Origin of the sequence: Pseudoalteromonas sp. Isolate3 (assembly GCF_022398505.1) — a bacterium.
GTDB classification, from domain to species: Bacteria; Pseudomonadota; Gammaproteobacteria; order Enterobacterales; family Alteromonadaceae; genus Pseudoalteromonas; species Pseudoalteromonas apostichopi.
In genome coordinates this window covers 1-57671 of the sequence record NZ_JAKEVN010000004.1, presented here as the reverse complement: position 1 = coordinate 57671, position 57671 = coordinate 1, and the positions used below count along the sequence as shown (strand labels likewise).

Below are 57671 nucleotides of genomic sequence, written 5' to 3'. Positions count from 1 at the left end.
GCCCAACTGAGCCAATCAATTATGATATATGGCAGCAAAAACCAACCTTTTCGTTGGCATCTCAGTATTATTCGGCTTCATCATCGCTTCTTACCCTTGGCCTGAAAAGTAGTGATTTCTTGAAACAGCTCGATTTACAAGCCGGCTATAGTGCTGATTTACATGACAAAGCACTAGAAGGGATGTTCGCGGCCGCTAAGTATTCTGCGTTTGATTTAAAATTTAAAGCGCTGCTATTTGATTACGACCTCGAATCAGCAAAACAGTACCATTCACAAACGTCGCTGAACATAAGTAATACAGGGGCACATTTTGCCATGAGCTACCCCTTGCAGTTTCAGCAGCTCAGTATTACACCGAGTTTGAGCTATAACTACAGTGATTTTAGTAAAGGTGATGATCAATGGTTAAAGTTTGGACTTGAACAAAAATGGCAACATGACAGACAACGATATGGTTTTGCTCAGTCTGTAAGTGCCGAGTGGCTATCCGGTGATGCTGACTCGAATAATTGGCAGGGCTATAACTTTGCCACAGTATTGAGCGGTTATGCCTTTGATATTCCTGTTTATGTTAATTTTGCTCAGCAATATCGCGATGACAGTAACCTTACGCTTGGAGGATATGAGTCAAACTTAATTAATAAAGACACGCAAAGCGGCTTTGTTGTTGCCCCTGAGCTGCCGTTTATTAGCCAATTAGGTAACCGCTATAAAGGCTATGGCGGGGGTATTAGTTACAAAGATTCATTACCTTGGCTTTACTACCAACAGCATCAAGTCGATAACCGAGTTTATGCACAAAGTTACGGGCTAAAATGGCGAGGAGACTTTAGCTTTGGTATGGGGCCTGCAGGTTTGAACGATGTAAACCTTGATTTTGGCGTCGCCCGGGTAGAAGGCGACGACTTTGAAAATGATTTACGGGCTTGGCTAAGCTTCTATTACTCGTTATAGCCTAGTGTTGGTCTTTTAAGGCGAAAAGCTTGGCGTGGTATAGCGCTGGCTTTTCGTCTTTATTTTCTATCTCAATGGCTTTTTCTAGCCATTCCTTACTGCTTTGTTCATTTCCTTGCTGATAACTAATAATCGCTAACTCTATATAGGGTTCAGATAAATAAGGGGCTAATGCAATCGCGTCTTCGAGCTGTTGTTTTGCCTTGTAAAGCTTACCATTGTTACGGGCGTTAATTGCCGTTGCCAGTAACTCGAATGGATCTTGTTCAAGCATCGCTAACTGTGAATTGAGTTGCTCTGCCAAAACCTGATCATTAAGTTGCTCGGCCAGAACTGCGTAATTATGTAGTAAATTCGTATCGCTAAAGCCATACTGCATTGCTGTTTGATAAATATGTTTTGCTCCAGCTAAATCACCCGATTGGCGATGTAATACGGCAGCTAGATTATAAAGTGATGCAGCATTTGGGGTGTATTCATTGGCTTTTAATATATAGCTGTAGCTTAAATCGAATTGTTGCAAGGCCAATGCTTTTGCAGCCAAGTTGCTGTAATAACGGCTAATTAAGTCTTTTAACTCAGCTCGGCCAGAGTAAAAACTGCCGCGAGCAGGAAAGTAATCAATGACAGTACCTGGCGGCACCAAGTAATTATCGTCCTCATTTAAAGGGGCGTATACTTTGGTGCGAAAGTGCCCTGACACATACACTATGTTATTTTGTTTGCTATAAACAGGCTCACTTGAGACCGCTTGAAAGCCCGTTTGAAGTCCTGCTAGTTGAGCATATGCATGGGTCAAAATTGCCAAGCTAATACAGTTACCTTGATGACCTTGAAGAGTCTGCTGGGCATTGAGTGTGGCACTAAAGTAATTAAAATTGGTGAGCTTCTTTTCTAAATAGTGATAAAGGATTTGGTCATCTCTAAAATCACCACCTTGACGTTTGGTAAAATAATCAAGAAAACGTTTTTGCTCATCCGCAGGGAGTGTAAATAGCTCAGGGTCGCTTAGTTCAACTTGAGAAAAATGTGCGGCGTTGAGTAAGCTGCCCACACTAGGCGGTGGCGAAGGTTGTTTCGTACTCTTACATCCAACTAAAAAGGCACTCAAAACAAGTGCATATAAAACTGACTTCATGGCTTTACCCTATTGAGTACTATTTAATCAATTTACCCAGTTAACTTTGATTATTCAAGTTAGTAATTAGTGTCATCAGTTCTAAACAGCCTGTATGGATATCTTGCCAATAGACTGTTGTTTATTTTTTATTCTTAATTGCATTCTAATATTCTCTCATTACAATGCCGCACTCTTTTAAATTGCTTAAAAAACAAATATTTACCTTGATTTTATGGGCGATTTATAAACTGCTAACTTATTAACTAAATTGTAACGAGAGAGGTCTGTTTTGGCGCACTTTTTGCCGATTATTTCATGCTTTATTTTGGCGTTTAGCTTTTATCCGCTTTTAAATAAGATCCGTAAAAATCGCAGTGTGTCGGGCGTTTCGCTGTTAATGATGAGCTTTGGTGTCGCGCAAAGCTTGTATTTCATCACCTTTAACCTGTATTTCCAGCGTTTTTACATGGCCATGCCGTTTGTTGTAACAGGCATGCTAAGTGGTGTGATTCTTTATTACTTTGTTCGTTACAATGCTGCGCGAAAGCAACGTATGCAACTAGCCGGGTTATTAGCCATGTCGGTCGTGCCTTTTAGTTTGTTGCTTAACCCTCATTATGAAACAGCAACGGTGCTGAACTGGCTAACCTATGTGGGTTTAGTGATGAGCTCTATTCGTGTTATGCCGCAAACTTATAAAACCATCAAAAGCGGTAATATTAGTAATTTAAGTGCTCGTTATTTTAGTCTGCAATTTGTTGCAGGTAGCTGCGGCCTCGCTGCCGAGCTTTCAATGGCCACACCGAGCGTGTCTCACATACTGACCTTTGTAATGATTTTACTAACTAATGCCGCTCAATTAGGTTGTATTCAGTATTATAAGTCGCGCCCAGCAATGGTTTAAATTACCTAAAAAACAAAAGGCTGCCAATTGGCAGCCTTTTTTATGTTGTTTTACTTATGCTTCGAGGGCTTTACTAATTAAGCGATCGATATATTGCTTATGCGCTTTTGCTGCGGTGTCTGCACCCCATGGCACGCTCATATCAGCAATTTGATTTAACTGATAAAGCGCGGCAGCTTTGGCTAGGTTGTCGTGCTTACTCGCTTTACCTAAACCAGCAATCGCGATTAGCTGATTCACATATTCAACTTGTAGATTGTGACTTAGAGTATTTGCTTTTTTGCTATCTACAAAAATGCTTGTCGTTAAGTCATTCATAAATTGATTAAGTGAGTACTCGTTGCCATACATTGCACTGTCTGAAATTCGCAGCATTACAGCCGGGTGTAATAACTGAGCCAGTACCAGCTTTTGCATGCCTAAAATCATGCCATGTGGTTTAGGGTCTTCATTTTTACCGTAATGATTAAAACCACGACGTTGCTGTAGCAGGTAGTTATAAAGCGGTTGCATGTTAGCAAGTACATTAGGCGAGAATACTTTGTCGGCTAACACTTGCATTGCATGTTGCTGGCGCTCAAGTGGCACTGGCGTAAATGGTGCGCCATTTTTGTCATCGCCCACCACATTACGTTCTACATAAACACCACCAATTTGACGAGATACTACGCCGGCTTGTGTTCTGTAGCTTCTAAATAAAATGTTCGCGGAGGTAACAAGCTGTTGGTATGACTCACCATTAACAGTGGCTTTGTCTTTAAGCTCAGTAAACAACTTATTGATAAGATCCATGCGATCATCAGCATAAGCGGCAGGATTAGATGACATATCACCAATCATTACACGTGGGTCGATATGGCGGCCTGGGGCACGCATATCATCAGCATCATTACCAAAAGCTAAAGCATGCTCTGATGAGCGAGCGAGAATTTTTTCAAGACGCTGCTGCTCAGCGGCTTTATCAGCTAAAGCTTGGCTATAGCCATATTCAATTGCCCAATCATCATAAGGGCCTGGTTTTGTTTGGAAGATATCACCTTGCTGCATGCCAATAGGGGCGATATTTGCTGGGGCATAGTCCATAACTGACCCAGTTACGATACCTTGAGTTTTACTCTTATCGTGAACTTCTTTTTCATCCCACAAGATAGATGATTTCATATTGTGGTTAAGACCAAGGGTATGACCCACTTCGTGTAAAACAAGCTGAGTTAAACCTTGACGTAAAATCTCTTTGTCTTCAATGCTTGCACCTGTGCCTAAGCCTTTTGCAAGTAACATGTTTTCTTGAGTGCTGTGACCTAGTGAGCAATGTAATTCTGTGCTGCTTTGGCTAGTTTCAAGCGTAGCTGCACCTTGGGTATATAAGGTGTCGTACATCCAACGGTTTTTCATGAAAACATACTCTAACATGATGTCAGAGCCTAAGATTTCACCGGTTAATGGGTTCGCAAGGGCAGGACCATAACCGCCAAATGGTGGGCGTGGTGATGCAGTCCAACGTAATACGTTGTAGTTAATATCGCCTGCATCCCAATCAGCGTCATCAGGTTGTACTTTTACTTCAATGGCGTTTTTAAAGCCCGCTTTTTCAAATGAGCTATTCCACGCGAGCACTGCATCACGAATAGTGTCTCGCCACTCAACTGGCGTGGTATTTTCAATCCACCAAGTAATCGGTTTAACTGGCTCAGAAAGTGCCGCTGTTGGGTCTTTCTTTTGTAAGTCCCAGCGTTTGATTACATCTTCATAAGGTGCCCAATCAGCGGATGTCATATTGTCGAATTCGTTAGTGAAATAACCAATACGCGCGTCATCTTGGCGAGCTTGATAATCATTTTTTGGTAACGCGACAAATGAATGCTGTACTTTAATTGAAACATTACGAGGATCGCTTACGGCGTTTGAACCTCGTACTGTTGGGTTGGCATTAGAAAATACGTAATCAACCACAACATCTAGATTATTTGGATAAGGTCGTTGCTTAACAATTCGTGATTTTTTGTCATCTAATTTACCAAGTTTAAAGCGTTTGCTTGCATTTTTATCTTTTGGGTTCGACCAAGGTGACACTTTATGAAGTGCTTCACTTAAAAATAGCTTATCAACATTAAATGCGATTTTACCATCTTCTTCTTTTTCAATTTTGATACTAGCAAGTACAGCTTCGCTAATATTGGCATCAGCAGATCGTGCTAGGGCAGAGCTTTCATCAAATTTATAGCGTGGCGTTTTGCTAATAATGTCGATACGGTCAAAATACTTACGAAACTCAATGAGCTTTGTCTCGCGGTATGCCCCTCTGAAGTGACCTGCATCAGTAACACCATCGACCGTGTGAGCAAAATACACAAACGGGGTATCTAGTTGTGATTGGTCGATCACCATTAAGTTGTCGCCCGTTTTCGCATCTTGGTAAATGCTGAAAACACCAGCAAACTCGCTTTTATCTTTGATCATTTCAGCCAGCGTCTTTGGCTTTTTTTCTTCTTTTTTAGCTTCGGCTGCGTGGCCATTCATGGCAAGTGCTAGGCTTAGTGCCAGCGCAATGTTTGTTATTTTCATTGTTAACTCGTTCCTTTAATTATTTCTCAATCAAGTTTAATGAATTAACTCTTTGATAAAAGGCTATTTGTTAACAAGTGTGAAAGTATGGTTGTAAGTTTTTGATATTTCTTTTGTTTTGTTTGTAACAAATTGTTCTTAAGTCATTTTTCTGATTTATATTTTTTATTTAACCGTTTTTGTAACAGTTCCTTACAAATGTCGCATTAATGTTTCTGTCAGCTTTGGTATGATAGAGCCAGTTAAAATATTATAGGTGTAAGTTATGCGCACAAGTTTATTAAAATGGATCTTACCATTTGTTGCATTAATTGTTGGTGTTGCTGGTTTTATGGCAATCAACGCTATTGCTCAAGAGCCTAAAGACAAGGATGTAGTTGATGTGCGTCCTTTGGTGCAGGTTGAGCCAGTAGCAAGCGATGATCATCAAGTGATCATTAACAGTTACGGCGAAGTTAAACCGCTAGAAAGTACTTTGATTGCCTCGCAAGTGGCAGGTGAAGTAACGAGCTGGCATCCAAACTTTGTTGCTGGTGGTATCGTAGCTCGCGGTGAAGTGTTATTCACCATCGAAAAAGATAACTACGAAGCGGCTGTACTACAAGCTGAAGCAGCACTTGCCAGTGCTCAAGCGGCACTGATTGAAGAGCAAGCACAAGCTAAAGTAGCAGAAGATGAAGCAAGACGTTACCCAGAACGTGAGCGCACTGACTTATTCCTACGTAAACCTCAAGTGTTAAGCGCGCAAGCCGCTGTTAAATCAGCGCAAGCTGCATTAAAACGTGCCGAGCGTGACCTTGCTCGCTGCGAAGTGAAAGCACCTTATGATGCACTTGTGATTAGCCGTGAAATAGGTGTCGGTCAATACATTAATGTGGGCAGCCAAGTTGCTGAAATTAATAATATTGAAAGCGCAGAAATCATCGTACCAATCGCTGGTTTCGATAGTGTATTTTTACCAAAACGCTTAAAAGGCGTAAAAGCGACCATTATCAATAAAGGATTAAACAGCTTTACTCGTGAAGCTGAAATTGATCGTGACTTAGGTGTTGTTGATAACGCGACTCGTATGAGCAACCTAGTAGTTCGTGTTGATGACCCATATGGCTTAAAGCACGACGTGCAACCAATTAAATTTGGTGCTTACGTACAAGTTAACTTTGCTGGTGCAACATTACAAAACATCTACCGTTTACCGCAGTCTTTGGTGAACAACCAAACAGTGTGGATTGTTAACGATGAGAATAAACTTGAACCACGCAAAGTAACCGTAGTGCGTGAAGAAGGTGAGTACTTTTATATTAGTGATGGCCTTGAAGTGAATGACCAGTTGGTTCTTACTTTACCTGAGTATCCTCAAGAGGGTATGGAAGTGAAGATTGCTGGTATGAAAGAAATGACAAGCGATGCAGAAACTGCAGCGGTTGAAAAGCTTTAAGGTAGCATTATGACTGATACAAACACAGAAAAACAGTCTGGCCTTATTGCCTATTTTGCCAATAACTCGGTCGCTGCGAACTTAATGATGGTGTTTATCATCATCATGGGGATTATTAGTTATTTCACTATTCAACGCCAGATGTTCCCGAATGTTGAAATTAACTATATTGAAGTACAGGCCAATTATCCGGGTGCTTCGCCACAGGAAATTGAAGAAAGTATTCTGATCAAAATTGAAGAGTCACTAAAAGACGTTACCGAGATTAAGCGTGGTGTATATCGCTCGTTTCGAAATAGTGGCCGTGCGAGTTTAGAGATCAACACTGACGCAGAACTTACCGATGTTCTCGATAAAGTGAAACTACGTGTAGACAGTATTGCTACTTTCCCTGCGGGAATGGAGCCTGTCACCATCAGCCAGGTTGAATTTCGCCAGGACGTGATCGGTATGACGCTCGTTGGTGATATTCCGCTTACTGAGCTAAAGCCAGTTGCAAACAGAATTGAAGATGAATTACTGCAATTATCAAATGTATCACTTGTACAAAATGATGTACCACTCGATGAAATTGCGATAGAAATCGATCCTGACTCTCTGCGTCAATACAACCTTACACTGAGTGATGTGGCCAGTGCTGTGCGTCGTTACTCTGCTAATATTTCAGCAGGTCAATTACGTACTGACGCAGGTATTATCTCGGTGCGCGTTGAAAACCAATATTATAACGGTGATGAGTTCCGCCAGATCCCAGTAAAAATTGGTGCTAATGGCGCTAAAGTGCTTTTAAACGATATTGCTGTAATCAAAGACCAATTCATTGAAGGTGAGCGTTACTTTAAATTTAATGGTGAAAATGCCGTTTATTTATCAGTAAAAGCAACCAAAGAACAAAATATGATCCCGGTTGCTGATTCGGTTAAAGCGTTTATCGAACAAAAGAATAAAGAGTTACCAGCGGGTCTACGTCTAGAGCCATTAATGGACATGACCTACTACCTTAACGCACGTTTAGACATGATGAAAACCAACCTAATTCAAGGTGCTATCTTGGTTGCCATTATGTTGTCTATCTTTTTACGCTTTAAGCTAGCACTTTGGGTAATGATTGGTTTACCTGTGTGTTTCTTAGGTGCAATGATGATGATGCCATTATTTGGTATCAGTATTAATATCGTGTCGTTATTTGCCTTTATTATGGTACTCGGGATCGTGGTCGACGATGCCATAGTAATAGGAGAGAGCGCCTATACCGAAATTGAGAAAAAAGGCGGTGGTGTTGTGAACGTGGTAAATGGCGCAAAGCGTGTTGCTACCCCGGCAACATTTGGTGTTTTAACAACAATTGCCGTGTTCGCACCATTTACATTATCAAGTGGACCAGAGAGCGCATTCTTCTTCGGTATCGCGGTTGTGGTAATTTTGTGCCTAATATTTAGTTTGATTGAATCGAAACTTATTTTACCCGCTCACATTGCTCATACTAAGTTTCCACCAATTAACCCCAATAGCTGGCGAGCTCGTTTTAACAAACGTTTCTTTAGCTTTGTTAATGGTCCATATAAACGTTTTATTGAGCTTTGTGTAGAGTGGCGTTGGTTTGTTCTATTTGCATTTATCGGTTTATTGATTTTGACGTTTGGCTTAATTTCATCAAACCAAGTGCGAGTGGTGCCAACACCAAAAGTACCTCATGACTTCCCGCAAATTCGCCTAGAAATGAATGAAAATGCATCTGATATACAAACAATCAATGCTATTCGTGACATAGAAGCCATGGTGCAAAAAGTAGACCAAGAGACAGAGCGAGAATTTGGTCAAAAGCTTATTCGCGATATCTTAGTGTTCAACCAAGGTCGTACTGAAGCACAGTTACTTGCTCCGTTGGTAGACGAAGAGTTGCGTCCGTACAACGCGTTTGAATTATCTCGTCGTTGGCGTGAACAAATGCCAAGTATCCCTGGCGTGAAATCACTGCAAATTTACGATGACGTGAATGGTGGTGGTATGGATGGTGAGTTTGGTTATTTACTGTACGGCCCAGATATCGATACCTTAAATGATGCTGGTCGTCGTTTTATCCAACTATTACAACAGCAAAAAGGCTTGTTTGATATTAGTTCGACCATCGATCCGGCGAGCAAAGAAGTACAATTAAGCTTAAAACCTGTGGCATACGATCTAGGTTTAGACCTTGCCAATATTGCTAACCAAGTAGGCGCAAGCTTCTATGGTGGTGAAGCACAGCGTGTTATTCGTCGCGGCGAAGAAGTGCGTGTCATGGTTCGTTACCCTAAACTAACCCGTGAAGCGTTTGCATCATTAAAGCATGCCGTGATTACAACGCCTGCCGGCCAAGAGGTGATGCTGGGTGATGTTGTTGAACTGAACGAAAAGCCTGGTATTAGCTATATTCGCCGTGAAGGTGGCTATCGTACTGTGTATATCTACGGCAGTATCGATGAAGAAGCGATTGAACCGGGTGAAGTTGTTAAGCAAGTTGATGAGAACTTATTACCGCAGTTAAAAGAAGAATACCCATCAGTTAAAACTGAGCTAGGTGGTTCTATTGAAGAACAACAAGCGCAAGCTAACGAGCAAATCATGTTCTTCATAGGCGGTATGATTTTAGTGTATATCTTGCTTGCAGTGCCGCTTAAAAGCTATTCACAACCTCTTATTGTTATGTCGGTTATTCCATTTAGCTTAACTGGTGCTATTTGGGGCCACTTCTGGTTTGGCTTAGATATTAGCTTGATGTCAGGCTTTGGCTTGATTGCTGCAGCGGGTGTTGTAATTAATGACTCGTTAGTTATGACCGACTTTGTGAACCAAGCACGCCGCGAAGGTATTTCAACTCGCCAAGCGGTTATTGAAGCAGGTTGTGCGCGTTTTAGGGCAATCACCCTGACTTCAATTACAACCTTTGCCGGTGTCTTACCAATTATGTTCGAAACTAGTCTGCAAGCTAAATTTGTAATTCCGATGGCTGTCGCACTTGGTTTTGCGGTTATGTTTGCAACCCTAATCACTTTAGTACTAGTACCTTGTTTGTATATTGTTATGAGTGATATAGGTAATGGCTTCTTGAATATATTCCGTGCAGGCCACAGAGTAGTGACAAGAAGAAATCTAGCAAGAGATTAAAAGTCTCATCAGTTTAAAAGCCAACCAAGCGGTTGGCTTTTTTGTATCTCAGGCATTTCTAGTAACTATTTGCTATATAAGATGTTTGGTTACATTCTTTTGTTTGATTTGTGATTCGGTCACGATTATACTCAACCTTGTTTTTGGCAAACTAACTGAAAGGTTAGGACGCAAAGTTTCCGGTCTAAGGTTTTATACTATGATAGCGGGGCCGCTGATAAGCACATAATCTAGTGCTTTGGTTCACTTGCCTCAAACTAAAAGTATTTTTTGTTCGGTTGTTGGATAATACCTATTAGTTGTTCTTAGGGTGATATTTTGTTTATGCATACGTCAATGGCCTCCGGGAAGTGGTTGCCGATTGGTTGCTTGAATCATCATACCCAACTGTTTGTTGGTGATAGGGTGATTGTGACCTTTTATGACATGCAAGGAGAGCTAGTCGATTTATCATTCGAATACCCGATCAGCAGCTCCGATCAGGGTGAGCCTCATAATTGGCCACGTTCTGTTGCTGAGCATATAAACGTGCATATTCCGCTAGTAAAAGCGGGCAAAATGACTGAACAAGGTTTAGTGGTTGCGTACCGTTCAAACCAAATTTATGCCCTTGAAGGCTCGGGCATTACACATGTAAAAGTGGCGTTTAATTGTATCGCCAAGTGTGAAGAGCGAGTAAAAGATAGTCTGCAAGATTATGACTATGTTTATCCTCAAGCATGCAACGATTACAGTGCAGGAATTAAGGTTTTACAACCTAAAACAGGCCATATTTATATGTGTAAACCATGGCCATTTAGCGAGTTTTGTCGTGTTAAAGATTCACACAACCCGCTATTTGAACCAGGTGTAGGAAAAAGCTGGGCTATGGCTTGGCAGCAAGTTTCACATTAAAAGTTTCCCCCTAAATGCTATTTTAGCATTGCTTAGCCCACTCAATTTGAGTGGGCTTTTTTAATACCAACCCGCAATAATACTTAATCATTTTGAGGGATTAAACCTGCCGCTAACTGCGTTAAAAATTTCTCATTTAGAACAACTAAATAACGAAATTTTTGCCTTGTTATCAACGAGGTTTTATTGCCTCAAAATAGACTACTTAATTAAGCTGATTGGTATAATTCTGTGATAAACTGCCAGCAATTCGTTTTTTATTTTGGTTTTTTCTTGTGTCGTCAAATTCGTATTCTTTGTCTTTATTAGCGCATCCTCCTGTTGCAAAAAAACAGCCACACCAATTAACTACTCACCAACAGACGCGCACCGATAATTATTATTGGATGCGTGATGATGAGCGTGAAAATACAGATGTATTAGCGCATTTAAATGCTGAAAATGACTATTGCGATAAGCAACTAGCCGACATAAAACCACTTCGTGAGCAGTTATTCAATGAGTTAAAAGGCCGTATTGTAAAAGATGACAACACGGTACCCGTTAAAGATGGCAAATATTGGTATCACTCAGAAGTACGAGGCGATGATGAATATGCACGTCATTATCGCAGCAGTTCAATTGAAGCGCGTGATAAGCAGTTATTGTTAGATGTAAATCAATTAGCCGCTGACTACGAATTTTATGAACTAGGCGAGGTTGCAATTAGCCCTGACGAGCAGCTACTTGCCTATTCTGAAGATACTGAGGGCCGCCGTATTTATACTGTGCGTTTTAAAAATATCGCCAGTGGTGAAATGTTTAGCGATGTTCTCGAAAATACCGAAGGTCAAGTGGTGTGGGCTAATGATAATAAAACAGTTTTTTATGTGAAAAAGGACCTACAAACCCTGTTGGGTTTTCAAGTTTACCGCCATGTTTTAGGTACGCCACAAGCAAATGACGTACTTGTATACGAAGAGCAAGATAAAAGCTTCTTTATGGGACTAGGAAAAAGCCGTGATGAAAGCCTAATTATTATTGATCTTGCAACCACAGAAACAAATGATATGTGGGTGCTTGACGCTAATAACCCTGAGCGTGAATTCAGCGCATTAATGCCTCGCGAAGAAGGCCATGAATTTGATGTCGATAAACTGGGTGATACCTTCTATATTGTGACGAACTGGCAAGCGAAAAACTTTCGCTTAATGACTGCAACGCAAAGCACTATTGCCGATAAAACGCGTTGGCAAGAGCATACTCCACATCGTGAAAACGTGTTGTTAGAAGGAGTCGAGATTTTTGATAATTTTCTTATTCTTACAGAACGAGAGCTAGGTCAAACACGTTTTGTGGTGGTCAATCAGCATGCTCAGCGCTTAACGTTAGAGTTTGATGACCCTTGTTATTATGCTGCAATTGCAATGAACCCTGAGCCGAATGTGAGCTCTGCACGTATTTATTATTCAAGCTTAACAACACCGGGCTCTTTGTATGATGTTGATTTAAAAACAGGTAACAAAACCTTATTAAAACAACAGCAAGTGCTTGGGGATTTTAATCCAGAGCATTATCGCTCAGAACGTTTAATGGTTAGAGCAAGAGATGGCGAGCAAGTGCCATTGTCATTGGTTTACCGTATTGATCAATTTAATAAAGATGGTACTAACCCGCTGTTGCAATATGGCTATGGTGCCTACGGTATTACCATCGATCCTAGCTTTTCAAGTAGCTCATTAAGCTTACTAGACCGTGGCTTTGTTTATGCGATTGCCCATATTCGTGGTGGAGAAATGCTAGGTCGCCATTGGTATGAGCAAGGAAAGAAGCAACATAAGCAAAATAGCTTTAGTGACTTTATTGATGTTACTCGTGCGCTTACTGAGCAAGGCTATGCACACCCGCATAAGGTATTTGCATCGGGCGGTAGTGCTGGTGGTTTGCTAATGGGAGCTGTGGTCAACCAAGCGCCTGAGCTTTATTTAGGGATAGGTTGCCATGTGCCATTTTTAGATGTGTTAACCACTATGCTTGATGAGAGTATTCCACTTACAACGAATGAGTATGACGAGTGGGGGAATCCAAATGACCCGGCGTTTTATGATGTGATTAAAGCCTATTCGCCCTACGATAATATCGAGCCCCAGGCTTATCCTAATATTCTCGTCACCACCGGATTCCATGACTCTCAAGTACAATATTGGGAGCCAATGAAGTGGGTCGCGAAGCTGCGTGAATTTAAAACCGATGACAACATCTTGGTGTTCAAAACCGACATGGATGCAGGTCATGGTGGTGCATCGGGTCGCTTTAAAAGTCTTGAAGAAAAGGCATTAGAAATGGCATTTTTTATTGCTTTATTACCAAATTAAGACTTAGATAAATAAGTGAATAGATGCTATAAGCATAAAACTTAAGTTGTATTTCAAAGGGGTGAGCATGTTTAAAGCCCATGGTGATTGGCGTTATTTTGTTGAGCCGCCGGTGATTTATGTGGAAATTAGTGGCAGCTTTAACAAAGAAGCTGTTGCTTCATTTAGTATCGAAGTTGGTCAAGAAATCATGAAATACCCTGAACATTCAATTCAGTATGCCGTGGTTAATTTGGAGCAATTTGAATTAGCGACTGCTGATAGTATTGAGATTGCAAGGGCTTACTTTCAGGCCGTAAAAGCGCGGGGTTACAAACGTGTTGACTATATTAAAGCAAATATTATTGCTCGCAATTTGTTAGAAACCGTTTGGTCAGGTGTAGAGATGGATATTAATTTTCACCCAGATGCTGAAAGCTTTTTTCAAGCAAGACCCGAGTACGATAATTTAAGAAAGTGGTTAAAGTAATACCTTCTGAATATAAAAAAGCCCTCATTTGAGGGCTTTTTCGTGTCAATTCTGAATATTAATCAAGGTAAGCTTTTAGCATCCAAACAAGTTTCTCTTGTTCTTTGATGTAATCTCCCATTAATGATGCTGTACCTTCGTCGTCTGCATCACCTGCTTGTGCTAAAATTTCACGCTGCATTTGGATAAGCGTGCTGTAACCTGCTAATAGATTTTCTACTGCAGCAGTGCCTTCAGTGATGTTTTTTGCTTCACTAATCTTGCTATCTTCGATGTACTCAGAGAATGCATGTACAGGTGTACCACCTAAAGTTAAAATACGCTCTGCAATTTCATCTACTTTCTCAAGTAGTAAGTTATAAATTTCTTCAAATTTAAGGTGTAATTCAAAAAAGTTACGACCTTTGATATTCCAATGAAAGCCGCGTGCGTTCATGTATTGAATTTGGTAGCAGCTTAGTAAAGAGTTTAGTGAATTTACGATGTCTTCACTTTTTGCGCTGTTTAAACCAATTGCATTTACCTGTGACATAGATTGCTCCTTAAAAAACCGTTAAGTGTTAACTTGCTAGTGCTTGACGTTAAGTATTAGTCATCTTGATTAATCTGTAAAATGGTTTAATTCGAACACGGTGATAGGTTTTAACTATCAAAGGTTGGTTTTTTCCATTTATGCACTATCAACATAACTTTGAATTACTTTTATATAGACTTGGGGCAACTGAGCAAAAAATCTACCTTATTTAATAAATATCCAAAAATTAGGCAGAAAGTATGATCTAAAACAAAGTTTGCACCTGCTTACAAACACGCTGATTTAGAACTTGATTTAGGTCAAAAAATCAACGAACCAGAAGCGCATAATGACTTTACCGCATTTAACCAGGAGAAGAAAAATGGACGGTAAAACAGTTAAAGAAAGCAAAGCTGAAATAGTTGTTGTAGTGATTGCATTACTTGCATTTGTTATCGGTTTGGTAGGTCATCTAGCTGGGGCTAGCTTCGCAAATTTTGATACCTTTGGCTACATTGCTGCACCTGTGCCACTGATCTTAGGGATCATCGTTTTAATCTCATATAAAGTGGCTGCAAGTGCTGAAGATTAAAGTATCACTCACTTTGATTTATAAGCTTAATAATGTAATCCATCACTTGGCGTGAGTAGATCATACTGGTGTGACTTAAATGAAACACCTTGTGTTCTGCCATGCCATTGAGTTTGGTTTCATCCATCAACACCGTACCATCAGAGATACTACCTTTGGCAATAAGCGGCATTAGACCTATTGGTAAATCGCCTGCAATACTATAAAGCTTGGCATCAAACGGCCAATCCCCATTCTCTGATAATAAAAATTCCACACTGTTTTTTAACAGCATTTCAAAGCCCTTTTGCTGCATTTGCTTAGCAATATGACTGCCTTTATGCGGGGTGCCTAAGGTGATCACCTTTTCGACATGGCGACTTTGAAGAGAATTGGCCTCTAAGTAAGCGCGAGCAACCAAGCCGCCCATAGAATGACAAACTAAGGCGGTCGGCTTACCACCGATAAAGCGATCAATCTTATCGAAAATTGCCGCTCTATCGGGAGAGAGCGTGTTATAGGTCAAATTGAGTATTTTTAAACCTGACTTTTCAAGGCGCGCGCACAGTGGACGCATCACAAAGCCCGACATATAAAGTCCGTGTAATACTACAACCTGCCTAATTGCCATCGCATTCCTTACATTAACTGTTGCGGTTTAATTTCGATATTTGCTGTATCTGAGCTAACCCATACTTCGCCATCTTGAACTGTGATGGTGAGCTTAATATTGCGATCGGCTAACTCTGCTAATGCCTGAGTAGCAGCATAATCGAGACTAAAAATACTCAAGTTTTTAAAATCATACAACTTAGGCTGATGTTTTTGCCACCAAATTGCTTGGTTATTTTCACCGTAAGTATACAAAACAACTTGCTTGGCTTTATTGCAGGCTTTTTTCAAGCGCTTTTCGTCAGGTAGTCCAAGCTCAATCCATAATTCAATTTCTTCGCTGTAGTTAATGTGCCAAAGCTCAGGCTCGTCATCTGCGCATAAGCCTTTCGTAAACTCTAAGCCTTCACGAGCATTAAGTGCAAAAGCTAACAAGCGGATCATCAAGCGTTGTTCGGTTTCTGATGGGTGTTGTGCCAGTGTTAAATTGAAATCTTGATAAATGTGGCGGTCCATATCGCTTAGCGATAATTGCGCTTTAATAATGGTTGATTTAAGAGCCATAATTGCTTACTTGAAAAAATTTGCGTCATTATAGCGCAATTAATCTTACCGACACTTAAATATCTCCAGCGAAACTCTAGGTTAATCCTTATTTATTATCACAAGCGGTATTCGTAAACCTAAATTACTTCGGTGACATTTTAGTCACATTTACTTTGCTAACGTCTAAAGTTGATTAACTCGAATTCAATAATTAGGGCTATTTGGGAGGATGAAAGTATGTGCAAGTTATTGAAATCAAGATCATGGTTGATGCCAAGAGGGACGCAATTATGAGAGAACAATTTAGACAGATACTCTGGTCACTTGCATGGCTATTGTTGAGTAGTTTGGCATTTTACTCCTACGCAGTAGAAGAGCCGGGGGCAATAACGGTTATTGTCAAAAATCAGACTACAGATCGACCACTTCCAAACGCACAAGTCATACTTAAGAAACGAGAAACCTCTGCAATACAAACCTTACAAACTGATCTACAAGGGCGTATTGTTGTTGAACAACTCGATCCGGGCCTTTACTCAATAAAGATTACAAAAAGTGGTTTTGCGGCTTTATACGAACCAAGTATTCGCGTTGTAACACGAAAAAATACGAAGGTTGAATTTGACCTTAGAGAACAAGCCATAGAGGTAGTTGAAGTAAGAGCCCAACAAGCTGATACATTTACTTCAGGTTCTAGCACCTATCTCGACAGAGAATCTCTGCGAAGTGCCGTGGGAGGAGGTGCAGATCCACTACTTTCTCTAGATGGATTGCCAGGTGTCGCATCTGACAGTGAATTTGCAAGTTTTAGTGTGCGTGGTCGAGGCCCAAGAGATAATTTACTCTTTGTTGATGATTTTCCTTTTGATAAAGCTATTCACTTTGATGCGACGTTAGGTGAAGAGGAAGATGTAGGAGGCGGTGGTCGCTTTTCTATATTTGCCCCAAATGTAATAAATGGAGCAGAATTTTCCCCCGGCGGGTGGCAAGCAGCTTATGGTGGTCGTGCAGGATCTTTGCTGAAGCTAGAAGTGGCCGATGGTAACCCTAGCCCATCTGCAAGTTTTCGCTACGACCTTGCTGGTTATGAAGTTGGTTATGACGGCCCTATAAATATCACTGATGAAGCAACTATGCTTTTTTCTGCAAGGCGGCTAGATTTTGGTGCCTTGTTTGAAACTATCGAAGAGCTAGATATTGGTGAACCTGTTTTAAGGGATATTATTTTTAAATCAGTGATACCCATTAATCAAAATAACACTTTTGAAGTGTTACTCATGGATACGCATGAGAAATATACTCGTGGCGTTGAGCATGTTTCTGAATCACCTAATTTTGAAGATACTGCATTGCAAAATGCCGAGCAAGATAGTGACCTGTATGGTTTAACATTGACCACGTTGCTTGGTGAAACCGCTGTTTTGACTAATAAAGTTTACTACCGAAAAAGTGATAAATTGAGCTCTGAAGGTGAGGCTTATCCAGATCTTGTGCCCGAGGGAACGCCAGCTTCTGAATACCCTAGTCGAGAAGACATTATTACTATATCTGAAGGTGAAACAGAAATTGGTTGGAGAAGTGATTTTGAGGTAGAAAATCAATTAGGGATGTTGCGCGTCGGTGCCCGAATTACGCAAATTGAACTAGATTACAGCACATTTTTAGATGGTGAATGGAATCGGTTTGTTTATGATAGTGACGATTATAGACCTGACTCACAGCAAAAGTTTATTGTACTAACACCTGAAAGCCTTAATTCAGTCACGTCTTTGAAAGAAGTAAACTATGCAGGCTATATAGAACAAATTTTTGAAATGGGTGATTGGGATTTTGGTACAGGTTTACGATTTGAACGAGATGGGTTTGCTGATGAAAGTTTTATATCACCTCGATTCAGCATTAACTGGATGCCAAGTCAAAAGGTAAGGTATTTTGCAACGGCGGGGTTATTTCATCAGTCACCGCGATATTTAGAACTCGCGGCTAACGAGACTAATAATCTTAAAACTGAAAAAATAACCCATACGAGTTTTGGCTTTAAATATTTCCCTAATGCCAACTGGTCATTACTAACGGAAGTTTATTATCAGCAGCTTAGCAACTTAGTGGTTGACCTAGACCGTACCAGTGGAACTTATGCAAATGATGGTGATGGTACTTCATATGGTGCTGATTTTGTGCTTAATGCTACTATTTTCGAAGGTCTTTACGCCAGTGCAACCTATTCTTACAATGATGCGGTCGTAGACCGAAAGGATGGTTTTGGTGACGTAGCTGCTGAATTTAGCCGTGAACATGTTGCCACGTTAGGGCTGACATGGGAGATAAGTGACCGTTGGAAGCTTGCTGGACGATATAAATACCTTTCTGGCAGACCAGATGACATATTTATTGTACATGAAGATGTTTTGGGGCCAGGACAGCCTTTACGTTACTCTAAGGAAATTATAGAGCGTAATGTTGGCCGCAAAGAAGGATCAGGCTCATTGAATGTTCGTGTAGATTACCGACGTGCCTTTGGTCCTATTGATGTTACCGCCTTTCTTGATGTTATAAATGTCACGGCAGCTTCATCAGCTGATGACACTGATTTTGATTACCGCCGAGGAATTGAAGTCGTTGACGATAGCGAAGCTGAACCGCTGATCGGGTTGCGATTTGATTACGCTTGGTAAGGAATAAAAATGCTAGATGCTTTGAATACTGAGCCGATCAGAGCTTTGATTGTTGAAGATAACCGTGACATTAGTGCGAATATTGCTGCGTATCTAGAAAGGCACAGTTATCTCTTGGACTTTGCTTATGACGGTATAAGTGCAATGCAACTAGCGATGAACAACAAGTTTGATGTCATTGTTTTAGACCTAATGCTTCCAGGGATGGATGGCTTACACTTTTGTCAAAAGTTGCGAGCTGAAGCTGACGTTGAAACACCTGTACTTATGCTCACTGCGAGAGACACGCTTGATGATAAACTGAGAGGATTTGCAGTAGGAGCCGACGATTATTTGGTAAAGCCATTCGCATTGCAAGAATTACATGTGCGCCTGCAAGCTCTTTATAAGCGGAGTCACGGCAATACCAACAAAGTATTGACTGTGTCTGATCTAACGATGAATAAGTCCACCTTGCAAGTATATCGTGCTGGCCAGCTTATTGAGCTTAATCCTGCAAGTATGAAGTTATTGCAGCGGTTAATGGAGGTATCTCCTTCTGTTGTTACACGCGATAGTCTCGAAACTTTATTATGGGCAGATGAGCCTCCTGATGGTGATGCGCTTCGTTCGCACATGTACAAGTTAAGACAGGCAATTGATAAACCATTTGATACGCCATTGATTCATACTGTGCACCGTATCGGCTATCGAATTGCAAAGGACTTCCAATAATGTATCGGCATAGTTTGCACAAACGTGTCGCTATCGCATTTGCAATGTGTGTGGCTGTGCTGAGTATTGCATGGGGTTTTGCTTTCTTTGCTGCAATAAGATTGAGTGAAGATCGAGTGCTAACCCAGCAATTGCAAGTTGCATCAGATAACTACCCTGCCATTACTACAAATCTTAAGGCGTACGATAAAGTAGATAACTTACCTCAATCACTTCAAACGTGGGCGCAAACAAATCCAGCAGTTGGGTTGTATGAATTTGATAGCGAAGAATTACATGTTGCCGTTATTGATACAGGTAATGAGCAGTCACATGGGTTTGTAGTGTTTGATGTCGCGCAGATTGAGGCTTCTTCGTCAGAGGATTGGTGGTTATTATTCATTATTAGCAGCCTTGTAGGAACATTGGGGTTACTAGGCTTTGGGCTTGGAATTGTTGTGATGCGTCGAGCTTTGGCTCCCGTAACTCAACTTGCTAAAGCTGTGGCCGACATTGATCCTGAGCAATTATCAAACGAAGATTACAAGCGTATAGATGCTAACCGATATACAAATGATGAAGTTGGCATGCTCGCAATTACAATAGAGCAGGCTTTTGAGCGAGTTAGTGCATTCATAGCAAGAGAACGCTATTTTACAGACTCAGCAAGCCATGAATTGCGCACGCCAGTGACAGTCATTACCGGCGCCCTAGAGCTTTTAGAGCAAAGCCAATTGACTCCTGCCGATATGAAGGTGATAGATCGTGTAAGGCGGGCAACATACGACATAAATAAAATGATCGAAATGTTTTTGTGTCTTGCTCGTGAAACTGATGATGGCTTGTATGATGAGCAGTTTTTAGTAATGCCACTGGTAAGAAAAGCAGTAGAGCAGCAACGCTATTTGTTAAACGGTAAACTCGTTGGTGTTGAACTTGATGAGCTTGCCAACCCCATAATTTATGGGCATGCACAGGCATTTTCTATTGCGGTTAATAACCTGGTGCGAAATGCGTTTGAGCATACCCTTGCAGGACAGGTACCGATTGCAATTTTGATTAAAGAGCATGAATTATTAATCACCAATCAGTTCAGTGGCGGTGATGCCCAGCATACGGCGACTGAAACAGCTTCTCACGGCTATGGCTTAGGTTTAGGTATTGTGCAACGCTTATGTGAGCGCAATGGTTGGTCATTCTCACTGCATGCAGATACAGCGCATGTAGTCGCTCGTCTTTCGTGGTGATGGAAGGCGTGATTTTATTTTTAAACAATCCTGCTTGATGTAGTAAACTATACCTATCAGCAAAATCCCCATGGCGTTAGCCTTTAAAATAAAGAGCTTAATAATCTAATGAGTAGAGCAGGAATACAGTGGTTCCCGGGTCACATGAACAAAGCCCGCAACGAAATTAAAGAAATCATGCCACAGATGGATGTGATCATTGAGGTACTTGATGCCCGTATTCCTTATAGTAGTGAAAACCCAATGGTTACTGCGCTGCGTGGCGATAAGCCGGTGATCAAAATCATGAATAAGGCGGACTTGGCTGATCCTAAGTTAACGCAAGCTTGGAAAGACTACTTTGAGCAGCAAAGTGGTGTGAAAGCGATTGATTTTGGTAATGATAAAGCAGGTGAAGTGCACCGTATTAATGAGCTTTGTAAAAAATTAGTGCCTCATAAAGTGGGTGCCGATAAACAAATTAAAGCCATGATCATGGGTATTCCAAATGTTGGTAAATCAACACTTATTAATACTTTAGCTGGCCGTATTGTGGCAAAAACAGGCAATGAGCCTGCGGTAACAAAAGCGCAGCAACGTATTAAGCTTGACGATGGTATTATGCTTTACGACACGCCGGGTATGTTATGGCCGAAAGTAGAGAACGAAAACTCAGGTTATCGTTTAGGTGCAACCGGTGCAATTCGTGATACCGCTATCGATTATGAAGAAGTGGCAAGTTACACCGCTGAATATTTATTGCATGCATACCCAGAGCTTTTAAAAAGCCGTTATAAAATTGATGAGCTACCAGAGTCTGACTGGGAGTTTGTTGAAATGGCAGGTAAAAAGCGTGGCTGTATCCGCGGTGGTAATCAAATCGATACTTACAAAATGTCTGAAATTCTTATTAATGAATTACGCGATGGCATTATTGGCCGTATTACCATGGAAACCCCGGCTATGCGAGAAGAAGAAGAGCAAATGGTTGCTCAGCTTCGCGCTGCTGCTGAGGCTAAAAAAGCAGCTAAAGAAGAAGAAAAAAAGCAACGCCGAGCGCGTGCGCGTAAAAACCGCCGTTAATAACTCGTCGTTTTGTTTTAGACATAAAAAAAGCCCTATAAGGGCTTTTTTAGTTTCATATCTACCGTCACCGATATGAGCAATGTAGCAAGTAAAATAGTAGGGCGACCACCTGTTGCCAACATCAAGGGGCGTTGCGATTAGCAACAGGCGATCTTAGCTTTATCGTGGGCCACACGTGTTTCAGGGTCGAGAAACAAATCAGTTTATTCCGAACAAGTACTTCGTTGTCTTGTTGATATTGATTATCAATTAGATTTGAATATCTGTCAATACTCAATTAAAAATAATTCTCATTTCTTTGTATCTGTTTTTTAACCTTCTGTAATACAGTGCATTAGCACTAAAGTTAGGCTGTAAATTACTAGCAATAAAAACTATGCTGGGGGCTATAACAATTAAAATAATCACATACGATGTTCTCAATTTGGTCAATAAGCCTTCTTGCAATTGTGTATCTGGCAATTTTATTTGCGGTTGCTGGGTGGGCTGATAAAAGAAAAGTATTACCCTTCAAAGGGTTAACCTATGGTTTGTCTCTTGGGGTGTATTGCACTTCATGGGCGTTTTTTGGTACTACCGCACAAGCTGCGTATAACGGCTGGTGGTTGGCACCGACCTATGCCGGCACCATTTTGCTATTTATTTTTGGTTGGCAAGTGTATTGCCGTATAGCGCATATTTGTAGGCAACAAAAAATAACCTCGATGGCTGATTTTATCGCTACGCGATATGGTCAGTCGTCTAGCTTATCTGGGCTAATTTCACTTATTTCAGTGATTGCGATTGTGCCCTATATCTCTTTACAGCTAAGTGCAACTGCACAAAGTATTAATTTACTAACTAACCGCTCAATGATGCAAAGCCACGAAGTGTGGGCCGATAGTACTTTTTATATCACCATCGTGTTGGCACTTTTTGCTATTTTGTTCGGTGCTCGGCGCTTAAAACCCAGTGAGCATAACCCAGGCCTGATAGCCAGTATTGCTTTTGAGTCAGTGGTTAAGTTATTGGCGTTTTTAGCGGTGGGTTTGTATGTTTGTTTTGCTTTGTTCGACAGTCCTGTAGCACTGTTTGAAAAAGCCCGAGATCTAAATATTGATCAGCAAGTGGCTGCCACGCAAAGTCCAACCTATGTGTATGTTGCCCATACTTTACTCGGTATTTTGGCGACCTTATGTTTGCCAAGACAATTCCACATGAGCTTTATCGAAAAAAATAACGATAAAGAACTGGCCTCGGCACGTTGGCTATTTCCGATTTATCTATTACTCATTAATCTGTTTATTCTACCGATTGCATACGCCGGATTAATTTACTTTCAAGGCCAAGAAGTCGGTTACGACACCTTTGTATTAGCTTTACCTATGGCAGCTGATGATGCCTTTGTGGCGTTATTAGCCTTTTTAGGTGGCTTTTCAGCGGCAACCAGTATGGTGATAGTGTCATCAATTGTGCTTTCAGTGATGATCACCAATGACTTTATTAACCAGTTTATTTTACGCCGCTCTCAACTTACATCGAGTAGCCGCGGGCTTGATAAAAACAACCTATTACATGCGCGTAAAATCGTTATCGTATTGATTTTATTGCTTAGTTATTTTACTCACCGAGTGCTGGGTGAAAGCACAACCCTTGCAAATGTGGGTTTGATGTCGTTTACCTTAGTCGCGCAATTTTCACCGGCCATGATCATTGGCTTATGGTGGCGACAAGCATCGTGTCGTGGTGCGCAACTGGGGATTTTGAGCGGCTTTATTATTTGGGGTTACACACTTTTACTGCCGAATATCGCTGGAGGTTTAGGTAGCGATAGCTTATGGCTTGAGAATGGACCTTGGGGAATAAGCTGGTTAGCACCTATTGATTTATTCTCTTTAGGTATGGAAAGCATCAGCCAGGCGCTACTGTTATCGTTAGGTGCGAACTGTTTAGTGTATTTCCTAGTGCCGTTATTTAGTCGTGCAACTTTGGCTGAGCGTTTGCAGAGCAATAAGTTTGTTTCTCAGCTTAGTGATTCTCGAGTGAGTAATCATCTACAGCCTTTGAGTTACCATGACTTAGGCGCGCTAATGCAGCGATTTGCCGAAAAAGAAGCTGCACAGTCTTTGGTAAATCATTACTTTCCGGATGATAAAAGTAAGTGGAAGCGTCCTGCCAATGTTGAGTTAGAGCTATTAGTTGAGCGCGAGATGTCAGCGGTGATTGGGGGAGCATCAGCACGGCTTATTTTAGATGTGGCTAAAAATGAGCAGCGTCAGCCTTTAGAGCAGGTTGCTGAATTTGTTGATGAAGCGAGCCAAGTACTTAAGTTTAATCGTGATTTATTGCAGTCAACAATCGAAAATATTCAACAAGGGATTAGTGTGGTTGATAGTGAGCTGCGTCTTGTTGCTTGGAACCAGGGTTATAAAAGCATGTTCGCTTATCCTGACGATGCTTTATACATTGGCCGCCCAGTAGCTGATATTATTCGATTTAATGCCGAGCGCGGCTTATTTAGCGGTGAGAGCATGACCAGCGAAGTCGAAAAACGCTTAGCTTATTTACGCCAAGGTAGTGCTTATAAATATCAGCGCTCGCACAATGATGGGCGTGTGTTTGAAATGCAAGGTAACCCACTGCCTGGTGGCGGCTTTGTAACAACCTATACCGACATCACCGAGTTCGTAAAACAACAAAAAGCGTTAACCGAAGCAAATGTTAGCCTTGAAGAAAAAGTAGCGGCACGCACCTTAGCTCTGACCCAAGCAAACCAAGAGTTGTCGATGGCAAAGCAAGTGGCGGAGCAAGCAACGGTCAGTAAAACGCGCTTTTTTGCCGCTGCCAGCCATGATTTACTGCAACCTTTCAATGCTGCGAGCTTGTTTTGTTCTTTAATGAATGAAAAAGCCCAAGATACTGAACTTAAAGAGCTGGCGATGAATATTAAGAATTCACTGGGCAGTGCCGAAGAGTTGTTATCGAGTATTTTAGAGTTAACTAAGCTCGATTCCGGCTCGTTTAAAGTACAAATGAGTGAGTTTGCTGCCAGCTCGTTGGTTGAGCCGCTGCGTAATGACTACGAAGCCCTTGCCCGCGAAAAAGGCTTAAAGTTTATTATTGAAACCTGCGATGTGCGCTTGCATACCGACAAAGCGCTGCTGCGACGAGTGCTGCGTAACCTTTTGAGTAATGCGATTCGTTATACCGAGCAAGGTGAAGTGCGCTTAAAAATGCAGTACGACGACGACCATGTATCCTTTATTGTTGAAGACACAGGGATCGGTATTGCATCGAGCGATCAACAAACTATTTTCCAAGAGTTTAAACAGCTTGGCGCAAAACCAAGCGCCGAGGGTTTAGGCTTAGGGCTGGCAATCACTAAACGTATATGTGACTTACTTAAAATCCCCTTAGTGATGGGATCTGAGCTTGGTAAAGGCACGCAATTTACCCTCACTCTGCCTTGTAGAGTGAGCGCTGCGCCAGCGCAAGCGAAAGGGGCAGAGGCATCACAAGAAACAGAGCTGGGGCAATTGCGCATTTGGCTGCTTGATAACGACCGAAACGTATTAGAGGCATTAAAGCAGTTACTCGAAAATTGGGGCTGCGAAATATCAACGGCCACTAACTTAGCGGAGCTTGAGCAGTTAAAGGCAAGCCAAGCCCTGCCGCAATTGTTGATTATTGATTATCAGCTTGATGATGGGGTAACGGGCCTTGAAGTGATTGAGCAAGCTGCACTAACACGCTTACCTGCCATAGTGAATACCGCGAATCATGACGAAGGAATACGCGAGTTAGTGCTAGATGCGGGCTATCCATTGCTTTATAAGCCTCTGAAAGCGCCCGCTTTAAAACGCATGATTAAGCGACTGACTTAATCTGCGTTTTGCTCAGTTGCTGGGGTATTAGCTTTAATTAAGCGCTCTACCTCAGCGACAAACTTCTTATCTAAGTCATCTTCATGGCTCAAAAATAACAGCATTTCATCGCCATTGTGGTCAATGACCGTTAGCGTAGAGGTTAGTAGGGCGCTTTTAGCATAATCAACGTTGATCTCTTTAATGTCACTAAAGCGGCGTTGATCTTTTTCGAGCACACCTTGCTCATTTTCCCAGTAACTAAAAATGGTGTTTTCTGTGATGCCGTTTCCATCAGTTTTAAAATCGAAAAATGCGTCACTATAAAAATAATGTACATTCTCGTTAGCAGGAATAATTTCTTTTCTTTTTAAAAAGTTAACTTGATAAGACCAAAGCTTGTCACCGGTTACTATGGTTGAGCTTGGCAACAAATATAGCTCATAAATTAAGCCATAAAATAACCAAGGCAACATGAATATCGAAATGATAACCTGCCTCGCTCGCCACTGAGAGTGGTACTCAAGAGCCTGCTGTGGTTGCTTGAGGTTTTGAATGTAATTAACCAGTGGCAACCATAGAATAGGTATAACTAAAAACAGCCAACTACCATATTCCCAGTTATAGCTTACGATTTCAGAAATGATAATCGCCAGCCATAACACGAACCCAACCGCGACGGGCATGATCTTATTTTTGCCAAAGGTTTGTTCGCTGTGCTTGCAAAGTTCAAGTAACAACGGAATAAAAAACAGTGGTGCAAATATCCCTCGGGCAATCGGCATAATATGGCTTTGTTGTTGCTCTTTTATTGCTTTCCAGTTGCGATAGCTCCAGTAGTGAATGAATATTCCTAAGCTCAATAAGCTGTAAATAACAAACTTACTGTTACTGACAGGGTAGAACTGTTGCTCAGCAAAAACTGGGCGGTTACTTGCTTCTATACGCCAAGCCGCGATGAAAAAGATGATTGCCGCCAAGTAACTTAAAATAAAAACGCTATACCAGTTGGTTTCGTCATCCGCTGGTGTGGTTGTGGCGCTATTTGTGCCGTATTTAATGATGCCGTAATGGGTCGCGTTATTGAGTTTTTTACGCTCGCTTAGGTAAAGGTCTATTTGATCGGCTGGAATATGATCTTGTTTCGCACTGTAATCAAAGTATAAGGTCAACACCGAGTCTTTAAATGTCACGCGTTTTTCGAGATGAAAAAATGGGTTGTCGACTGTGACCTGCTCATCATTAAACTGCCAATTAGTATCCGTAAACGTAACCTTTATGGTTGTTTCGATATTATTTGGGTAACGAAACCATATTGGTGCATTGTTACGTTCTCGCTGTTCCGGCTTATAAACTGAGTTTTGAATTTCACTGGCGTAAAAGTCGTTTTGAAAATCATTACCCTTAGGTCGCCAAAAGTTATCAATAGTATAGTACTCATTGGTAATTAGCTGACCGGTGTCTTCTGGAGATTCAACCAGCATAGGTTTGGCTGTTTTTAAGCCTTTGTAGGTATCTTGATAATATTCGCGGTAATCATCTTCTATGCTTTTTAAGCTGTTTTCAGCGATTGAGCTGCGGCGGTTAATTGCTTCAAAGTCGCCGTATTTATATTGAGTTGAGAAACTAACTGGCTCATCAATACCTTCTGGGATCTGATAACTATCAAAAACCTGTATGCGTTTTAGGGCAGGCTCTGTGAACATATCTGTAAAGCCTGTCTCACCTTGCTTTATGATTAACGCGACATCGTAGTTCGGTTGAGCTAAATGTGCTAAATCGCCGCGCTGGTACGAAATGGTCGGATCAAGCCAATAGCGCTTGCTTTGGTGCTCTAAGGTGACAATGACATGGTCAAACAAGCTAGGAGAGACCGGTAAGCTGGCAGTACGTTTTCTGTCTTCGGTGTTAACTAAAGCTGGATGAGCCTCTACGCCGAGCGCTTTAAGTAAAGAAATGAGCAAGACGGTTTTGTCTTTACAGTCGCCATAGCGCAGTGCCAAGGTTTCTGATGCAGGAGTAGGCTGATGCGAGTTGGTGCCCATTTCTAGGCCCAAATAACGTACTTCGTCTTGGCTAAAGCGCAGGGCAGCCACAATTTGAGACTCTAAATCGGCATGTTGAAACTTAATTTGACGGGCAATTGTTTCAATAGTAGGGCTTACTTCGATGGCTGATTGGTACAAAGGTAACGACCAATTGACTACCTCTTGCCAATTATTTACTTCAGAAAAATACACTTCCTTGTAAGGCGAATACCAATGCGGTACTTCGCTTGCAGAGCTAAGGGTCGGCTCATTGTGTTGGCTAATTTGGTAGTCAAAACCCGTATCTAGCTTGGTTTTAGCAACTGGCGACTCGCCATTCATAAAGTTGATATATAAGGGCGTAGGCTTTTGCCACTTTACCCGCATAAATTGCTGCACTATCGGCACAGACCAATTAAGTGTACGCATGGTGCTGAAGTGCTGATAAACCGGGTTACTGCCCGAAACCGTATAGCTGTAATCTAAAATATCCATGACCCGCATATCATCAATAATGACATTTAGGCTTAAGGTGCCATTGTATATACGACTTGCTAAGTCGGTCTCGCGCTGTAACACCTGAAGCTCGGCACTATTTAGTTTATCTATATATTGGCCGTCACGAATAATGCCTAAACTATTGAGCGTAAGAGATTGATAGTTTGGGTCAAAATCAATATTTAGCTGGCTAATATAATCAACCCCCGACTGATTGACTGCCTGCATTACAGTGCGATTAAAGCGTTGCTGTGGGGCTTGTTCAGATACCTGAAGCTGAGTGTCGAGCATCAGGTAGAAAGTCCCGTCTTTTATTTGGTCTCGAGGAATCTCAGGGGTTAGTAACTTATGTTGTTTTACCCAGTTAGCTGCAGGTGCAACCTGATAATCTTCAGCGGCTGCAAAGCAGCTCACAAAGAATAAAAAAACAGCCAGTACCTTAAGTTGTAAGTGCATCCATTTCATTGTTGTTTTCTAATTACGTTTAGTTTTATATGACAAATTACTGAATTTCACGGCATGAGCCAAATAAAAATTAAATATTTATAGGTAGGTCTCGTAGGAAGAGGTGAGTCTAAGCGGCCCATGGCGAGCCGCTTTAGGGTTATATTATTTATCTTCAGACTCTTTAGCTGGTAAGTCTTTTATTTCAACGCGACTATTTACTTCATAGTATTTTTGCGTGATTTTTTTCAAAATCTCGCGGCGTAATGTGCTTACGGTGCCAGCTTTAGTTAAGTGGTTACCATAGGTCGTAAATGTTTTATCCCAGCCCAGTGCCACAATACTAGGATCGACAACAACTGCATTACCTCCACCATAAGCAACATCGGTACCTAAAATATCGGTAATATCGTAATTATCGATACTAAAAGAGAGGTTTTGCACAACTTGGTCTTTATCTGGTTCTTGAATAACTAATGATTGAAGATGGTCAGCTAAGTCTTCTTCAAAGTTAGGGAAATAGTTTTTCTTTTCAAGGTATAACGAAGAAACACGTGTGCTATGAGTATCAATAACACTGCCTCGATTTGAATTTACAAATTGCACTGCATTGTTAGTCAGGGCGGTAAATACATTTTTCGCTGTATATGGGTAGTTAAGTAAATTTGGGCTACCAATATAACCACGGTAATAGCCATATATTAATAGCGGGTCATTGTTAAATAGCGGTGCAACAATGTTGTACTCTATATCGTTTAATGAATACTGGTTACCGTTAAAGTTAAAGCGTGGCTTATCAAAAAAACTTGGCTCTTCGTTTATTAGCTTAGATAAGTTTTTTACTGGGTACTGCTGGACTAACTCATTGAGTACCGTCACGTTATAAAGATTGAACCAGTAAGCTAGCAGTTCAGACTTTGGCAAGTTACTCAAGTTAATCTTATTTGGCAGGTCGGCCATATTTTTTTGTATGACCTGCAAGGCTTGCCTCATTTTAGGATTGTCTTTATATGAATCATAATAAAAGCGGTTTGCTTCTGTTGCTGTTGAAGGTTTAGGGTTGGATGATAAATGTGTACCAATCGTCGTGGTGTGTGAGGTGATGCGGTAGCGGTCAGACATGCCTAAATCAATGACCGAAGCACTTAATATTTGCCCATAGCCAGCGTAATCAAGAGTAATGTTTGAGTTTGCATCATACTGATGAAATTGGCTAAATTTTTCTTGGTTAATTGCTGTGATGGCTGTTTTATTAATAGGAGCCGTTGAATTACAGGCCGTAACTAAAATTAGTGATGTTGTTAATGCGATGGTCTTTATAGCGCTTTTCATTTTTACCACCTTCCTTAGTACAGAAAATAAACATATTACTTTTACTTTAAATTGGCAATATCCAGGTAATTAACACAGAAAAAACAAGACTTAAAGTTGGCTATTGCGGTTTTGCTAAGTGTTTTAGTTGGGTATTTCAGGGGGATTAAAGCGGCTCATAGCGAGCCGCTTTAGCTTTATATTATTTATCTTCAGACTCTTTAGTTGGTAAGTCTTTTATTTCAACGCGAGTATTTGCTTCATAGTATTTTTGCGTGATTTTTTGCAAAATCTCGCGGCGTAACGGGCTTACATGGCCGACTTCTTTGGTTAAGTTTTCACCATAAGTAACAAAATTAGTATCGAAGCCCTCTGCTACTATACTCGGATCGGCGACAGTCGCGTTACCTCCACCATATTCAACATCGCTACCTAGAATGTCGGTAATATCGTAGTTATCGATACTAAAAGAGAGGTTTTGCACAACTTGGTCTTTATCTGGCTCTTGAATTACTAACGATTGAAGGTGGTCAGCTAAATCTTCTTCAAAGTTAGGAAAATAGTTTTTCTTTTCAAGGTATAAAGAAGAAACACGAGTGCTATGGTTACCTATCACACTACCGCGGTTTGAATTTACAAATTGCACTGCATTGGTGGTCAGGGCGGTAAACACATTTTTTGCTGTATATGGGTGGTCAAGCAAGTTTGGGCTGCCAATGTAGCCACGGTAGTAGCCATATATTAATAGCGGGTCATTGTTAAATAGCGGTGCAACAATGTTGTACTCAATATCGTTTAATGAATACTGGTTACCATTAAAGTTAAAGCGTGGCTTATCAAAAAAATTTGGTTCTTCGTTTAATAACTTGGTCAGGTTTTTAACAGGGTACTGCTGCACTAATTCATTGAGTACCGTCACGTTATAGAGGTTGAGCCAGTAAGCGAGTAACTCTGATTTTGGTAAGTTACTTAAATTAATTTTGTTTGGCAGGTCGGCCATATTTTCTTGCACTATTTGCAAGTCTTGCTTCATCTGAGGATTCTTTTTGTACGAATCATAATAAAAGCGGTTTGCTTCTGTTGCAGTCGACGGTTTTGGGTTCGACGACAACCGCGTGCCTATTTTGCTCGTATTATTTGAAATGCGATAGCGGTCTGACATACCTAAATCAATCACTGAGGCATTTAATATTTGTCCGTAGTCAGTGTACTCAAGGGTGATATTAGATTTTTCATCGTACTGATGAAATTGGCTAAATTTTTCTTGGTTAATAGCTGTCGTTGCTGTTTTATTAATAGGGGCCGTTGAATTACAGGCTGTAACTAGAATAAGTGATGTTGCTAATACGATGGGTTTTATGGCGTTTTTCATTTTTATGACCTTCCGTAGTTTAAAAAATAAACATAGCGTGGTTTTTTTATAAGCGCAACAATCTGTTGTTTTTGTTTAAAGTACTAACCTTTTTCGTTGCTTAAGTAGGTACGGTGATGTTAGCTTCTGTGCCTTGCTGGGGTTTTGAGTTTATCGATAACTCAAAACCTTGGTTGCGCACAAGTTCTCGGGTGATCACAAGCCCTATACCTGTGCCATTTGCTTTGGTTGAGTAAAATGGCACGAACAAGTTATCAGGGTTTTGAATACCACAACCTTGGTCGCTAATTGCAATATTTAAGCTATCACCTTGCCTTGACCAAGTGAGGCTAGGGGCTGAATTGCTGCCTGCTTCAAAGGCATTTTTTATCAGGTTGATCAATGCTTGTTCTAGCTGGCCTAAGTCGGCATCAACATATAATTCTTCACTGCTATTTATCACTAGTTCAGGAAATATAGCGCTTAAACGTGTGTTTAGTTGCTCGCTACTGATTGTCTGTTTTTGTGCGGGGGGTAGCTTGGCAAACGCACTGTAACTGGCTACAAAATCAAGCAAGTGCTGAGCGCGTTTTTCTATAACTTGCAGCATATCTTGGGCGAGATCATCGTGACTGCTAATTTGTCCTTGGCGCTTAAGGGTTTGCAATGATTGACTCATTGAATAAATCGGCGTGAGTGAGTTACGCACTTCATGATTTAACACTCGAATTAACCGTTGCCAAACAAGTTGTTCATTATCGCGAAGCTGTTGCTCAATTGAAAAGAAGGTCAGTAATTCAAAGTTTCTGCCGGTCCGCCAAAAAGTCTGCGATGAGATTTGAAAGCGTTGTTTAAACAGTGAGTCGTTGTTTTGTTGCCATTCGCCACCATGCAGGGCAATGCCTAAGTCGCTGGCCGATTTACCTTCAATCTGGCGATGGATAATACTGTTTTTAAACGCCTTATTACTAAAGTAAATCAAGCCATGGGGGTCTAGTATAACGATGGGTAAGTCCAGCATGCTGGCAAACTCAAACACAAACTCTTCTGTTTGCATATAATGGCGCTTATTTTTGGCTATTTTATTGCTGAGCTTGGCAAAATCTTGCTTAAGCGCTGCGACTCGTCCACTTTGATAAGACGCTAAATGCCAACTATTACTTTCGTCATTTGCCAGTGCATCTAGTTGCAGACCAAAGCGTTCAATCACATCGATGATCACGCGGTAGCTTTTAATTAAAGCAAAAGCGCTTATCCCGATAAACGGCAATAATAGGCTAATACTGGCAAACCAATCTAGTTTTAAGCTGAGCGAAAGGGCAATACCAAGCGTAAATAGCACCGCTATAACCATAAAAAAATAGCGTCGAATACGCTGCTCTAACGACAACTTGCTACTCATTTAGCGTTCTACTTCTTTTAAATCGAGCTGATGTTTATCAATGCGACGATAAATCGCCGATTTACTTAATCCTAAAAATTCTCCTGCGGCGATAACATTACCATTAAATTGCAGCAGCGCTTTTTGAATCATTTGTTTCTCAAGCTCTTCAAGGGGCAATAGTGGCAAGGCTTGTTCAGCATTACTATTCGTTTGCTCGCAACTTGGTTGATCTAAAATGAGGTCATTGGCTTGAATATTGTTGTTATCGCTCATGATCACCGCGCGTTCAATGCAGTGGCTTAGCTCACGAATATTACCAGGCCAGCTGTAGTTTTTTAGCGCGTTTAGAGCATCAGGACTTAGCGCCATATTTGCACGTTGGTATTTTTTACCATGCACCAATAATAAGTGTTCTGCCAAGGGGGCGATGTCGTCTTTTCTGTCGCGAAGCGGTGGAATGTGCAGTTCAATGGTATTGAGTCTAAATAATAAGTCACGGCGGAACTCACCCTGCTCAATTGCCGTAGCTAATTCACTATTGGTGGCAGAAATAATGCGAACATCGGCGGTTTTGGTTTGGCTTGAGCCTAGCACTTCAAACTCTTTGCTTTCTAGCACGCGGAGCATTTTACTTTGCAGCTCAAGGCTTAAAGTCGCAATTTCGTCTAAAAATAAGGTGCCGCCTTCGGCAATTTCAAAACGCCCTAAGCGGTCTTCTTTGGCATCAGTAAAAGAGCCTTTTTTATGGCCAAATAATTCACTTTCGAATAGCGTTGGCGCAATAGCGCCAATATTCACGCTTACATAGCGTTTATCACATCTGAGAGAATGCTTATGAATATAATGTGCTAATAAGCTTTTGCCTGTACCATTTTCGCCGGTAATTAAAATGCTGGCATCGGTTTTTGCTGCGCGCTCAGCTTTGGCAAGCAACAGTTGCATGATTTTTGATTTAGCTATGTAATGTGCTTGTGTGTCACTGGTAAGCGCCTTTAAGCACGCGTTGTCGTGATTACTTTGCTTGAGCTTGAGTTGTTGTTGCACAACGGCGGTTAAGCGTAAGTTATTCCATGGCTTTTCAACAAAGTCGACAGCCCCTAATTGCATGGCTTTAACGGCAACATCAATGCTAGCCCAAGCGGTCATCACAATGACAGGTATGGTCGATCCTAATTGATTTAGTTGCTTTAAAAAGCGTAACCCTTCTTCACCTGAGGTGGTGTCGAGCTTGTAGTTCATATCGAGCAAAATCAGGCTAATGTGCTCTGATTTTAATAACTCAAGGGCATGTTCAGGGCCTTCGGCCTCAAGGCAATGTAAGCCCAGTTGTTGTAATGCAACAGTAGCAGCCAGACGTACATCAGCTTGATCGTCTATGACTAAGATTTTGTCCATGATGTTTTCTTATTATCCTGTTGAGGTGGCTTAAATTTAAGCCACCATTTTGTGCTGTTAATCGTTACGTAGTGCGGCCATAGGTTTTGCTTTAAGCAGTAAAACCAAAGGTCTAAAGCAAGCGAATAGCGCAATACATAAGGTAATACTCCAAGCGAGTAATTGCAGTCTTACATCAAGTATCAGCCATGACATTAGCTGTCCTTGTAACATGTAAAAACCCACCATTACCGCGGCGAGAGCAACCGCAAAGCCAATGAGCACAGGGATAATAGCTTCAACACTCATCAGCTTGAATAAGCGCGCTTTTTTCGCACCTAATGCCATACGAATACCAAACTCATAACGGCGTAGACCCAGGTTGTAGCTCAGTACCCCAAAAATACCGATTGCTGCTAATAATAGAGTAAATAGCGCTAAGGTACTACACAGAACCACTGTCAGTCGGCTCATATACAGTAAATTGTCGTACTCTTGTTGCAGGTCATTAAACTGCCACATGGTTAAGTCGCTGTTCTTTTCTTTTAGCGTATTAAGTATTTGTTTATTAGTCAGCTTAACGCCTTCAGAAGCTTTGATAGTAAACATGTAGCTATACGGTGTTGCAGGCCACCAAATGTGACGACCAAACGATTCATCGTAGTATTTAGGGTGATTAAAATCTTCGGTTACACCCACCACTTCATACATCTTTTCTTCTAAGCCTTGGTAGCTCTTGCCGATAATATTTCTATAGTCTTGGCCTGGTAATAAGTTCTCTGCCACGCTGACTGATACCAGTATCTCGTTGGTTTCACCTCGTATTGCTTGTTCAGTAAAGGTGCGGCCGGCGAGAATTTTGGTATTAACTAAAGCAAAGTAATCAGGCCCTACCCACTGACTAGGGAAGAAAACGGAGCTTTTACCGTTTACATCAGTCAAGGTGTTGGCGTTTTGTCTTTGCGAAACAGGGCTGTGACCCAGGGCAACATCATCAATGCCTTGGCTATCAAGCAAAACCTGCTTGTATTGCAGCATGTGTTCGTAGCGCTCAGCCAATGACATTTGATTATTTGGCTGGAAAAGGTTAGCAAAATACAGGTTTTCGGTATCACTACCGAGTGGGCGGTTAATCGTGCCCATGGCTTTACTGACTACCATCACAGAAAAACTTACAAGCAGCGCGGCAACAAACATTTGTGAGCCAATTAAAATACGCACTGTGCGGCCAGATACCTGCGAAACACCGCCCTTACCACTGTTTTGCATTTGCGTATTTAGGGTTTTGTAATTTACCAAACGTGCTGTAATTACAGAGAAAATATAAGCAAGAGCAATACACAGTATAATGGCAACAATAACTAACGTGGTATCAACGGCTAAGCTATTCACCAGTGGTAAACGCCCTTCTGCCAATACTTTAAATAAACGTATGCCCCATACCGATAAAAACAGCGCAATGCTTACCGATAAGGTCATTAAAATCAGTGATTGTAAAAAGATACTTTTAAATAGCGTGCTGCGTTTTGCACCTAACACCGCCTGCAAGGCGAGGGTTTTATGTTGAGCAAGAGCGCGTGAGAAGAACAAAGTGCTTACATTAAGTACTGCAATAATCAGTAGCCCTACCGCACCGGCTAACATCATCAAGCTTAAGTCATCGTTATTACCCAGCTCAACGTCACGATAAGGGGTTACTTCAGGTTTTACATCGGTGATCCCCCCGTTGTTTAGCCATTCTGATTTAACCGTATCAATTTGCTGTTTTAAATCGACTTTAACTTGATCTATGGTGACCCCAGGCTTTAAAACAGCAATTAGTTTTAGGTTTTTGAACGTGTTTGTCCATGGGCTTTGCCAATCGTCATTGTGAAAGAAACGGCGGTCAGCACTGGATGGAAACCACACTTCAACATCACTTGCTTTAAACATGTAAGGTGGGCTGAATGAGTCATCAACAACACCGACGATACGGTGAACATAATCGGTTTCACCAGCCATGACTGAGAGTGTTTTACCAATAATGTTCGGGTCGCTGTTGTAATGTTTGCGCCAGAAGTTAGCAGATATAACAACCCGGTCATCAGGAGTTTCTAGCGTTTCTCCAAGGTCAAAACCTTGTCCCATTAAAAATGGCGTGTTTAATAAGTCAAAATAGTTGCCGCCAACATACAGCACAGGCTCTTTCGGTTCGCCATCAAGGTTTGCAAAAATTTGCTCACCTGCATTGATCATCATACTTTGTTCAAAGCTTTGATTATGCTTAAGCCAATGCACCATCGACTGATAGCTTTGAAAGCCAGTAGCATCATAGTCATCATAGGTAAGTGATTGCTCAACCACCACCATGCGGCTTTCATCGTACACATCAAGGGGCTTTAAAAAGTAGCTGTTAACAAGGCTAAGCACCACAAACAAGGTGGCCAGTGTTAAAGCAAGCGTTGCGATAACCGCAGTGACAAAGCCCGGTGCATTCATTAATGATGCCCACGCTAAGCTTAATTGGGCGCGTGTTTTGGTTAATTTCATTACATCACCTCGGCGCTTTCGAGAACTTGCTCAGCAGTGTCGCTGCTAGGTGCTTGGCGAGCTTCAGAGTAGGAAACAATTTCACCATCTAACAATTTAAGTTGCGTTTTAGCGCGCCCGGCATAACGTAAGTCATGGGTTACCATACAAATCGTGGTGCCTTTTTTATTTAGCTCATCGAGCAAGTCCATGACAGCATCACCATTTTTTGAATCTAAGTTACCGGTTGGCTCATCCACCAATAAAATGCTTGGCTTGCCAGCCAATGCGCGGGCAATGGCAATACGCTGTTGTTGACCACCAGATAATTGGTTTGGTTTATGCTGAGCACGGTGGCCCATTTCAACTTCATCAAGGGCTTGTTTTACCGCAAGCTCTATTTCGCTCGGGCTCATGGCTGGCTCTCGGTAAGTGAGCGGCAGTGCCACGTTGTCAAACACCGATAATTCATCAATTAGGTTAAACGACTGAAATATAAAACCAATGTGAAGGTTTCTAAGTTCAGCTTGCTGATCCATATCGAGGGTTGTTGTGTCGACTTCTTTAATGAAATAGTCGCCAGCAGTTGGGCTATCTAGTAAGCCTAGTAATGACAGCAACGTCGATTTACCACAGCCAGATGGGCCGCTAATGCAAATATAGTCACCCTGGTTAATATTCAGGCTGATGTCTTTTAATGCATAGGTTTCAACATTTTGGCCGCGATAAACTTTGGCGATTTTGTTTAATGAGATAAGCGTGTTGGTTTTCATAAGCTGTCCTGTTCGATTTTTATTGTTGCCAAATGCTGCCATTTAGAAAGGTCAGAAATGATCAGCTGTTCGCCCACGGTGGCACCGCTCAAAAGTTGAATTTGATTGTCACTGAGTGTACCAAATTCGATATTAGTTGGCGTTGCTAACTGGGTATTTGGATTAAGTTTAAATAGCGTGGCTTCGCTGTGTGCTTGCGCTTTTTGCGGCACGTTAATGGTTAACGCATCGGGAATAATGTTGCTAACAACATAACCTTCAATGCTTAAATCTGGGCGGGCATTGGCAGGCAGTGTGCCTTGTAAATCAAGTTCAATAATAACCCGACCATCGGTAACGATAGGGTCAATTCGGGTAACTTTGGCATCAACTTCACCGTGGCTTGCTTGGCTAAAGGTGTTTACTTTTGCTGCCATATTGAGTGCCACTTTTTCGGCATCAGCTTGCTTCACACTCAGCTCTGCTTTTAGTGCTTTGTTTGAGCCAACCACAGCAAGGCGGGTGCCCGGCACTAGGTTCTGACCAAGTTCAACATTCAATTCTTGTAGCATGCCATCGATACCTGCCGTTATTTGCAGCTGATCAAAAGCATGTTGCTCAACTTGATAATTAAGCTCAAATTGGCTTAATAGCTCTTGCTGTATTTTGCTACGTTGTAAGTGCATTTCTTTGAGCTGAGCGAGGCGTTGCTGCTCGATACTTACGCGCTCTGTAAGCTGTGCAACGTTTAGCATGCTTCGTTTATAATCTAGGCTTGAAACAATTCCTTGTTCGATCAGTTTACTTTCGGCATCGACTCTAAGCTCTGCGCTTTGTAGCTCACTTTTTAAAATGGCGAGATTCGCTTGGCGTTCAAGTAGCTCACTTTGCTGGTTAATTTTTTGCTCATTAACACTGGCTTTTTGGCGAGCGAGTTCTAGCCGAGCGACCGATAAACGCTGCGCTTGCTGAGGGTTTACTAGGCTTAAAATCACCGTGTTTTTGTTAACAATAGTGCCGGGGTAAACGTGGATAGCTTCGACCATTGCGGTGTCAGTATTGGTTAAATAGCGTTGATACTTCGGTTTTAAACGGCCAAAGCCACGTATTTTTACTACAAAATCGGCTTGTTCTACGGTCGCTATTTGCAATTGGCTTGCAGAAACCACGGTGGGTGTCGCCCATTGATAAACCATTATAGCGCCAAGCGCTGACACGCTAATAGCTGCACCAATAAGCCATTTTTTAGCTTTTGATTGCTGAGGTTTACGTTTTAGAGTGCTGTCTAAATCCATTGGCTATATTTCATTGCGTTGTAAGTTTAGCAACACAAAAGCGAGTAACGTGCCAAGGTTTAATTTATTGATTTTTATCGTTTTTTAATTTTGTGATTAGGTGGGCTTTCCCACTTTTGGGATTAATAAAATCAAAAGTGGGACAAACTATAATGCAGTGTTTACTGGGTTAATTCTGCAAGTTTAGCCAGTTGCTTTTTAGCATGTGCGTTATCAGGTTTAAGCTTGAGTACTTGGTTATAGTTGGCTATTGCTTGTTTAAGGTTACCGAGATACCAGTACGCTTCTGCTAGGCTATCAAAGGTATTATAACTATTAGGGTAAAGGTGTGTGTTAAGCTTAAAAACCGCTAATGCTTCATTGAGTTTGTCTTGGTTGATAAGCGAATAACCCCATAAGTTAATATCGTTTTCAGCAAATTGAATCTTCTTTTCTTTACTTAATTGATCCGCAGCCACAATTGCATTTTCGTAGCCTTGTACTTCAAGAACTTGCCATAAGCGTTTTATATTTTTGGGCAGGCCAAAGCCATTCTCTTGTTTCATTTCTGGAATATAAAAGCCAGCAATTTCATCTACAAATTGCGATGGCATTGCACCCATTAAGTTGGTTAAGATCACAATTGACATATTATCTTCTGGGTAAACAAAGATACCAGCCCTGTTACCACCCACAGCGGCTAATGCAGGATGCTCTTCTCGGTCCATAACAGGCCAGCCAAGACTGTAGCCGTTTAAACGTTGATTGAAGCCTTGAGTGTGACCGCTTTTTAGGCGAGTCGGAGTCCACATTTGCTGTATACTGTCTTCACTAATAAATTGATTTGTTTGTAAAGCGATTAGCCAATTTGCCAATTCTGCTGCTGTTGATGCCATGCCTGCGGCGGTTTGTAACATTTCAGAAAAAATGGCTTCTCTTGAGTTGAACAGTTCATCGCCTTGATTTTCGTATCGTCTTGCTGAGTGCTTTACAGCATTGTTGAGGTTATTAAAGCCCGCTTCAAGTGTTCTGCTCATTTCAGCCTGCTGTAATTGGTTTTTTTCGATAAATTGCTGAAATGGCATCCCCGATAGTTTGTTAATTAACTTACCAATAATAACGTAATTTGTTTGGTTGTATTTAAAGCGAGTGCCTGTTTCGAATTCTAATGGCTTGGTTTGAACTAGTTGCCATGCATCATCGGGTCCTTGATCTGAGATTAAATCAGCAACTTCACCTTTTATTATGTCAGGTAAGCCTGATGTATGGCTCATTAACTCTCTGGTTGTTATAGCGTGCCACTCAGTTGGCAATTCTGGCAGATAAGTGCCAATAGGCGCATTAAGATCTAATTTCTTTTGCTCAACAAGCTGCATCAGCGCCACACCAACAAAAGCTTTTGTTGCAGAATTAATGGCAAATAAAGTGTTGCCATCAACGGCGGTATTATCTTCAATATTTGCAACTCCGTAGCTGGCAACTTTAGTTACTTTATTATCTCGAACGACGGCGAGTTGTAGCCCTGGAATATTTCTTTTTTGCATTAACTCAACCACCCATTGGTCAAGCTCATCTGCATGTGCAGAAAAGGCGCAGAAACTGGCTGATAGCAGTGTTATGGTCGGAAGAATTAATTTTTTTGCTAGTTTTTTGCAAGCTGTGTACACGATGTTGTCCTTAGTGTTCATTTTTATCTATTACTTTTTACTTAGATAGTTTTGATGTGAGCACTAAAGCGAGGAGTATGCCAATATTTAACGTTTTGAAATTTATGGTTTTTATTTTGTATCTTGGTTTAGGAATTCCCATTTATGGGAATTTCAAATTAAAACTGGGAGTGAAAGCTTAAATTAGCTTTCTTCGATTTTGCCAACCTGTGAAAGTTGATTAAACAAAATGCCTGCTTGGGTGCGGTTATAAACATTAAGCTTGCGTAAAATCGCTGAAACATGCTGCTTGATAGTAGTTTCTTGAATCGACATTTCAAAAGCGATTTGTTTATTCAATAAACCGTCGGCAATCATCGCCAATACGCGATATTGCTGTGGTGTAAGCTTTTCAAGATTGCGAGCAAATTCGCTTTGTTCGTCGTTTATCACTACATCGGTTAAATCAACTTCGGGTGGTAGCCAAGTGTCGCCATTTAATACATGGCTAATTGCTTCACTGATGACATCTAAAGAAGATGACTTAGGAATATAGCCTGCAGCGCCAAGACTCATGGCTTGTTTGATTATGGCGGGGGTTTCATTGGCAGAGACCATAATCACTAAGATATCTGGGTAGTGATTTCGTAATTGCGAAAGGGCTTGTAGGCCATTTGCACCTGGAATAGTTAGGTCTAAGAATATCAGTTCAATTTCAGGATGTGCATTTAATAGTGCGAACAAGCCATCAATGTCACTTGTTTCTTTAATATGTTCTTCGGGCACTGATGTCGCGGCGGCTTGACGCAGTGCACTTCTAAATAACGGGTGATCATCGGCGATTATAGTGTTCACAGCTAAAGACATTCCCTCGATTCTCCAATGCGTTATGTTATAAGTGATTTTGCGCTTTGAAACAAGGTTTGCCTGAAGGGAAGTTTCAGACAAACCTTTCTCACACAAGGATTTAGGTTCTTTTTTAGAAACGGTAACCAACAGTGAAGGCAACAGTGCGAGGGTCGCCGTAGTAACCGATTAGCGTATTATCACCACCTAAACCAGGGGTGTATTTGCTCGTATCAGTTGGATCTGTTGGATCAGGTGCTACGAATTGGTAACCACCAATCATGTACTCTTCATCCGTTAAGTTTTTGCCGTAAAGACCAGCAGTCCAGTGACCGTCTGTGCTGTACCAAGTAATACCCATGTTAAAGATACCGTAAGCATCTTGAGTGAGTAGGCTATCTTCTTCGAATAGAGCGTAGTCGCCTCGGTGGTAGTAGTTACCATTTACTACAAAATCACCCATTTCTGTGTACATGCGATAGGTCGCACCTAGATTGAAGGTCAAATCTGGCGTGTTTGATACTGTGAAGCGATCTGATTTGTCGAATGCCTCGCCTGTTTCAGGGTCGTAATCAATTACGTTATCAAAGCTACTGTCTATATAGCCAATTGATGCATCAAAGCTTAGTGATTCTGTGGCTACGTAGTTAAGTTCAAGTTCGATACCATCTGAGGTTGATTCACCAATGTTACCTAAGCGTTGGTTTAGATCAGATGCACTGTCTCCCGGTAACACCGAAATATACTGACGGTCTTTATGATCAAGGGTGAACAAGGTTACGTTCGCACGTAAGTTATTATTCCACTCACTCTTCATACCGATTTCGAATGAATCAACGATTTCAGGTTTTGCTGCAGGCTCTGCGGTTGTTGCTCGCGGGTTGAAAGTACCTGACTTAAAGCCTTGCGCATAACTTGCAAAGAACATGATGTCGTTTGAATACTGATATTCAACACCAGCACGTGGTGTGAAGCGTGACCATTCTTCTTCATCATCTAGTACGGTTGGTACGAGTTGACCTTCTGGGCGAGTATAACCAGGGATCCAACCTGATTCTGGATATACAATGTCAAAAATTAGGCCGTTGTTAACAAGCGCCTCTTTTTTGTCTTTGGTGTAACGTGCACCCAATGTCATTGACCATTGATCATTAAAGTCATAGCTACCTTGAATATACGCAGCTTTACTATTTGAGTTACTACAACCACTAACTTCACGAGTGAGGCCAGGAGCGCCTAAGCTTTGACCTAAGATACCTAAAATTGCCTCAAACTGGCCACATGATTCACCATCGTAATAGTAAAGGCCAGATACAAATTTGTAGTTATCACCTTGATGGTTTAGCTGTAATTCGTGAGTAGTTTGTTCATCATCGTAAATAGCGGGTACATCGAAAATCGGCAACGACGTATTATCAAAGTCGATATTAGTTGGTGAGTAGCTCTCTCGGCTTGAGCCTATGTATTTTATGCTCGTGCTGTCAGTCATATCCCAACGAGCAGTTAAGCTGTAGCCTTCTAGTTCAACTTTGTTCCATGTTGGTAAGCTGGTGTATGAGTCATACACACTGTCTGGAACTGGTGCATCTGTTAGTAGGCTAGGAAGTAAGCGGTAGCCACCTTTCGCGTTAGATTTATCTTCTGTTTTATCCCACGCAAAACGGAAAAATAGGTCATCAGTAGGCGTGTATTCTAAAGTAACACGAGCTGCGGTAACGTCTTTGTTGTAGTTTTCGCGGTCTTGGTTATCAAGAGCAGATGTTAAAAACTCACCAAAACCATCACGATTAAGTGTTGCAAAACCAAAACCTACATAGAGTTTTTCGTCAATAATTGGCAGTTGACCAGTAATTTTTAGATCTTTTTGGTTATAGCTACCTACAGTGCCTTGTATATTTAAAGTTGCATCACCGCTCATTTCTTTGGTGACGTATTTAATTGCACCACCAATGGTATTTTTACCGTAAAGCGTACCTTGTGGACCACGTAATACTTCGATTTGTTGCACATCAAGAAGGTCAAGCACCGCACCTTGTGGGCGAGCAAGATAGACATCATCAATATAGATACCAACACCCGGCTCATAACCCCACAATGGGTCTTGCTGACCTACACCACGAATAAACGCAGTAATTGTAGAGTTAGTGCCACGGCTTGCTTGCAAGGTGGTATTTGGCGAGAACTGCTGAACTTCGGTCATAACGACGATACCGTTTTCTGCAAGCTCTTCAGCACCAACTGAAGTTACAGCAACAGGAACTTCTTGCAGGTTTTCAACGGTTTTACGCGCTGTTACCTGAATACGTTCTAGTTCCCCTTTTTTTGCTGCAGGTTCGGCTTGTTCTGCCGCTTGAGCACTGACACCTGCTAATGCAAGTGATACAGCCAGAGTAAGTGGCGCGACTTTTGGGTTAAGCTTTATCATGTTGTATTCCTTGTTATTGTTGTCATTAGTCTTATGGCCACTCTCGTTGATGTTGCCGAAGACTTAATAAGTTTGCCCGTGTCACCTGTCAATTAATGTAGAAGATAGTTGCAAAAATTGAATTAGTACCATAGTGCTATACCCACCACAGCCCTTTATTTATCAAGCAATTAAGCTATTTTTAAAGCAGATAGTACCTTAGTGTTATGTATTTTTTAGGCGCTTAAGGTAAGACTGATAGCATTATTCCGATGTCACCTCATCTGTGTAATAACAATAATTATAGGAATGTCTATGCTGAGCATGATAGGACTGTTAGGCGGTTTAATACTGCTGATCATTTTAACGCTGCGTGGGGTAAATTTATTTATCGCCGCGCCAATCTGTGCGTTGTTAGTCGCACTTAGTAGTGGCATGGCCATTTTCCCTGTATCGGCAGATACAAACTTTATTAACGCCTATATGGATGGCTTTGCTGGTTTCTTAAGTGCGTGGTTCTTTATGTTCTTGCTGGGTTCTTTATTCGGTAAGTTCATGGAAGACACCGGTGCTGCAGACAGTGTTGCGAGCTATATTGTAGGCAAACTAGGTATGAAACACGCAGTTCTTGCGGTGGTGATCGCCTGTGCAGTTTTAACCTACGGCGGCGTGAGCGTCTTTATTGTTGCGTTTTCTGTTTACCCAATGGCATTAAGTTTGTTTAAAGATGCAAACTTACCGCGCCGCTTTATTCCAGCAACCCTGGCATTTGGCTCGGTGACCTTTACCATGACTTCGGCAGGCTCGCCAGAAATTCAAAACTGGATCCCGGTTAAGCACCTTGGCACGTCGCCATATGCAGCATGGGAAGTGAGCTTAGTGGTGGCCATTTTCATGGCAACAGTAGGTTATTTTTGGTTAAACAAGATGATCAAAAAAGCCGTTGCCAATGGTGAAACTTTTGAAGCTCGTGATGATGATCCTGTCATTATTGAGCGTCGTCGTCCGCACCCAATTACTGGTGTGATCCCGCTAATCGTGGTGTTACTTTTATCATTTACTCTACATGATGTACTGCAGCAAACAGCACTTATTGTAGCCTTGCTTGGTGGCGTATTGAGTATTGTGATTATCAACTTCAAGCATTTTCACGATATGGGAAATGCAATTAATGTTGGTACAACAGGCGCTTTAGTGGCAATCGGTAATACTGCAGCAGTGGTTGGTTTTGGAGCTGTAGCGAAAGTATCACCGGCATTTACCGCAGCAGTAGATGTGATGACTCATATGCCTGGGAATGAGCTGGTTGGCGCTGCAGTGGCAGTGAGTGTAATTGCTGGTTTAACGGGCTCTGCTTCTGGCGGGCAAGCTATTGCATTACCACTTGTAGCACCGGGTTATTTAGATATGGGAGTTAATCCTGAACAGCTGCACCGCGTGGTGGCAATTAGTTCTGGAGCTCTCGATACCTTGCCGCATAATGGCTATGTAGTGACAACAATACGCGCTATCTGTAAAGAAACGCATCAACGAGCGTATTGGTCAATGGCAGCACTTACTGCGGTCGTTCCGCTTATCGGTGTCGCATTGGCACTTGGACTCTTTATTTTCTTTTAAGGAACAGCAATGAAAACCAAATTAATAATTTTGCTATGGCTGGTTGTATTTAGTAGTACTGCGTTTGGCGCCGAAAACAAAGCCGAAACCATGCTAGTGGAAAAACAGCATTTTACGACAAAGGATTTTACCACTGTGTCTGGCGTGACCTTGGAGCAAGTGGATATTGGCTGGGAAAGTTACGGAAAACTAAACGCCAATAAAGATAACGTGATTTTAATTACTCATTATTTCTCTGGCACTTCTCATGCCGCAGGCAAATATAAAGCGGATGATGCCCTACCGGGTTATTGGGATGCGATTATCGGCCCAGGCAAAGCTATCGATACGAATAAATATTATGTGATTAGTTCAGATACGTTAGTGAATGCCAACTGGCATGATGAAAATGTAATCACCACAGGCCCTGCGTCAACTAATCCTAAAACAGGCAAACCTTATGGTTTAGATTTTCCTGTGGTTACGATTACTGATTTTGTGAATGTGCAAAAGCGTTTACTTGAAAGCCTAGGTATCACTAAGTTACATGCTGTGATGGGCGCATCAATGGGGTCGTTTCAAGCACTTGAGTGGGCAACGCGTTACCCAGATAAAGTTGAGCGTTTAATTCATGTGATTGGCGCTGCAACGATAGATGCATGGACAGTCGCAGCACTTGAAAAATGGGCGTTACCAATTCGTTTAGATAAAAACTGGCAGCAAGGTAATTATTACGGCAAAGAGCGTCCGTTAGATGGCTTAGCGGCAACCATGCTTAATATTACGCAAGATGCGATGCATCCAATTATTTATAACGCGAGCTTCCCTGACTTTAACGTGCTTGATGAAGGCGCGTTAAAAGACATTCGTACCTTGCCTAAGTTAAACCAAATACTAGCACAACGTGCAATGGCGCGTGCGAAAACCCAAGATGCAAATCATGTACTTTATTTGGTCCGGGCATCACAACTATTTACCGCTGGCATGCAAAGCGATTTAACAACTGCACTTAAAAATGTATCTGCCAAAACATTATTACTACCCGCAACGAACGACTTACTGCTTCGCCCTGAAAACATGCGCACCGTGTTTGACACCATGAAAGCAGCAGGTAAAGACGTTGAGATTTCAGAAATTGAAGGGGGCTGGGGACACCTTGATGGCATTTTCTCAATCGCCCCTAAAGCGCAGCTTATCAGTGAGTTTTTAGAGGAGTAGCCCGATGAGCAAAACAGTTTTAATTACTGGTGCAGCCAGTGGTATTGGTTTATATGTTGCCCAGCAACTAGCGATGCAAGGCCACACTATTATTGTCACTGATTTAAATCAGCAAGCTGCAAAACAGGCGGCAGCAGGTATTGTTGAGCAAGGTGGTAGCGCCGAAGGGTATGCACTTAATGTGGCAGATAGTGATGCAATAGAGCAGTTTTTCAATGAGCTTAATCAGCCGATTGATGTGCTTATTAATAATGCGGGTATTCAGCACGTTGCAAAGCTTGAAGATTTTCCGGCTGATAAGTGGCAGTTTTTACAGCAAGTTATGCTCGTTGGCCCGGCGATGATGACCAAAGCCGTGCTACCACGAATGCGTGAACAAGACTTTGGTCGCATCATTAATATTGGTTCAATCCACGCCATGGTGGCGTCCAAATATAAGTCAGCTTATATCGCTGCGAAGCATGGCTTAATCGGCTTTGCTAAAACTATGGCACTGGAAACTGGTGATGCCAATATCACTATTAACACTGTGTGCCCAGCGTATGTAAAAACGCCGCTAGTGGAGCAACAAATTGCCTCACAAGCAAAAGAACACGGTATTTCAGAGCAACAAGTGATTGACACGATTATGCTGGCACCAATGCCGAAAAAAGCATTTATCGGTTTAGATGAGATCCTGCATACCGTTAGCTTTTTAATGGCCGATGCAGCACGCAATATTACCGCCCAAGCAATCGCCATTGATGGCGGTTGGACTGCACAATAGGAGGAGCCAATGGCAGGTTTTGATAAAGTAGTTACAAGTTACAGCGAAGCGATGGCAGGCCTTGAAGATGGCATGACAGTGATAGCGGGTGGTTTTGGTTTATGCGGTATTCCTGAGGGTCTGATTGCACAAATTAAACGTCAAGGCACCCGTGATTTAACTGTGGTATCGAATAACTGTGGCGTTGATGGTTTTGGTTTAGGTGTGTTGCTTGAAGACAAACAGATCAGCAAAATGGTTGCCTCTTACGTTGGTGAAAACGCGTTATTTGAACAGCAGTTATTAAATGGTGAACTCGAAGTTGAGCTAACACCGCAAGGCACTTTAGCTGAAAAAATGCGTGCTGGCGGGGCGGGCATCCCTGCATTTTATACCGCAACAGGGGTGGGGACCCCGGTAGCTGACGGTAAAGAAACCCGCAATATTAATGGTCGCGATTATTTATTAGAGCCAAGCATTACTGGCGATTTCGCGATAGTTAAAGCGTGGAAAGCAGATCGCTACGGTAACTGCATTTATCGTCATACGGCGATGAACTTTAATCCGATGGCAGCAACCGCAGGCAAAGTTACGGTTCTTGAAGTTGAAGAAATTGTTGAGCCAGGAGAGCTGGAGCCAAGCCAAATTCAAACGCCGGGTATCTATATTGATCGGGTGATTAAGGGTGAATTTGAAAAGCGCATCGAGAAAGTTACCACTAAGCAAGAGAATCAATAAGGAGCACGCTGATGGCATTATCACGAGAACAAATCGCTAAACGCGTGGCGATGGAACTACAGGATGGTTACTACGTTAACTTGGGTATAGGTATTCCAACCTTGGTCGCTAATTATGTCCCTGATGGCATCGAAGTGATGCTGCAATCTGAAAATGGTTTACTCGGTATGGGGCCATACCCAAGTGCAGACCAAGTTGATGCCGATATGATCAACGCAGGTAAAGAAACGGTCACCGCTGCAACGGGAGCGGCTATTTTTAGCTCCGCAGAAAGCTTTGCCATGATCCGCGGCGGCCACGTTGATTTAACCGTGCTGGGTGCGTTTGAAGTGGACCAAAACGGCAATATTGCCAGTTGGATGATCCCGAAAAAGTTGGTTAAAGGAATGGGCGGTGCGATGGATTTAGTCGCCGGTGCTAAAAACATTATTTGCACCATGACCCATGCCAACAAGCATGGCGAATCAAAACTGCTGACCGAATGTAGTTTGCCGTTAACAGGTGTTGGTTGTATCAATAAAGTGATCACCGATTTGGCACTTTTAGAAATTAAAGACGGTGCATTTCATTTATTAGAGCGTGCCCCGGGTGTCTCGGTTGATGAGATTATTGCTAAGACACAGGGCAAGCTTATTGTCTCTGGCGACATTCCTGAGATGACTTTTAGCTAGTTTTACGACTTTAAGTAGTTAATTTGCCTAGAATTTATACTAAACCCCAATAATGTGCTTTTTGTTCATGACTTTTATGAACAAAAAGCCATTTATCACCATCAATGCAACTTACCCCCTAAACATTTCGTTAATCTATCGTTAACACTATGCTCCAAACCAGATCGCCATTTGCAGTAGGCCGATCAACGACAACAAATAATTATAATCTGGTGTGGAGTAATTCATGAAAGCAAGTAACACACAGCTCGCTTTAGCCTTTGTAGCGGCGTTAGCAAGTACATCAGCATTCGCACAAAGCGACACTGAACAATTACAGCAACAACTCGACGCACTTCAAAAAGAAGTGGACTCATTGAAAGCATCAAGTAGCTTTAACTTAGAGTTTGGCGGTCGCGTTCAACTTGACTACAACTACTTTGATGGTGCCTACAATGCCAATAATGAAGGTACAGGGGGGAGTGAATTCTTCCCTCGTCGTATCCGTACTTATGTTGAAAGTGAACATGGCAAGTGGGATCACAAACTACTACTCGAATTTGCTGAAGGCACGGCTGAAATCGTGTTAGCGCGTGTACGTTATGCATTCGACAACGGCTTAAAAGTAAAAGCCGGTAAAATCCGCGAAGATATGTCATTAAATGCACTAACCAGTTCAAAACATATTAATACTATTGAGCGCAGCACCCTTGCTAATTCTTTCTCACCTTTCTTCCGTTGGGGTATCTCGGCTTATCAATACTTTAAAGACTCAGGTTTACGTTATGCCGTGGGTGTTTACAAGAACGATGCGTTTGGTGCCTCAGGCCACGACGAAGATGACAAACTGACATTGGCTGTAACAGGTCGCTTAACGTGGTCTAGTGCAGCACCAGGTGATGTGATTCATGTAGGTGCTTGGCACTCTTATCGTGATATGGGTGGTAATGATTTAAGCGCTCGTTTTGCCCGTGGTGAAGTGCGTGAAACCAATGTTCGCTTAGTGGATTACGCGGTCGGTGGTGAAACGGCTGCGCTTGATAGTATGTCGCAAAGCGGTCTTGAATTTGCCTACCAAGCGAATGCATTCACTCTAGAGGCTGAATATGCCAGCCGTTATCTCGATACGGTTGATAGCAGCAATGAACTTGATGGAGAGCGTTTTGATGGCTTTCATGTTTCGGCAAGTTATTTCTTAGGCGGTGAGCAGCGCCGTTACAAAGCAGGTTCAGCATTATTTGTGCAACCAAAAGGGATTAAAGATGCATGGGAGCTTGTTGCACGTGTGTCACAAATGAACGCCAGCAGCAAACAGCAAGGTACCGACGTAACCACTTACACAGTAGGCACATCATATTACCTAAGCAGCGATATCAAATTTATGGGCAACCTGATTTACAGCGATGTTGATGGTGCCGGTGCTTCTACGCTGGTAGGTGATGAAGATTCAGGTATGGGCATCAGTGCTCGTATGCAGTACTTATTTTAGGAGTCGTGCATTATGACTAAGTTTAAATCATTAAAAAGCTCTCTTTTAGCAGTTTCGTTATTAGTAACCAGCCCGCTAGCATTGGCAAACTTACACTTTTTGGTACCGGGTGGCCCTGGTGGCGGTTGGGATACCACAGCACGTGGTGTCGGTGAAGCAATGGTGAAAGCGGGCATTGAAGATAATGCATCGTTTCAGAATATGTCGGGCGGCGGCGGTGGCCGTGCGATTGCTTATTTGATTGAGTCGGGCACTAAAAAAGGCGATATGTTGATGGTTAACTCAACGCCTATCGTACTGCGCGCATTATCAGGAAAAATCCCTTACAGTTATCGCGATTTAACGCCAGTTGCCAGCATGATTGCTGATTATGGTGCGTTTGTTGTCCGTAATGACTCACCTTTTAAAACATGGCAAGACGTTATTGATGCAATGAAAAAAGACCCTGGCTCTGTAAAAGTAGCGGGTGGCTCAGCGCGCGGCAGCATGGATCACTTAGTAGCAGCACAAGCGGTGAAAGCAGCGGGTATTGATGGTCGTCGATTACGTTACATTCCTTACGATGCCGGTGGTAAAGCGAAAGCAGGTTTATTGTCGGGTGAGGTCAACTTACTTTCGACAGGCTTAAGTGAGGCACTCGAAGTCGCTAATGGCGGTCAGGCACGGATTTTAGCGGTGACTTCTGCAGATAAACTTCCTGATTACCCAGCAATTCCAACCTTAAAGTCGCTAGGTTACGACATGGAGTTCGTAAACTGGCGCGGCTTTTTTGCGACCCCAGATTTACCTGCAGATAAGCTAGCAGAGTACACAGAAAAGCTGCGTAAGCTGCAACAAACCCCTGAGTGGGAAGCGGTTCGTGCCCGTAATGGTTGGCTAAATCTGTTTCAAGAAAAAGACGCGTTTATTAAATCACTTGAGCAGCAAGAAGCGCAATTACGCGTTGTAATGAAAGAACTTGGTTTTATCCGAGGCTAAGGTTAGACAATGTTAAACCGTGAACTAATTGGACCAAGTTTATTCTTGGTCCTCTTTACCCTCTACGCCCTTGTGGCTTGGCAAATTCCACTTATGCCATTTGAAGAGTACGAAAGTGTTACTTCAGCAACCTTACCAAAAGTGTATGCAGTATTCGGTATCGTGGTGTGTGTACTTTCGATTGGTGCCAACTTATTAAAGCAGGCGCCTGCAGAAAAAGCAGAGCTACTCAGTAAAGGCAACTTACTACGTACCTTTGCACTGTTGGTTTTAATGGTTGCTTATAGCGCCATGCTTGAACCGTTTGGTTTTTTAATTGCCACCAGTGCATTTTTAATTGCTGGCTTTTTTATTATGGGTGAACGCCGTAAGAAGGTGTTGTTGTTTGCTTCAGTGCCTGTGGCCGTGGTTTTTTGGTTTTTAATGACACAAGTACTGGGCATCTACTTAGTACCTGGCAATCTGTGGAGTTAAGTTATGCTTGATGGAATTATGTTAGGTTTGTCGACCGTACTCGACTGGAACAACTTGTTATATGTGATTGTAGGCTGCTTTGTTGGCACGTTCATCGGTATGTTACCTGGTCTAGGTCCAATTACTGCGATTGCGTTGATGATCCCGATCACTTACAGCATCGGTGCTGATTCGGGCATGATTTTAATGGCCGGTGTTTACTACGGGGCTATATTCGGTGGCTCTACTTCTTCTATTTTGATTAATGCGCCGGGTGTGGCGGGGACGGTAGCGTCATCGTTTGATGGCTACCCGCTAGCAAAGCAGGGTAAGGCAGGTAAAGCCCTTGCGATTGCAGCTTATTCATCCTTTATAGGCGGTACGATTGGGGCCATTTTACTGATGGTGGCTGCGCCTTTATTAGCAAAAGTGTCATTAAGTTTCCAATCGCCTGATTATGTTGTACTGATGTTTTTAGGCTTAACGGCCATTGCCGCGTTCTCTAATAAAGGGCAATTTCTAAAAGCCATGATGATGACGGTATTTGGTTTAATGCTGGCAACAGTAGGGATTGATCCCTCTTCAGGTACCGAGCGCTTTACCTTTGGCCAAGCTGATTTATTAGATGGTATTAGCTTTTTATTAGTAGCAATGGCAACGTTCGCGTTGGCTGAAGCTCTGATTAATGTGGCACGCCCTGAAGCTGAACCAGATAAAAAAATTGATGATCCTGATACGCCAAAAATTGGCTCAACAAAACTGACTAAAGAAGAAGTAAAAGACATGGCTCCTGTGGTTGGCCGATCATCTTTACTTGGCTTTATTGTCGGTGTTTTACCGGGCGCAGGGGCAACCATTGCCAGCTTTATGGCCTATGCCACTGAGCGGAACCTTGCTCCAAAGGCATTGAAAGATAAATTTGGTAAGGGCTCAATGCGTGGCTTAGCCGCACCTGAGTCTGCTAATAATGCTGCTTGTACGGGCTCATTTGTACCATTACTGACTTTAGGTATTCCGGGTTCGGGCACTACTGCGATTATGCTAGGTGCATTAATTGCCTACGGTATTCAGCCGGGTCCTATGCTAATGCAAGAAAATCCAAGTGTGTTTTGGGCGGTAATTGTCAGTATGTACTTTGGCAATATTGTACTGCTTATTTTGAATTTGCCGTTGATCCCGTATTTTGCCAAAGTGCTGGCAATGCCTAAATCTGTGCTGACAGTAATGATTTTATTCTTCAGCTTAATTGGCGTGTATTTAGTGTCATTTAACACCTTTGATTTATTTATGATGGTGGGTTTTGCGCTGGTGGCCTTGGTGCTTAGATTGTTAGCTTTCCCGATGGCGCCTTTATTACTTGGCTTTATCCTCGGTGATATGATTGAGCGAAATTTCCGCCGTGCGATGATGATTTCAGATGGCTCGCTGAGCTTTTTATGGGACCGCCCATTAACACTGAGTATTTTTGTGATTTCGATCTTAGTGTTGTTGTTCCCACTGAAAGACTATATTGTCCAACGTCGTAAAGACAAAGCAGCTACGCAAACAGAGCAACATGCGTAGTACAAGGCACTGATATGAGATACACCAATAAGCTAAACCCATTTCAGCATGTGGTTAAAAAACCAAAGCGCTTAGAAACGCGGCTCATCATTTGGGTTACCGGTCTATGTGTTTTACAGGCTGTGTTGTTTGGCGCTTTGGTGTATCAGATCACTGCAGAAAGCTTACATAACCACATGGGTGATAAAGCGCTTTCGCTAGCAACCAGTATTGCTTCACGAGATGACGTGCTAAACGCATTACAAACGAAGCAAGGGCTTAATGAGTTAAATAAGCAAATAGAGCATATTCGTGAACTAACCGCAGCTAGTTTTATTGTTATCGGTGATAGGAATACCCGTCGCATTGTTCACCCCGACTCTGACAAGCTGGGTAAACCTATGGTGGGTGGGGATAGTAAAGCGGCGCTACGTGGTGAGCGTTATGTGTCGATTGCAAAGGGGAGTTTGGGCGAGTCTATCCGTGGCAAAGTCCCTGTACTCTCAGAACAAGGCGAAGTCATCGGCTTGGTATCGGTTGGCTTTTTAGTACAATCAATTGAACCGCTTATTCGTGCTCGTAGTGCTGAAATCATGCTTTGGGGCTTGTTGTTAGTCGGTTTAAGTATTTTGGCTGCGGTGTATATCGGGCAACGGGTTCGTAATGCTATTTTTGGTTTACAACCTGACGAAATTGCAAGGCTGTTCTCAGAGCAAGATGCTATTTTGAATACTGTTCGTAGCGGCATTATCGCCCTCGATCCAGAAGGTAACGTGCGTAACTTAAACCAACGTGCTTGCGAAATCCTTGGTAAACCGATCAGCTGCATTCATCAGCCACTTAAGCTTGAAGATTTACTTCCTGAACATACTGAGTTTTTGATGCATAACCAACAGCGTCCGATTGTAGGTTTTGAATTATTTGCTGCAGATAAACGCATTGTGTTGTCGCGATATGCACTGCAAGTGCAAGGTCAGGCTGATGGGATTTTATTGAGTATGCGCCCAGCGGATGAGCTTGAGTATTTATCGCAGCAATTAACTAAAGTGCAAGCTTTTGCTGAGCTATTACGAGTACAAACTCATGATTACTCAAACAAGCTAAACTTGATTGGTGCATTAATTCAAATGGGACAAACTGAGCAGGCTATTGAGTTAATTGGACAAGAAAGCAAGGGCTCGCAAGCACAGATCCATCATTTACTCGAAAGGATCCAAGATCCGGTACTTGCTGGGTTACTTGTTGGTAAATACCATAAAGCCCGTGAATTAAACGTAATACTTGAGCTTAATCCAGATAGCTTATTGGGAGCAATCACCCGTAAAGATATGCTGGAACGGGTTGTCTCGATACTTGGCAATTTGATTGATAACGCAATTGAAGCCGCTATTCGAGCTAGCGATACACGTACCCCTAAGGTTCGTGTTACGGTTGATGAAACCAGTAAAACATTATTGTTTGATGTTGAAGACAGCGGTTTTGGTTTAGGCGATGACAAGGATGTGATATTTACACCACAATACAGTTCTAAGTCAGGGGCTGAGCATGGTATCGGCCTTTATTTAGTTAAAACCAACTTAGATTCGTGTCGTGGTAGTTTAGAAATAGGTGAGTCTGATCTGATGGGGGCACGTTTAAGTGTCTACATTCCAAAATAATAAAAATGATCAGCCTATAAATAAAAGGTAAAGAACATGACTTACTCAGTTGTCATTGTTGAAGATGAAGTAGAAGTTGCCCAATTATTGGCGCAATATTTATTACTTCCTCATGGCGTAGCTGGCCAACAAGGGGCGCGGCAAACACTGCGTCAAGGGCAATATCAGGTTGTTGGTATTGCAGGCAATCTTGCCACTGCGAAAGCGTTATTATCGGCCGTTAATGCCGATTTAATTTTGCTCGATATTCATTTACCCGATGGCAATGGTCTTGATTTACTTAATGAGTTGCGCCGCGAGGAAATGAAAAGCGAAGTAATGCTTTTAACCGCAGCAAAAGAAGTAGAAACACTAGAAAAAGCCATGCAGCTTGGCGCTTGTGACTTCTTGGTTAAGCCATTAATGCTAAATCGCTTAGATCAAGCATTGGCACGATTCGAAGCAAGACAACAATGTTTCTCAGATGCCGATGAAGTAACCCAATCTATGGTCGATACTTTATTTGGATCGCAAGAACAGTTAAAAACGCCAGTTAGGCTACCAAAAGGGGTGGATCAGCTTACTTTGCAAAAGATCTTAAAAGCTTTTAAAGCGAATATTGGCACGGCTTTTACTGCTCAGCAAATGGGGGATTTAGTGGGCGTAAGTCGCTCAACAGCCCGCCGTTACCTCGAATACTTGCTTGAAGCCGAGCAAGTCAGTGCTGATCAGAGCTACGGGAGTATCGGGCGACCTGAGCGCTGTTATAAAATGACAAGCAGCTAATCGCATCATTTAATTGCCAAATCAGCTCTAAATTAGCGATTTTAGTAGCATAAACTCACTGTTCGGCACGTTAAAAAGTGCCGCTTATCCTGAGCATAGAAAAATTTTATAAAATTGATTGCATTTTAAGCGACTTCGATGGTGATGTTCGCTTTAAGTAATGCTATACTCCCGCCGAATAATTTTTCGACTTTATTAAGAGTAAAATAATGGCAGATTTATCGAAGTACAGAAATATTGGTATTTTCGCCCACGTTGACGCGGGTAAAACTACCACCACTGAGCGTATCCTTAAGCTTACGGGTAAAATTCATAAGACTGGTGAGGTACACGACGGTGAGTCTACTACTGACTTCATGGAACAAGAAGCTGAGCGCGGTATTACAATCCAATCAGCAGCTGTAACTTGTGAGTGGAAAGGCCACCGCTTAAACGTTATCGATACTCCGGGACACGTTGACTTCACAGTAGAAGTATACCGTTCACTTAAAGTGCTAGACGGTGGTATCGGTGTATTCTGTGGTTCTGGTGGTGTTGAGCCGCAGTCAGAAACTAACTGGCGTTATGCGAACGAATCAGAAGTTGCACGTGTAATCTTCGTAAACAAATTAGACCGTATGGGTGCTGATTTCTACCGCGTTGTAGGTCAAGTTGAGAAAGTACTAGGTGCTAACCCACTAGTTATGACTTTACCAATCGGTATCGAAGACCAATTTTGTGGTGTTGTAGACGTACTTGAGAAAAAAGCATACGTTTGGGACGAGACTGGTCTTCCTGAAAACTACGAAGTACAAGACGTTCCAGCTGACATGGTAGACAAAGTTGATGAATACCATGAAATGCTTGTTGAGTCTGCTGTTGAGCAAGACGAAGACCTAATGATGGCTTACATGGAAGGTGAAGAGCCTTCTCTAGAAGACATCAAACGTTGTATCCGTAAAGGTACTCGTGATCTTGCGTTCTTCCCAACATTCTGTGGTTCTGCATTCAAAAACAAAGGTATGCAGTTAGTACTAGACGCGGTTGTAGATTACCTACCTTCGCCTACAGAAGTTGACCCACAACCTCTAACTGATCCTGAAACAGGTGAGCCTACTGGTGAAGTAGCAACTGTTTCTGCAGATGAGCCACTTAAAGCGTTAGCGTTCAAAATCATGGACGACCGTTTCGGTGCACTTACGTTCATCCGTATCTACGCTGGTCGCATGAAGAAAGGTGACACAATCCTTAACTCAGCAACTGGTAAAACAGAGCGTATCGGCCGTATGGTTGAGATGCAAGCTGACGAGCGTAACGAACTTACTGAAGCACAAGCGGGTGACATCATCGCTGTTGTTGGTATGAAGAACGTTCAAACTGGTCACACCCTTTGTGATCCTAAGCACGAATGTACACTTGAAGCGATGATCTTCCCTGATCCAGTAATCTCAATCGCTGTTGCTCCTAAAGACAAAGGCGGTAACGAGAAGATGGGTATCGCGATCGGTAAGATGGTTGCAGAAGATCCTTCATTCCAAGTTGAAACTGACGAAGATTCAGGCGAAACCATCCTTAAAGGTATGGGTGAGCTTCACTTAGATATCAAAGTAGATATCCTTAAGCGTACTTACGGCGTAGACCTAGTTGTTGGTCAACCTCAGGTTGCTTACCGTGAAACTATCACGAAAGAAATCGAAGATAGCTACACGCATAAGAAACAATCTGGTGGTTCTGGTCAATTCGGTAAGATCGATTACCGCATCAAGCCAGGTGAGCAAAACTCAGGCTTCACGTTCTCTTCATCAGTTGTTGGTGGTAACGTACCTAAAGAATTCTGGCCTGCAGTTGAGAAAGGCTTCGCATCAATGATGCAAGAAGGTGTTCTAGCTGGCTTCCCAGTACTAGACGTTGAAGTTGAGCTTTTCGACGGTGCTTTCCACGCAGTTGACTCATCAGCAATCGCGTTCGAAATCGCTGCTAAAGGCGCTTTCCGTCAGTCTATCCCTAAAGCGGGTGCACAACTTCTTGAGCCAATCATGAAAGTTGACGTATTCACTCCGGAAGACAACGTTGGTGACGTAATCGGTGACCTTAACCGTCGTCGTGGTATGATCAAAGACCAAGAAGCTGGCGCAATGGGCGTTCGTATCAAGGGTGATGTACCATTATCAGAAATGTTCGGTTACATCGGCCACTTACGTACAATCACGTCAGGTCGTGGTCAGTTCTCTATGGAGTTCTCACACTACGCACCATGTCCTGCAAACGTTGCTGAAACAGTAATCGCTGCAGAAAAAGAGAAAAAAGCTGCTAAGTAATTAGCCTTTTAATTCTTTGAAAAAACCCGCACTAGTTGCGGGTTTTTTATATTCTAAAAAGATATTTAACGCACTAGTTGCGGGTTTTTTATATTCTAAAAAGATATTTAA

41 protein-coding genes and 1 riboswitch (1 of these 42 running past the window's edge) are annotated in these 57671 nt (G+C 42.1%); of the genes, 25 read left to right on the top strand and 16 right to left on the bottom strand.

Translation table 11 applies throughout. The annotated features are described in order from the left end of the window. Positions 1–956: the final stretch of a hypothetical protein gene (locus L1D46_RS01965; protein WP_239976671.1), read on the top strand. 1867 nt of this gene lie to the left of the window's left edge; the window shows 956 of its 2823 coding nt (coding positions 1868–2823); the start codon falls outside the window, past its left edge; the stop codon is at positions 954–956. Position 957: 1 nt separating this feature from the next. Here L1D46_RS01965 and L1D46_RS01960 read toward each other — a convergent pair whose 3' ends face one another. Next, entirely contained in the window at positions 958–2094 is a 1137-nt protein-coding gene (locus tag L1D46_RS01960; protein WP_239976670.1) for a hypothetical protein, read from the bottom strand. Between the two features lie 271 nt (positions 2095–2365). On the opposite strand from L1D46_RS01960, the gene L1D46_RS01955 reads away from it, so the two are divergent. Further along, positions 2366–2980, top strand: a complete 615-nt coding sequence (locus L1D46_RS01955) for a PQ-loop domain-containing transporter (protein WP_239976668.1) — start codon at positions 2366–2368, stop codon at positions 2978–2980. Positions 2981–3034: 54 nt separating this feature from the next. Here the strand turns inward: L1D46_RS01955 and L1D46_RS01950 are convergent, their stop codons facing one another. Beyond that, positions 3035–5545, bottom strand: coding sequence for a zinc-dependent metalloprotease (locus L1D46_RS01950; RefSeq protein WP_239976667.1), 2511 nt, complete (start codon positions 5543–5545; stop codon positions 3035–3037). Between the two features lie 265 nt (positions 5546–5810). Here L1D46_RS01950 and L1D46_RS01945 point away from each other — a divergent pair, with 265 nt between their 5' ends. From L1D46_RS01945 to L1D46_RS01925, 5 genes are all read left to right on the top strand, one after another. Further along, positions 5811–6983: an efflux RND transporter periplasmic adaptor subunit gene (locus L1D46_RS01945; protein WP_130050206.1), complete on the top strand. Its 1173-nt coding sequence runs from the start codon at positions 5811–5813 to the stop codon at positions 6981–6983. A gap of 9 nt (positions 6984–6992) precedes the next feature. After that, positions 6993–10130 (top strand): efflux RND transporter permease subunit, encoded by a 3138-nt coding sequence (locus tag L1D46_RS01940; protein WP_130050207.1) that lies wholly within the window; start codon positions 6993–6995, stop codon positions 10128–10130. A gap of 135 nt (positions 10131–10265) precedes the next feature. Then, a riboswitch (cyclic di-GMP riboswitch) is annotated at positions 10266–10349 on the top strand. 105 nt (positions 10350–10454) lie between these two features. Next, on the top strand, positions 10455–11024 hold the full coding sequence (locus L1D46_RS01935) for a chitin-binding protein (protein WP_167658261.1): 570 nt from the start codon (positions 10455–10457) through the stop codon (positions 11022–11024). 275 nt (positions 11025–11299) lie between these two features. Next, positions 11300–13378, top strand: a complete 2079-nt coding sequence (locus L1D46_RS01930) for a S9 family peptidase (RefSeq protein ID WP_239976666.1) — start codon at positions 11300–11302, stop codon at positions 13376–13378. A gap of 67 nt (positions 13379–13445) precedes the next feature. Continuing rightward, positions 13446–13847 carry a hypothetical protein gene (locus tag L1D46_RS01925; RefSeq protein WP_130050210.1) on the top strand — a complete coding sequence of 134 codons (402 nt, stop codon included), beginning with the start codon at positions 13446–13448 and terminating at the stop codon, positions 13845–13847. 58 nt (positions 13848–13905) lie between these two features. On the opposite strand, the gene L1D46_RS01920 is transcribed toward L1D46_RS01925, so the two are convergent. Next, complete coding sequence (locus L1D46_RS01920; RefSeq protein ID WP_167658259.1) at positions 13906–14379, bottom strand: Dps family protein; 474 nt, start codon at positions 14377–14379, stop codon at positions 13906–13908. A 364-nt stretch (positions 14380–14743) separates the two neighbouring features. On the opposite strand from L1D46_RS01920, the gene L1D46_RS01915 reads away from it, so the two are divergent. Beyond that, entirely contained in the window at positions 14744–14953 is a 210-nt protein-coding gene (locus tag L1D46_RS01915) for a hypothetical protein (RefSeq protein WP_054562952.1), read from the top strand. A 4-nt stretch (positions 14954–14957) separates the two neighbouring features. Here the strand turns inward: L1D46_RS01915 and L1D46_RS01910 are convergent, their stop codons facing one another. Both L1D46_RS01910 and L1D46_RS01905 read right to left on the bottom strand, forming a co-directional pair. Next, positions 14958–15563 carry an alpha/beta hydrolase gene (locus tag L1D46_RS01910; protein ID WP_239976665.1) on the bottom strand — a complete coding sequence of 202 codons (606 nt, stop codon included), beginning with the start codon at positions 15561–15563 and terminating at the stop codon, positions 14958–14960. Between the two features lie 8 nt (positions 15564–15571). Continuing rightward, the gene (locus tag L1D46_RS01905; RefSeq protein WP_138558096.1) at positions 15572–16108 is read right to left on the bottom strand and encodes a YaeQ family protein; all 537 of its coding nucleotides are present in this window, start codon (positions 16106–16108) and stop codon (positions 15572–15574) included. 272 nt (positions 16109–16380) lie between these two features. Between L1D46_RS01905 and L1D46_RS01900 the strand changes: the two genes are divergently transcribed. The 5 genes from L1D46_RS01900 (at position 16381) to L1D46_RS01880 (ending at position 25633) form a co-directional block, all read left to right on the top strand. After that, the gene (locus L1D46_RS01900) at positions 16381–18765 is read left to right on the top strand and encodes a TonB-dependent receptor (protein WP_239976664.1); all 2385 of its coding nucleotides are present in this window, start codon (positions 16381–16383) and stop codon (positions 18763–18765) included. 36 nt (positions 18766–18801) lie between these two features. Further along, the gene (locus L1D46_RS01895; protein ID WP_205987940.1) at positions 18802–19479 is read left to right on the top strand and encodes a response regulator transcription factor; all 678 of its coding nucleotides are present in this window, start codon (positions 18802–18804) and stop codon (positions 19477–19479) included. Continuing rightward, entirely contained in the window at positions 19479–20705 is a 1227-nt protein-coding gene (locus tag L1D46_RS01890) for a HAMP domain-containing sensor histidine kinase (protein WP_239976663.1), read from the top strand. Before L1D46_RS01895 ends, L1D46_RS01890 begins: the two co-directional genes overlap by 1 nt. 108 nt (positions 20706–20813) lie before the next feature. After that, the gene (ylqF, locus tag L1D46_RS01885; RefSeq protein ID WP_138558098.1) at positions 20814–21767 is read left to right on the top strand and encodes a ribosome biogenesis GTPase YlqF; all 954 of its coding nucleotides are present in this window, start codon (positions 20814–20816) and stop codon (positions 21765–21767) included. A gap of 416 nt (positions 21768–22183) precedes the next feature. After that, positions 22184–25633 carry a PAS-domain containing protein gene (locus L1D46_RS01880; RefSeq protein WP_239976661.1) on the top strand — a complete coding sequence of 1150 codons (3450 nt, stop codon included), beginning with the start codon at positions 22184–22186 and terminating at the stop codon, positions 25631–25633. Here the strand turns inward: L1D46_RS01880 and L1D46_RS01875 are convergent. From L1D46_RS01875 to L1D46_RS01825, 11 genes are all read right to left on the bottom strand, one after another. Further along, the gene (locus tag L1D46_RS01875; protein WP_239976659.1) at positions 25630–28602 is read right to left on the bottom strand and encodes a DUF3857 domain-containing transglutaminase family protein; all 2973 of its coding nucleotides are present in this window, start codon (positions 28600–28602) and stop codon (positions 25630–25632) included. The genes L1D46_RS01880 and L1D46_RS01875 overlap by 4 nt on opposite strands. 144 nt (positions 28603–28746) lie before the next feature. Continuing rightward, positions 28747–29913: a DUF547 domain-containing protein gene (locus tag L1D46_RS01870; protein WP_239976657.1), complete on the bottom strand. Its 1167-nt coding sequence runs from the start codon at positions 29911–29913 to the stop codon at positions 28747–28749. 181 nt (positions 29914–30094) lie between these two features. Then, on the bottom strand, positions 30095–31264 hold the full coding sequence (locus tag L1D46_RS01865; RefSeq protein WP_130050220.1) for a DUF547 domain-containing protein: 1170 nt from the start codon (positions 31262–31264) through the stop codon (positions 30095–30097). A 100-nt stretch (positions 31265–31364) separates the two neighbouring features. Beyond that, the gene (locus L1D46_RS01860) at positions 31365–32645 is read right to left on the bottom strand and encodes a HAMP domain-containing sensor histidine kinase (RefSeq protein WP_239976655.1); all 1281 of its coding nucleotides are present in this window, start codon (positions 32643–32645) and stop codon (positions 31365–31367) included. Further along, the gene (locus L1D46_RS01855; RefSeq protein WP_239976653.1) at positions 32646–34022 is read right to left on the bottom strand and encodes a sigma-54 dependent transcriptional regulator; all 1377 of its coding nucleotides are present in this window, start codon (positions 34020–34022) and stop codon (positions 32646–32648) included. It lies immediately after the preceding gene. A gap of 57 nt (positions 34023–34079) precedes the next feature. After that, positions 34080–36530, bottom strand: coding sequence for an ABC transporter permease (locus tag L1D46_RS01850; RefSeq protein ID WP_167658252.1), 2451 nt, complete (start codon positions 36528–36530; stop codon positions 34080–34082). Continuing rightward, positions 36530–37282: an ABC transporter ATP-binding protein gene (locus L1D46_RS01845; RefSeq protein WP_239976651.1), complete on the bottom strand. Its 753-nt coding sequence runs from the start codon at positions 37280–37282 to the stop codon at positions 36530–36532. Before L1D46_RS01845 ends, L1D46_RS01850 begins: the two co-directional genes overlap by 1 nt. Continuing rightward, positions 37279–38556, bottom strand: a complete 1278-nt coding sequence (locus L1D46_RS01840; protein WP_178926386.1) for an HlyD family secretion protein — start codon at positions 38554–38556, stop codon at positions 37279–37281. The genes L1D46_RS01845 and L1D46_RS01840 overlap by 4 nt, the downstream gene beginning before the upstream one ends. Before the next feature lie 161 nt (positions 38557–38717). Next, positions 38718–40223, bottom strand: a complete 1506-nt coding sequence (locus L1D46_RS01835; RefSeq protein WP_239976650.1) for a serine hydrolase — start codon at positions 40221–40223, stop codon at positions 38718–38720. 162 nt (positions 40224–40385) lie between these two features. Next, positions 40386–41048, bottom strand: coding sequence for a response regulator transcription factor (locus tag L1D46_RS01830; protein WP_130050227.1), 663 nt, complete (start codon positions 41046–41048; stop codon positions 40386–40388). Positions 41049–41160: 112 nt separating this feature from the next. Further along, entirely contained in the window at positions 41161–43452 is a 2292-nt protein-coding gene (locus L1D46_RS01825; RefSeq protein ID WP_130050228.1) for a TonB-dependent receptor, read from the bottom strand. 294 nt (positions 43453–43746) lie between these two features. On the opposite strand from L1D46_RS01825, the gene L1D46_RS01820 reads away from it, so the two are divergent. The 12 genes from L1D46_RS01820 (at position 43747) to fusA (ending at position 57560) form a co-directional block, all read left to right on the top strand. Further along, a complete protein-coding gene (locus L1D46_RS01820; RefSeq protein WP_130050229.1) occupies positions 43747–45048 on the top strand; it encodes a GntP family permease in 1302 nt (433 codons plus the stop codon). Positions 45049–45057: 9 nt separating this feature from the next. Further along, the gene (locus L1D46_RS01815) at positions 45058–46245 is read left to right on the top strand and encodes a homoserine O-acetyltransferase (RefSeq protein ID WP_239976649.1); all 1188 of its coding nucleotides are present in this window, start codon (positions 45058–45060) and stop codon (positions 46243–46245) included. A gap of 4 nt (positions 46246–46249) precedes the next feature. After that, the gene (locus tag L1D46_RS01810; RefSeq protein WP_130050231.1) at positions 46250–47011 is read left to right on the top strand and encodes a 3-hydroxybutyrate dehydrogenase; all 762 of its coding nucleotides are present in this window, start codon (positions 46250–46252) and stop codon (positions 47009–47011) included. Between the two features lie 9 nt (positions 47012–47020). Then, positions 47021–47728: a CoA transferase subunit A gene (locus tag L1D46_RS01805; RefSeq protein ID WP_239976648.1), complete on the top strand. Its 708-nt coding sequence runs from the start codon at positions 47021–47023 to the stop codon at positions 47726–47728. Positions 47729–47739: 11 nt separating this feature from the next. Continuing rightward, positions 47740–48399, top strand: a complete 660-nt coding sequence (locus L1D46_RS01800; RefSeq protein ID WP_130050233.1) for a 3-oxoacid CoA-transferase subunit B — start codon at positions 47740–47742, stop codon at positions 48397–48399. Positions 48400–48625: 226 nt separating this feature from the next. Next, entirely contained in the window at positions 48626–49867 is a 1242-nt protein-coding gene (locus L1D46_RS01795) for a porin (protein WP_167658248.1), read from the top strand. A 12-nt stretch (positions 49868–49879) separates the two neighbouring features. Next, positions 49880–50845, top strand: a complete 966-nt coding sequence (locus L1D46_RS01790; RefSeq protein WP_130050235.1) for a tripartite tricarboxylate transporter substrate binding protein — start codon at positions 49880–49882, stop codon at positions 50843–50845. A 9-nt stretch (positions 50846–50854) separates the two neighbouring features. Next, positions 50855–51319, top strand: coding sequence for a tripartite tricarboxylate transporter TctB family protein (locus L1D46_RS01785; protein ID WP_063700962.1), 465 nt, complete (start codon positions 50855–50857; stop codon positions 51317–51319). A gap of 3 nt (positions 51320–51322) precedes the next feature. Beyond that, a complete protein-coding gene (locus L1D46_RS01780; protein WP_239976647.1) occupies positions 51323–52861 on the top strand; it encodes a tripartite tricarboxylate transporter permease in 1539 nt (512 codons plus the stop codon). Between the two features lie 14 nt (positions 52862–52875). Further along, positions 52876–54498, top strand: coding sequence for a sensor histidine kinase (locus L1D46_RS01775; RefSeq protein ID WP_239976646.1), 1623 nt, complete (start codon positions 52876–52878; stop codon positions 54496–54498). A gap of 36 nt (positions 54499–54534) precedes the next feature. Continuing rightward, complete coding sequence (locus L1D46_RS01770) at positions 54535–55263, top strand: response regulator (protein ID WP_130050238.1); 729 nt, start codon at positions 54535–54537, stop codon at positions 55261–55263. A gap of 209 nt (positions 55264–55472) precedes the next feature. Then, entirely contained in the window at positions 55473–57560 is a 2088-nt protein-coding gene (gene fusA / locus L1D46_RS01765; RefSeq protein ID WP_239976645.1) for an elongation factor G, read from the top strand. Positions 57561–57671: the final 111 nt, after the last annotated feature.

Bases quoted from the DNA above. Each gene is read 5' to 3' on its own strand.
- L1D46_RS01830 (WP_130050227.1), bottom strand. From the start codon at position 41,048: ATGTCTTTAGCTGTGAACACTATAATCGCCGATGATCACCCGTTATTT.
- L1D46_RS01865 (WP_130050220.1), bottom strand. From the start codon at position 31,264: ATGAAAAACGCCATAAAACCCATCGTATTAGCAACATCACTTATTCTA.
- L1D46_RS01905 (WP_138558096.1), bottom strand. From the start codon at position 16,108: ATGGCTCTTAAATCAACCATTATTAAAGCGCAATTATCGCTAAGCGAT.
- L1D46_RS01920 (WP_167658259.1), bottom strand. From the start codon at position 14,379: ATGTCACAGGTAAATGCAATTGGTTTAAACAGCGCAAAAAGTGAAGAC.
- L1D46_RS01800 (WP_130050233.1), top strand. From the start codon at position 47,740: ATGGCATTATCACGAGAACAAATCGCTAAACGCGTGGCGATGGAACTA.
- L1D46_RS01850 (WP_167658252.1), bottom strand. From the start codon at position 36,530: ATGAAATTAACCAAAACACGCGCCCAATTAAGCTTAGCGTGGGCATCA.
- L1D46_RS01875 (WP_239976659.1), bottom strand. From the start codon at position 28,602: ATGAAATGGATGCACTTACAACTTAAGGTACTGGCTGTTTTTTTATTC.
- L1D46_RS01880 (WP_239976661.1), top strand. From the start codon at position 22,184: ATGTTCTCAATTTGGTCAATAAGCCTTCTTGCAATTGTGTATCTGGCA.
- L1D46_RS01945 (WP_130050206.1), top strand. From the start codon at position 5,811: ATGCGCACAAGTTTATTAAAATGGATCTTACCATTTGTTGCATTAATT.
- L1D46_RS01915 (WP_054562952.1), top strand. From the start codon at position 14,744: ATGGACGGTAAAACAGTTAAAGAAAGCAAAGCTGAAATAGTTGTTGTA.
- fusA (WP_239976645.1), top strand. From the start codon at position 55,473: ATGGCAGATTTATCGAAGTACAGAAATATTGGTATTTTCGCCCACGTT.
- L1D46_RS01950 (WP_239976667.1), bottom strand. From the start codon at position 5,545: ATGAAAATAACAAACATTGCGCTGGCACTAAGCCTAGCACTTGCCATG.
- L1D46_RS01815 (WP_239976649.1), top strand. From the start codon at position 45,058: ATGAAAACCAAATTAATAATTTTGCTATGGCTGGTTGTATTTAGTAGT.
- L1D46_RS01795 (WP_167658248.1), top strand. From the start codon at position 48,626: ATGAAAGCAAGTAACACACAGCTCGCTTTAGCCTTTGTAGCGGCGTTA.
- L1D46_RS01805 (WP_239976648.1), top strand. From the start codon at position 47,021: ATGGCAGGTTTTGATAAAGTAGTTACAAGTTACAGCGAAGCGATGGCA.
- L1D46_RS01860 (WP_239976655.1), bottom strand. From the start codon at position 32,645: ATGAGTAGCAAGTTGTCGTTAGAGCAGCGTATTCGACGCTATTTTTTT.
- L1D46_RS01870 (WP_239976657.1), bottom strand. From the start codon at position 29,913: ATGAAAAGCGCTATAAAGACCATCGCATTAACAACATCACTAATTTTA.
- L1D46_RS01790 (WP_130050235.1), top strand. From the start codon at position 49,880: ATGACTAAGTTTAAATCATTAAAAAGCTCTCTTTTAGCAGTTTCGTTA.
- L1D46_RS01835 (WP_239976650.1), bottom strand. From the start codon at position 40,223: ATGAACACTAAGGACAACATCGTGTACACAGCTTGCAAAAAACTAGCA.
- L1D46_RS01935 (WP_167658261.1), top strand. From the start codon at position 10,455: ATGCATACGTCAATGGCCTCCGGGAAGTGGTTGCCGATTGGTTGCTTG.
- L1D46_RS01900 (WP_239976664.1), top strand. From the start codon at position 16,381: ATGAGAGAACAATTTAGACAGATACTCTGGTCACTTGCATGGCTATTG.
- L1D46_RS01840 (WP_178926386.1), bottom strand. From the start codon at position 38,556: ATGGATTTAGACAGCACTCTAAAACGTAAACCTCAGCAATCAAAAGCT.
- L1D46_RS01925 (WP_130050210.1), top strand. From the start codon at position 13,446: ATGTTTAAAGCCCATGGTGATTGGCGTTATTTTGTTGAGCCGCCGGTG.
- L1D46_RS01940 (WP_130050207.1), top strand. From the start codon at position 6,993: ATGACTGATACAAACACAGAAAAACAGTCTGGCCTTATTGCCTATTTT.
- L1D46_RS01910 (WP_239976665.1), bottom strand. From the start codon at position 15,563: ATGGCAATTAGGCAGGTTGTAGTATTACACGGACTTTATATGTCGGGC.
- L1D46_RS01825 (WP_130050228.1), bottom strand. From the start codon at position 43,452: ATGATAAAGCTTAACCCAAAAGTCGCGCCACTTACTCTGGCTGTATCA.
- L1D46_RS01810 (WP_130050231.1), top strand. From the start codon at position 46,250: ATGAGCAAAACAGTTTTAATTACTGGTGCAGCCAGTGGTATTGGTTTA.
- L1D46_RS01820 (WP_130050229.1), top strand. From the start codon at position 43,747: ATGCTGAGCATGATAGGACTGTTAGGCGGTTTAATACTGCTGATCATT.
- L1D46_RS01785 (WP_063700962.1), top strand. From the start codon at position 50,855: ATGTTAAACCGTGAACTAATTGGACCAAGTTTATTCTTGGTCCTCTTT.
- L1D46_RS01960 (WP_239976670.1), bottom strand. From the start codon at position 2,094: ATGAAGTCAGTTTTATATGCACTTGTTTTGAGTGCCTTTTTAGTTGGA.
- L1D46_RS01770 (WP_130050238.1), top strand. From the start codon at position 54,535: ATGACTTACTCAGTTGTCATTGTTGAAGATGAAGTAGAAGTTGCCCAA.
- L1D46_RS01780 (WP_239976647.1), top strand. From the start codon at position 51,323: ATGCTTGATGGAATTATGTTAGGTTTGTCGACCGTACTCGACTGGAAC.
- ylqF (WP_138558098.1), top strand. From the start codon at position 20,814: ATGAGTAGAGCAGGAATACAGTGGTTCCCGGGTCACATGAACAAAGCC.
- L1D46_RS01890 (WP_239976663.1), top strand. From the start codon at position 19,479: ATGTATCGGCATAGTTTGCACAAACGTGTCGCTATCGCATTTGCAATG.
- L1D46_RS01775 (WP_239976646.1), top strand. From the start codon at position 52,876: ATGAGATACACCAATAAGCTAAACCCATTTCAGCATGTGGTTAAAAAA.
- L1D46_RS01845 (WP_239976651.1), bottom strand. From the start codon at position 37,282: ATGAAAACCAACACGCTTATCTCATTAAACAAAATCGCCAAAGTTTAT.
- L1D46_RS01855 (WP_239976653.1), bottom strand. From the start codon at position 34,022: ATGGACAAAATCTTAGTCATAGACGATCAAGCTGATGTACGTCTGGCT.